This is a genomic window from Mesorhizobium sp. M1143, from assembly GCF_040318435.1.
Classification (GTDB): Bacteria; Pseudomonadota; Alphaproteobacteria; order Rhizobiales; family Rhizobiaceae; genus Mesorhizobium.
This window is the reverse complement of record NZ_JAMYMJ010000033.1, coordinates 1-56966: the sequence shown is the minus strand read 5'-3', so window position 1 is coordinate 56966 and position 56966 is coordinate 1. Positions and strand designations below refer to the sequence as shown.

Sequence of the window (56966 nt, the reverse complement as noted above, 5' to 3'; positions counted from 1 at the left end):
CTCATGACGCGACCTCCAGTGCCGCCTGGCGCACGGCGGCGACGATGTGCGGATAAGCGCCGCAGCGGCAGAGATTGCCTGCCATGTATTCGCGGATTTCGTCATCCGAGCCGGCATGGCCCTCGCGGATGCAGGCCACCGCCGACATGATCTGTCCGGGCGTGCAGTAACCGCACTGGAAAGCATCCTGGTCGAGGAAAGCAGCCTGAACCGCGTTAAGCGTGCCGTCGTCGCCGGCCAATCCTTCGATGGTGGTGATCTCGCGGCCTTCGGCTTGTGCTGCAAGCGTCAGGCAGGCCAGCACGCGCTGTCCCTCGACATGCACCGTGCAGGCGCCGCACTGGCCCTGGTCGCAACCCTTCTTGGTGCCGGTCAGGTCGAGGCGATCACGCAAGGCGTCAAGCAGCGTGACGCGCGGCTCGACCTGCAGTTCGTGACTGTGTCCGTTGATGGTGAGACGGATTGGGATAGTGGTGGATTTGGTTTGGTCGGTCATGAGGCGTCTGGCTCCAGTTGCTTGACGCTAGGGGATTGAAATGGGCTCGAGTGGGAGAGGACAAGGGAAGAGGCGACGGCGCGCCTAATCTCCCCCCTTGTGGGGGAGATGCCCGGCAGGGCAGAGGGGGCGCGAAGGAATGCGACGTTCCCGATTTACATGCGTCGAAATAGACCTTTTCCAAGCGGGTGTTGGTCAGGCCTTGATAGGCTGGCGGGAGAGCGCCCCCCTCTGTCCTGCCGGACATCTCCCCCACGAGGGGGAAGATTGGCAGCTCTGCCGCCCCGACTCTCCAGCCGGCAGGGGATGCTTCAGTCTTCACAATCTCAACACGTGACATACCGGCTCTCCTGATTATATGATAAGACTGCTCCACTGAAACGGAGGCGCCTCCGTTTATCTAGTTGGGGGCTTACCCCTTTGGGTTCAAGCCCCCATATATCGACAGTGGAGAAAAAATTGACCGAGCAGTCGCAAGCAATTGCCGACGAGAAGCGCGAAGCCGCAGCGCCAAGGCCGCTGCGCGCCGATGCGCAGCGCAACCGCGACCGGCTGGTCGAGGTCGCGGCAGCGGCCTTTGCCGAGCACGGCGTCGATGCCTCGCTGGAGGAGATCGCGCGCCAGGCGGGCGTCGGTATCGGCACGCTCTACCGGCATTTTCCAACCCGCGAGCATCTGGTCGAAGTGGTCTATCGGCGTGAAGTCGAGGCGCTCTGCGCGGCTGCCGATGACCTCGCCAGCCACCATTCGGCCGATGTGGCGCTGGAGCAATGGATGCAGCGCTTCGTCGACTACATCGCCACCAAGCGCGGCCTGGCGGCCAGCCTGCGCATCCTGTTCAACACGAATTCCGCCGTGTTCTCCGACATGTCGGGCCGGGTGTCGCTGGCCTTGCGGCAACTGGTCGAGGCGGCAGTGGCGGAAGGCTCGATCCGCAGCGACGTCGACGCCTCCGATGTGCTGCACGCACTCGGCGGCATCTACTCGGCCCCCGACACCAAGGACTGGCGCGACCGCTCGCGCCGGCTGGTCAAGCTGCTGATGGACGGGCTGCGGTTCGGGGCAGGGAAGAGGTGACCTAGCGGCTCAAGCCGAACCATCGACCGCATAGAACGGAAACGCGCCGGGCAGCCCGCTTGCCGCCATTTCGCCACGCTCCTCGAACCGCAGGCCGGAGCCGACCACGAGATCGCGCACCGTCCTTGATGCGATGATTTCGCCCGGCCGCGCATGGTCAAGCAGACGCGATGACAGTTCGATCGCCGCGCCTGAAAATTGATGGCCCCGCTGCTCGCACTCGCCGATATGCACCGCCGAGCGGACCTCGACACCGGATTGCCGCAAGCGATCGCGGATGGCGATCGCGCACTGGATCGACCGCGTTGGCCGCTGGAACACCGCGAGCACCTTGCCGTCCGATCGGCTGATCTCTCTGCCTTCGGCCGCGAGGAGTTCGCCACGGAGCGCTTCGGCGTGCCGCTCGGCCGGGTCGATGCCGAAAGGCGAGCCCGTCATATCGAGGGACAGCACCGACACAAGCAGCCGTTCGCCTGGGGCCGCCGGCAAGGCGCCGGTGACGAAAGCCTGGATCTCGTCGACGATCCGATCGGAATTCTCGCCCCAGATGACGTGGTCGCGGCCGGCGAACTCAATGTATCGGGCGCCCTCGATGTGCGTCGCCAGGTAACGTCCTTCTTCCCGCTTCACCCAGCCGTCGCCAGTCGTCTGCATGATCAGTGTCGGAACATGGACAGCAGGCAGAATGTCGCGAACATCGATTTCGGCTCCCCAGCGCCACAGGGCGATCGCGTCGGCGGGCGAGGCAGAATTCCTGAGATAGGCGGCGAACCATTCTGTCTCGAACGTGTCGCTCATCAGACTGGGCGCCGCGTTGCTCATATCCGCCGCCGCTCCCCATTCTTTCTCGACGATCGCCAGATCCTCTTCCACCTGCTCGCTTGTCTTCGCCCACGGATAGTCTTGTGACCACCTGCCGCGGGCGTAGGCCCCATTGAGCACGAGTGCCGCTGTGCGCTCGGGATAGGTCGCCGCGAACAGCATGCACATCGGGCCGCCCTCGGAGCTGCCGAAAAGCACCGTGCGCTTCGAGCCAACCGCATCCAGCACTGCCCGCACATCTTCCATCCGCTCTTCCAGGGTCGGCAGACCGACATTGCGGTCCGAGAGCCCGGTGCCGCGCTTGTCCATGCGGATTAGGCGCGAGAAAGTGCCGAGCCGCCGGTGCACATGCGAAAGCCGCGGCGAGCCCCAGGCGTGGTCGAGGTTGGAGACCCATCCCGGCACATGGATCAGGTCGACCGGACCGTCGCCGGTCACCTGATACGCGATGTTGATCCCGGCCGATTTGACATAGTGGGTCGGGGGGGCTGTGAGTTCGTGGCTGAAGCCGGTAGCGTCATCCGCATCAGTCGTGGGTGGCCGTGCCGGCGCCATTGTGCGGCGTGTGCGCAGCGTCTCGAACAATTGCCGCGTCTCCGGCTCCGGCTGCAGCTTGAGATCGCGTAGAAGCGCGGTGCGGCAGTGCTCATATGGCTTCAGCGCGAGATTGGTCCTGCCTTGCGCCGCATAGGCGCGCATCAGGGCACGGTGGACATCCTCCCTCAACGGGTCCATGGCCAGCAGGCGCGCCGCCGCGCGCACGCATGCGGCAGGATCGTTCGTCGCTGCATAATGCGCGACGAGCCTGTCGAGCGCCGCGACGGCCAGTGCCCGCAGCCGCTCGCGTTCGATCCTCAGCCAGTCCTCGAATGGCTCCTCCTTCAGGCCGAAGCCGTCGAGCAGGTCGCCGCGGTAGACATTGAGCGCCAGTTCGAGGTCTTCGGGTGCCGGGCTGGCGACTAGCGCCTCGAACCGCGCGACGTCGAAATCAAGGCCGTCGAGATGCAGAGCGACGCTGTTGCCATCGGTGAGGAAGCGGCCGCCGCCGCACGTCTGCATGGCCTTCCTGACAGACGATACCGCTTGCCGCAGGCTCATTCGCGCCTGCGCCTCGCTGTTGATGCCCCAGAGCAGGGTCGCCAGCTTCTCGCGCGACTGCGAATGCCCCGACTGCAGCGCGAGATAGGCGACCATCGCACGCGCCTTGCGGCTGATGGCTGGAACCGTGGCCCCGACGCCGGCAAAGTCGAAACCACCCAGCAGGTGAAGATAAGGTCCGGTCATCGGATCCGCCACGGTCACAGCGCGACGACGATCCGCTCAAGCTCACTCCATTTCAACACTTATTCCGCCGCCGAGGCGCTTTTCACGATTCCATCACGCAGGTTCCCACGCGTTGCTCACGGCGCTTGAGGAGATTGTTCGCACTGGATCTCTTTTCGCAGGAGGATACCGTGCATCACCCTGGCCCGACCGAGTGGCCCATCTGGCATGACGACCCCGGGCGCGACCGGCAGGAGCTTGGCGCACCATCGCGTCACGATATTGCGCTGGCCCGCTATCTCGAAACACAACAGGCCCATCGGGCATTGGCGGCTCGCAGACTCGATCCGGCGGCGGTCGTGGCCTCTGCACTGGCAGCGTTCGTCCGCTGCCTTTTCCGTGCAGCGCTGCGCCGAATTGTCCGCTGGCCAACCGATGCCGCGACAGGGATGGACGATTTCGGCTTGACGTTGTCCAAGGCTCATGCGGATCTTAGCAAGACCCTTTGGGGCCGCTGAGTGCAGCGCCCTTGGTCGACGATCTCATCCCCAACCGCCGCCGCCGCCGCCAGCCCCACCGCCGCCTCCGCTGCCGCCGAGAGAAGGAATCACGGGCGGTTTTTGCGGGATCTCCTCGGCCGGCTTGATCACTTTGCCGGTGGTCGCCTTCTTGTATCTGACCACCTTTGGCTGAGGTGCTACGCGAACCACCTTGCGATGTTTCACCGGCGGTGCCGGCTCAAACATCGGCGACACCGAGGTGCAGCCCATGAGCCCGGCCAGAACGCCGGATAGAATTATCCCGATGAATGCCTGCCCGATGAATGTCTGCTTGAATGCCTTGCCCACCATGGCCTCCTTATTGTTCAGAACAAATCCCGACGCGGATTGGCTTCTTCCCAGACCACCCGGGCCGCATTGACCAGTTGCATGTCCAGCGAACCGGACGTGGGGATCTTCGACTTGAGCTCCTGACGCAGCGCGTCCAAAGCTGCCGTTTTCGGCTTGGTGCCGAACTGCGCCAGGCCCTTTTTGGCGTCCGGCAACTCCTTGCGCAGATCAAGCGCGACGGCGAATGCCAGGAAGCGCACCGCGACAGCCTGATCGGCCTTGTCGCCTTTCGCCATTTCGAGCGCCGCGCGATCATAGGCGCTCGACGGATCGCCGCGCGTGGTCGCCAGTTCGAACAGCCTTTGCGCTTCCGCCGGGTCCTGGCGCACACCGGCGCCATCCCTGTACATGCGGGCGAGGCTGCCGGGCGCGTAGGGCTGGCCAAGATCGGTGGCCTGCTGGAACAGGGCCTGCGCCGTCTTCGGATCCTTTTCGATGCCCTGGCCGGCGAGGTAATTGCGGCCGAGCAGGTTCATCGAATACATGTCTTGGCGCTGCACCCCCGCTTGCAGGAAGGCGACGGCGCGGGCCGGATCGGCAGGCACGCCGTTGCGGCCCTCGGTGAAGATGGCGGCAAGATCGTTCATGGCATAGGTGTGCCCCATGGCCGCCGCCTTGAGCAGCAGGTCGAGGCCCTTGGCCGTATCGCGGTTGACGCCATAGCCATTGAACAGCGCGCGTCCCCACGAGGTCATGCCGTAAGGATCGCCCTTGTCTGCGGCAGCCTTGTAGAGAGCGTTGGCCTGGGTGCGGTCGATGGCCGTCCCGGTTCCGGTTGCGTTGAGATAGCCGAGTTCGAAGACGGCGCGCACATGGCCTTTCTTGGCGGCATGCTCGATGGCTGCCCTGGCCTCGCCGACCCTGCCGGCCGCAAGCAGCGCGCGGCCGAGCTCGTAGTGGAAGCGGGCTACGTCTGGATAGGTTTTCACCGCCGCCTCGCAGGCTGCCACCGCACCGGCGCCGATCTCGTTCGGCAGCAGGCCGGGCACCACCCCTTGCAGGTCGAGAGGCTCGCCGGCGGCGGTATCGCAGGCATCGACCGTCGGCGACAGCTTCATTGTCGCGGGCTTAGCCGAGCTGCTGTCGGCCCGGATTTCGAAGCCGACCTCGACCGGCGCGCCGGCGCCGATCTGCGGCTCGTAACGGAGATGGTCGACTTCACCGGCCAGAAGGCTGGATTGCGGCGACAAGGTTCGATCAGGCAATGACAGCGTTCCCGTTGCCGGATACCCCGAGACCTTCAGGCTGACCGCCGGATCGTCGGTGGGGAAATCCAGATTGAGCGCGACCGGGCCGACGCCGACGGGAATATCAAGCTTGCGGTTCTCGATTGCTTCGGCGGCGCCGGTGATGTGGATGCCGCGCTCCAGCACCTGCTGTTTCTGCTCGGCCTCGAGCGAAGCCATGATCTGCTGGCCGGCAGCGCCTTCGCCGCTCTTGACGCGGAATACGAGTATGCCCTGGCTCCCGCCGCCCCAAATGTCATGCGTGGCGTAGGCCAGCATATCCACCTCGTCCTGCGTGGCGGCTCCTTTGGGGACATCCATCTGCAGGCGCGGCAGGTCCTTGCCGGCAATCGGTTCGCCCACCGCGACGTCTTTGCCGTCCAGCACCAGACGGCCCATTGCCGGCGGCCGTTCGATGCTGATGCTGATGGCGCCGCCATCGACATCGACCGGCTCCGGCAGGCCGAGAGCGACAGGCCCGACCCCCGACAGCACCACCTTCTCCAGCACTGGCGGCAGCGAAGGCCGATTGTTGCGGCGCACCAGCACCACGTCGTCGATCAGCGAGGAATTTTCCCATGGCACCTGCATGCCGTTGGTGGCCTGCACGACATCGCGGCGCACCGCCGACATGACCGTTCGGATCTCCTGGTTCGGCGCCAGCGCGCGCCGCGAAAACGCCGATGAAAACGGGCTCAGGTCGCCGCTGCCGTCATAGGCGACCGCACCTGGTTCGGTGGCGAAGGCAATCAGCGTGTTGAGCGAGCTTCGCACCTGCGCCAGCCCATTATTGCCGGCGGTGACAAGCTGGTCGCGCAGCCAGTAATTGTTGCGCGGGAAGGGGTTGTTGCGGCAGGCATCGAGGATGATCACCTGGATCTTCGACTTCGAGCGCAGCTGCTCCAGCACGTCGTTGAGCTTGATGGCCTGGACCTCGATGTCGGCCGCCTTCTTCAACGAGGCGTCGACGGGTATCAGGAAATTCTCGCCGCCGATCTGAAAGCCGTGCCCGGAATAGTAGACGACGGCGAGATCGGCGCCGTCGGCGGCGGCAAGATAGTCCCGGAACTGGCCTTCGAACTGCTGCTTGGTGAGGTTCTCGGCGACGAAAACCTCGAAGCCGGCCAGCCGGAACGTGGCCGATACGTCCTGGGCATCCTTGGCCGGGTTCTTCAGCGCCGGGATGTCGCGATAATCGGAATTGCCGATGATGAGCGCGACCCTTCGATCGGCGCAGGCCTCAAAGCTTGTGAGGCCGGCAAGGATGAAGGCCGCGATGAATCCGCAAAGTCGGAGCATGACAAAACTCCTGGTCGCGGCCTGACGCCGACGAGAACACCGCTTGCGGCATCAAGGTCCGTTGAGAGTATGCAACCTGCCACAGCATAAAGTGAAAGGCCCGTCACCGCCAGACCATGGCAGGCGATTTCTTTCGGCGTCGACCGACCGCAGAGTGCAAGTAGCACGCGCTTCACGAGCAGGTATGTGACAAGTCTCACAGTTCGCTGTTTTGGGGGAATGCCTGGTGCCGGCGGCTGCGCGCCTATTCCTTGAAGAGCAATTCCTTGTCGTTCGAATATTTCACCAGCAGCGGAATGCTGGCGCCGCCGATAACGGGGCCGAGATGGCCAAACGTCCCCTCGATGACAGAGAACGGCTCGGGACGATCGACAAGGATACGTGCCAGTTTTCTGCGCATGGCCTTGGCGATCTCCTTGCGCACGCCATTGGGTATGGCGCCATCGATCACCACATTGTCGATGTCGAGCAAGGCAACGGCACTGCGGGCGGCATAGGCAAGCCCGTCCGAAACCTCATCGATCCACGCGGTGACCGGCTCTCCAAGGTCGCCCCAATCGTCGGGCGACGACCAGATGCGGCCGGCGTCCTTCTCCCCATTGTCCTGGTCGTTGAGCTTGCCGGCCAGCGAATGCAGCGAAGCGACGCGCAGCAGAGGCGTCATCCGGTCGCCCCTGCGCCCCGGCGCGGGCACCGGCATGTCGCCTAGCGCCCCGGCCAGCTTGTTGCGGCCGGGGAACAAGTGATGATCGAGCACCAGGCCGCCGCCGATGAAGTGCCCGACATAGGCATAGAGAAAGTCGGCGCGCGATCCGCCGGCGCCAAACATCAGTTCGGCCGCGGCCGACACCGTGGCGTCGTTGTAGAGGAACACCGGCCAGTCGAACGCCCGGTCCAGTTCGGCGCGAATGTCGATTTCCCTCCAGGCATCCAGCCTGCTCGCCGGCACCGCGCCCTCTTCGCTCAGGTTCCACTGATGGAATGGCGAGGCGATGCCAAGACCCGCGATGCGGTCTTGCTCTATCGATCTGTGCTTGCGGCACATGCGCGCGATGGCGCCCTTGGCGAATTTCATCACCTCGACGGGCGTCGGATAGTCGAACAGTGTGCGTTCGAACGACATCACGTCGCCGACGAAATTGACCAGGGCGACATCGGCGCTGCGATGGTCGACCTTGAGGCCGAAGGCGTACGCGGCTTTCGGGTTCAACGCATAGGGAACCGAGGGTTGCCCCAGCCGTCCGCGCAAAGGCTCCAGGCGCAGCAGCAGCTTGTTGTCGGCGGCGCGGTTGACGATGGTGGTGATGGTTTGCGCGGCCAGCCCGGTCAGCCGCGTCAAATCGGTCTTAGCCAGCTGCCCGTGCCGGCGGATGAGCGAGACGATCAGGCGTTCGTTGTAGATGCGGCTCTCGGCCTGCGTGGTTCCGCCGCTGCGGCCCTCGGCGATCTTTTCGAGACTGAAGAAGCTGGTTCCGGTCACGCTTTCCCCTGCGCAAGGAGTTTGGCCGCAAGGCGAGCCGATCAAAGCGCTGACGTAGCAATGCGGGCCTGGCAAGGCAACATTTAAATCCACCCGATGGAAAAATGTAGTTGACGCCGGCCGGCCCGCTGTCGTTCAAAGTATGCAGGCCTGGAGGAGCAATGCCGTGACGCAGACCCGGACCATCATGTGCTTTGGCGATTCCAATACCTATGGCGCCATTCCCACCCTGGCCCGGGTCGGACGGCACCGCTTCACGCCCGACCGGCGCTGGCCGGGCATCATGCGCCGCCAGCTCGGCAGCGGATGGGATGTGATCGAAGAAGGGCAGGGCGGGCGCACCACCGTGCACGACGATCCGATCGAAGGTCTCCACAAGAACGGGCTCAAATCGCTCCCGGTGTGCCTGGAAACGCATATGCCGCTCGACCTCGTCATCCTTATGCTCGGCACCAACGATCTCAAGCATAGGTTCTCGGTAACGCCGAATGATGTCGCTGATTCTATTGAGATCTTGGCCAGAATTGTGCTGCGCAGCGAAGCTGGCCCCGCAGGCGTGGCGCCCGCGGTCCTGATTGTTGCGCCGCCGCCGATGCTGGAGGTCGACTGGTTCGGCCAGATGTTCCTGGGCGGCGCTTCAAAGTCGATGCACTTTGCCGGCTTGTTCCGTGATGCCGCCCGGCGCGCCGGCGCCGCGTTCTTCAACGCCGGCGATGTCGTCGAGTCGAGCGCGGTAGACGGCATTCACCTCGACAGCGACGCGCATCGCGTGCTCGGCACGGAATTGGCCAAAGTCGTCCAGTCGCTGATCGGCAAGGCGTGATCGCGTGGGCGAGTCACCCGACTATCTCTGATTAATTAATTCCACTGGAAAAAGTTTTGACTTGCGAGCGGGAAGGTGGGTATCTGGGGAGACTGGGAAGAGTAGCGACCGCGAGGCTTGCGATGCGCGGCAACAATCAACGACAGGGAGGAAGTGAAATGCGATCTGACAGGAACATGATGCTGGCGACGCTGCTCGGCGTTGCCGGTGTGCTCGCGGGCGGTACCATTCTGGCAGGCGCGCAGGACGGCCCGGCCGGGCTCACCAAGCCGGCGGTATTTGCGCCGTTCGATCCGAAGGCGCCGGCCTGCAGCCCACCGCCCGGCCTGAACAAGGTGCTGGCCTTCGCGCAGGATAACGAGCGTGAATTCATGCAGGGCGTCGACCGCGGCCTGGCCGCCGCCGCCAAGGATCGCGGGCTGGGATATCGCCGCGCGCTTGCCAACAATGACGCCGCCAAGGGGGTCGAGCAGGTGCAATTGTTTCTCGCCTCCAAGATCGGCGGTCTGGTGGCGGCGCCTGTGGACCCGGCCTCCATGAGCCGCAGCCTGCAGGAGCTTATCTGGTCGGGCGCCTATGTCGGCACCATCGTGCCGCCGCCAGCCACGTCGCTGCTCAATGCGCCGCAATACGAGACCGGCAAGGTGCTGGCCGAAGCGGCCGCAGCCTACATAAAGGACAAGCTCGGCGGCAAGGCCAATGTCGTCATCCTGTCCCATGACAGCATGGAATTCCTGGCGCCGCGCTTTGCCGCCATGCGCGACATCTTCAAGGCCATGCCTGATGTCACCATCGTCGCCGACATCTCACCCAATCCCGTCAACAAGGAAGGCGGCTTTGCCACGATGAGCACCATTCTCCAGGCCCATCCCGACGTCGATGTCGTGCTCGGCGCCGACACGGTCGTGCTCGGCGCGCTGGCTGCCCTGGAAGCGGCGGGCAAGGCGCGGCCGGACCAGTTCCTTGGCGGCATCGACGGCGAACCGGAGGCAGTCGCCGCGATCAAGAAAGGCGGCGGTCCCTACAAGGCAAGCATCAGCCTGGCGTCGCCAGTCTTCGCTTATGCCATGGGCCAGCACGCGGCCGACTGGCTGGAGGGCAAGAGCATCCCGCAGGCGATGGATATCCTGCCCGTGGCGCTGACCAGCGACTACATGGCCCAGTACGAGGCCGATGTCGCCGACCCGGCCGCGGTCTACAAGGACCCGAAGCGCCGCGATATCTATCTCAGGATGTACGGCAACATCTGCTACGATACGCGCGACCAGTATGTGAATTTCCCCTGGTCATCCGAGGCAAAGTAGCGCCTGTTTTTCCCGCGCGATACGGGCGGTTCAGCCTGACCTGAAACCGCCCGCTTCAGTGAGAGGCAAGCATGAGCACAGACAGCCTTCGAACGGGGACGACACCGCTGCAAACGGGCCGGTTTTCATCCTTGCTGCCGGGCGTCAAGGCGCCGGGCGAAGCGTCTGGCCGCATCGGGCTGGCGCTGGTCGCGCTGGGCTTGATCATCGCCTTCTCGCTGTTGAACAAATCGTTCTTCAGCCTCGACAATTTCGTCGTCATCGGCGTCAACTCGACCTCGATCCTGATCGCCGTGCTCGGCACCTCCGCGCTGCTGATCGCCGGCTATGTCGACCTCTCCATCGGCAGCATGGTCGCCTTGATCGGCATCATCACTGCCAAGGTTGCGGTGGCGACGCAGAGCGCGCCGCTGGCAATCTGCGTCGGCCTGGGTCTCGGCCTTTTGCTCGGTCTGCTCAACGGTCTGCTGGTGCGCAGGCTGAGCATCTCGCCGTTGATCGTCACGCTGGCGATGCTGGCGCTCTATGGCGGCCTTGCCTTCGTCGTCTCCAGCACCGCGGTCTATGGTTTTCCCGAGGCTCTGCTCGAATTGGGGCGGGGCAAGATCTTCGGCATCCAGTACACCGTGATCATCGCCGCATCTGTCTTTGTCATCGGAGCCTTTATCTTGACCAGCACGGTCACCGGCTTGAGGCTCTACGCCATAGGCGGCGACCCGCGCGCAGCCGAACTCTGCGGCATTCCGGTGGGGCGCACGGTGGTTGGCCTCTACGCCGCCAATGGCTTGCTGATCGGCCTGGTCTCGGTTCTGATCGCCGGTCGTCTCGGCAGCATCACGCCGACCATCGGCGTTCGCTTCGAGCTCGACGTGCTCACCGCCGCGATCCTTGGCGGCGTCGCTTTTTCCGGCGGCTCCGGCCGGCCGCTCGGCATCGCCATCGGCGTTGCCACCATCGGCATCCTCAATGCAGGACTGATCTTCGTCGGCCTGCAATCATGGTGGCAATCCATTTCGGTGGGAAGCATGCTGTTGCTGGCGTTGGTGGCCGACCAGGCTGCGATCGGTTTTCGCGGCCGGCGCGCTCGGGCCGCCGCGACCAACTTCACGGTGGCGGACAATGGTGCCGTCGCCTCGGCCGGCCCTGCCGTGACGGAGGGCAATGGAGAGGCCCCGCAAGGTCCGGCATTCTCGATTGCCGGCGCCCGCAAATCCTACGGCGCGCTGACGGCATTGGAAGAGGCGAGTTTCACGGTCGGCAAAGGCGAGATCGTCTGTCTGCTCGGCGACAATGGCGCCGGCAAGTCGACGCTGGTGAAGATTATTTCGGGCGCCATCCAGCCCGATGCCGGCGCGATGACCCTCGAGGGCCAGCCGATTTCCTTCAGGAGCCCGCAGGATGCACGCGGCGCCGGCCTGGAGACCGTCTATCAGGATTTGGCGCTCTGCCCGAACCTCAGCGTCGCCCACAATATGATCCTCGGGCGTGAGGAAACGCGGCGTTGGCTCGGTGTCTTCCCGGTTCGCGACGACCGAAAGGCCGCCGAGCAGTGTCGTGCCCGGCTTGCCGCGCTGGGCGTCACGCTTCGCGACGAAAACGTTCTGGTGCGCTCGCTGTCGGGCGGCCAGCGGCAGTCCATCGCCATTGCCCGCGCGCTTGCCGATCACGTCAAGCTGATCTGCCTCGACGAGCCTACCGCCGCGCTCGGCGTCAAGCAGACCGCGCAGGTAGTCAAGCTGATCCGTTCGATCGCCGCCAGCGGCACCGGCGTCATCCTGGTCACGCACGACCTGTCGACGGTCAGGGCGCTGGCCGACAGGATCGTCGTGCTCAGCCTCGGCAGGGTGGCTTACGACGGCTCGGCCAAACAGCTGACCGCCGATCAGCTCTGGGGCCTGATGGCAAGCGGGACGCTGGCGCCGGCCGCTGGGTAGGAATGCCGATCGCAGGATCTAAAGCTCGAGGCAGACCTTGCCGAAATGCCTTTGCGCTTCGTAGTGCCTGAAGGCGGCGGCGATATCCTGCAGTGGAAAGCTGCTGTCGATGACAGGCTTCAGGCGGTTGACCTCTATCGCACGGATCATGTCCTGCTGGTCGGCTTTGCTGCCGATGGAAATTCCGCTGATGCGGATCTGGTTTGAAAACAGCGCCGGGATTGAAACTTCTGCTGCAAAGCCGGTCAGGACGCCGATGAGTGCGATATGCCCGCCTGTCCGGCAGGCCGCTATCGACTGCGCCAGCGTCGCCGGTCCGCCGACCTCGATCACATGATCGACGCCGCGTCCGTCCGTCAGTTCCCTGGCCCTGCCGCCCCACTGCGGCACCGCCTTGTAGTTGATGACGCTGTCGGCCCCGAGTCGTCTGAGCTTCTCCAGCTTCCCTTCATCGGACGAGGTGGCGATGACCCTTGCGCCGGCGGCCTTGGCAAATTGCAGCGCAAACAATGACACGCTGCCGGTGCCAAGGATCAGCACCGTGTCGCCGGGCTTTACCTTGCCGCATGTCACCAGCCCGCGCCAGGCGGTGACGCCCGTGCAGGTCAGCGTTGCCGCCTCGAGATGCGTATAGCCCGCCGGCGCCCTGGTGAATGCGTGCGCCGGCATGCACACATACTCGCTGGCGAAGCCGTCGAAACTGTCTCCGGGAATGTCGCGGCTTGTATCGGATCTCATGTCGCCGGCCAGCCACCAGGGGTAGAAAACACTGACGACGCTGTCGCCCGGCTTGAACGTGTCGACGCCGTCACCGATCGCGATCACCTCGCCGGCGCCATCCGACAGCGGCACGCGGCCTTCGGCGAGCGGCACCTTGCCTTGTACGGCGAAATCGTCGCGCATGTTCAGCGCGCAGGCGCGAATCCTGACCAGCATTTCTCCCGGCCCAGGCCGGGGCTGATCCACCTCGACCAGGTCGAGCTTGTCCAACCCGCCCGGCGCTCTCAGCCTGACCAGCTTCATAGTCTCTCTCCGACGTAAAGAGCGTTAGCATGGCGGCGGCGGTCCAGCCTATCGCCGGACCGGCCGGCCGGAAATCACGCGCAGCCAAGGCGCCAGATGGACGGCGCTCATCAAGAGATACATCAGCGGCATGCCGGTGAGCGGGGAGGCATCGGCCCCCAGGCACGACATGACGCCGTCGCCAGCGTGAATGCAGGTAAGCAGCGCCATCACGGCGAAAACAGGGGCCGCGGCGAGGCACAGCCAGTCGGCGGTGCGGAGAGAAACTGCATCGGAGCGTTTAGGGACCTCACTGTCGGTCCCTGTGCCGATATCGCTCATGGTCGTAATCCCTTGATGATCAATGCCCGGGTTTCCTGTCCCGTGAGGGACAGGAAACCAAGCTGGATGGGCGCCGCTCCAGGTCCTTACTTGCCGTCCTTGTTGCGGAACGCGGCTTCGCCGGCCGCCGACACTTCCTCCCACGTCTTGTCGGGTGCGGCGTCGTAATTGTCGTGCCAGTTCCACCAGCTGTAGAGCTCGGTCTGCGGATAGCCTTCGGGCGAATCCTCCCAGATTTCCTGGCGGCCGAGCGGCGTTGCGTCGAGGTAGCTCCAGACCGTGCCCATCTGCTCGTCGCCGCGGTTGTTGATGAAGTAGGTGCGATACACTTTCTTGCCGTCCTGGATGAACACGTTGTGGCCGTGCCATTCGTCGACGCCGAAATCCTTGTCGAAACTGTCGGTGATTGTGTACCAGGGCATCTCCCAACCCATCCGCTGCTTCAAGCTGGCAATGTCGGCCTGCGGCGCGCGGGAGGCATAGGCAAGCGTGGTGTTGCGGGCGTTGAGATGGGCGAGATGGCCGACCTGGTCGGCGCCGAGCGAACAGCCGCGGCAGGCATGTTCGGGCCAGCCGTGGACGCCGGGTTCGTAGAAGGCGCGGTAGACGATCAACTGGCGCCGACCCTCGAACAAATCGAGCAGGCTCGCTTTGCCGTTGGGACCTTCAAACACATAGGCCTTGTCTACTTCCATCCATGGCATGCGCCGGCGCTCGGCCGACAGCGCGTCCCTGGCGCGCATCGTTGCCTTTTCCTTCACCAGCATCTTTTCGCGCTCGGCTTCCCATTCTTGCCTTGAAACGACCGGTGGGGTCTTCATTGCCACGTGCTTGGTCATTGCTTGTTTCCTTTGCCAGTTGTTGAGCCGTTGTGGCTTGTCGTTGCCTGTTGATCGTGAGGCAGGCTAGGGCCGCGAGGCGGCGAGGGCGGAGTTACAAATGTGACGGCATTTGCAGGCGGGCCACCGCAGCAGGGGTGGCGAGGCCGCACGGTGGGCTCGAAGTCCTCGGAAGCAGGCATGGTCGGTTTTTCCTTATTGAGAAGCTTAACGCGACTGTCTGAGATGCTCAGGCTAGCGAATGCGAATATTGCCGTCAACGCAGGCCTGGGCGTCTTCAACCAGTCCAGATGGCTAGGTCGCCGTCCGCGGCTTGCTGCTTGGCGGTGGTGACTTAAGTTAGGGCCGATAAGGGGAGCGGTGGGAGTTACAAATGTGACGGGATTTGCATGGACTCGCTGATCACCGCGGCAGGGCTGGCGCTGGCGGCGGGCAATCCGCTGGCGGCACTCGACCGCGTCGCCTTGCGCGAGGATGCCCCGGCGCTGGCGTTGCGCGGCATTGCCATGGCGCAGCTCGGCGATTTCGATCGCGCCAAAGTACTGTTGCGTAGGGCCGGCCGTGCCTTCGGTCCAAAGGAGGCGGTGGCGCGCGCCAGGTGCGTTGTCGCCGAAGCCGAGATCGCACTTGTTTCGCGTGATCTCGGCTGGCCGTCCAAGGCGCTCGACGCGGCGCGGTCGACATTGGAAAAGCATGGCGACCGGCTGAACGCGGCGCATGCCGGGCATCTCAAAGTGCGCCGCCTGCTGCTGATCGGCCGCCTCGACGAGGCTGAAGACGTGCTGGCTGGGCTCGATCCGTCGCCGCTTCCGCCGGCCTCACGCGCCGCGCATGAACTCGCGGTTGCCGGCATCGCCATGCGGCGCCTGAAGACGAAGGCCGCGCGCGCAGCCCTTGAGTGGGCGCGCCATGCCGCCCGCCGGGCCGGCATTCCGGGTCTCATGGCGGAGGTCGACAGCGCCTTCCTGGCGCTGGAGACGCCGGCGGCGCGGCTGATCGCAGGCGGCGAGGAGCATCCGCTGTTGCTCGAAGAAGTCGAGGCGCTGCAGGCGTCGCGCGCGCTGGTCGTCGATACGTTCCGCTATATCGTGCACAAGCAGGAAACAACGATCTCGCTGGCAACGCGGCCGGTGCTGTTTGCGCTGGCGCGCGCGCTTGCCGAAGCCTGGCCGGCGGATGTGCCGAGGGCGACGCTGATTGCCCGCGCCTTTGGCGGCCGGCATGCCGATGAATCGCATCGCGCCAGGCTGCGGGTCGAGATCGGCCGGCTGCGCGCCGAATTGCGGCCGCTGGCGGGCATCGGCGCGACCAGCCAGGGCTTTGCGCTAAAGCCGCGCGAAGCAGGCTCCGTGGCGGTGCTGGCGCGGCCGATCGAGGAGCGGCACGCCGCGGTGCTGGCCTTCCTGGCCGATGGTGAATCCTGGGCCAGCTCGGCGTTGGCGCTGGCGCTGGGCGCCGGACAGCGCAGCGTACAGCGGGCGCTCGAGCAGTTGGCCGAGACCGGCAAAGTGCAGTCCTTCGGCCACGGCCGGGCGCGGCGCTGGATGACGCCACCGGTCGCTGGTTTCACGACCACCTTGTTACTCCCGTCGCCGCTGCCGAACGGCTAGGAAAGGTGACCATGATCGAGGACCAGGACATGAAACATTCAGCAGCGGAAATCCTGCGCGAATACGGGCCCTTTCCTGATGTCGACACCGTGCACGGCGTGAGCTTCGACGGACAGAATGTCTGGTTTGCGACGGGCGAGCGGCTGACCGCCTTCGATCCGGCAAGCGGCGAGACGCTGCGCTCGATCGATGTCGCGGCACATGCCGGCACCGCCTATGACGGCCGGCATCTGTTCCAGCTCGCCGGGGACCGCATCCAGAAGATCGACCCCGATACCGGCAAGGTGCTCTCCACCATCCCGGCGCCCGGCGGCGGCCGCGATTCCGGCATGACCTGGGCCGAGGGCACGCTCTGGGTGGGGCAGAACCGGGAGCGCAAGATCCACCAGATCGATCCCGAGACCGGGAAAATCCTGCGCACCATCGACTCAAACCGCTTCGTCACCGGAGTGACCTGGGTCGATGGCGAGCTCTGGCACGGCACCTGGGAAGGCGACCAGAGCGATGTCCGGCGCGTCGATCCGCAAACTGGCAAGGTGCTGGAACGGCTCGACATGCCGGCGGGGGTGGGCGTTTCCGGGCTCGAATCCGACGGCGGCGACCGCTTCTTTTGCGGCAGCGGCCCTGGCGGCATGGTGCGATCGGTGCGTCGGCCGAAGTAAGGCCGTCAAGTATTGGGCCGGCAGCGTATTTCCTACGGTCATCCCGCCGAGATCATATCCCGGAGCCGTCGAGCAGCGGGACGTCTTCGCCTTGCCACGGACTTGGCATTGAAGCCCGGCTCAGATTGGCCGTCGGCAGCGGCATCCAGCATTTCAACTCCGGTTCGGGGTATTCGATCACCCGTCCTGGCGACGAATCGGAAGAGCGCCAGCCCTCCGTGCCGAACTGGTCGGCGCGCGACCAGTAAGCGAGGTCGACCTCGGCCGGCCCCTGTTCCGATGGCCTGACCGTGACCAGGATGCGGCTGCCGTCCTTGGGGGCGCTCGCCATGTGCCGCCAGCGATCGGGTTCGTCCATTCTCATGTCCTCCTGCACGTTGCAGGGATAGTCGCCGCGCGCTTGGCAGCGGTCAACCCGAACTTTGCCCAAGCACGAGATCTGTTTAGCACTCCAGCGCCGTCGGCCGAAACAAGATCTGGTTCATGTCGACCTCGTCGGGCTGGCTCACGGCGAACGCCCCCATGGCGAAAGAATCCGGATGCCGGGCCGCAACAGGAAAATCGAAACCGGCATGTGAACGGGCTCACATGCCGCCACTGCAAGGAACGCTATGGGACGTCCGGCCATGACAGGGGTTTCGGATGACACTTGCTGATCTGTCTTTTTATCTTTTCACTATTTTCAATGGCTTGCGGGTGGTGTCCTACCTGCCGCAGATCGTGCGGGTGGCCCGGGACAGGCACGGGGCGTCGGCGATTTCCTACGCGACCTGGCTGTTGTGGACAGGCGCCAACGCCACGACGGGACTCTACGCCCACATCAATCTGAACGATCCCGCTCTGGCGGCGATCAACTGGCTGAACGCCGTATGCTGCGTGCTGGTCATCGCGCTCACCGCCTACAAGCGCCATCGCGCACGGCTTCCGGTTGAGGAAGCCGCAAGCCGGTCGGAAGCGACCGCTCTGATGGTCGACAATGTCTGCTGAAGATCACCGCGGCAGATTGCGCTTTTCGAGGCCGCTCTCAGACATGCACGGTGCCATGCGAAAGCTCGCCCTCGTCGCTTGAGATGAGGAAAGCGGCTGCGAGTAGGCCGACATAGAACAGCCCGACCATGCACACGACATAGATGCCTGGAACCGGGCCGAGCTGCGCCACGCGCGCGGCGTCGAGAAATGACGCGCCCAAGCCTATCGGCGACCCTTCGCGCTGCAGACTGGGCGTCGTGATCTTCAGCACCCACGCCAGCATCAGGATCGTGTACATGAAAATGTAGTTGCGGCGCAGCCGGCGCACCAACGCCGCGCGTTGCGAGATCAGGAAGCGCGGCGAACGCAGGCCTTCGCCGACGATGGCCAGCCAGTTGGAGGCGTAGTCGGGCTGCGGCGAGAAAATCTGCGCGAAATAATAGCGCTCGAACTGGCGCACCCTGGCCCGGTAGACGTCGAAGAAACGATAGCGCCGCGCCTCGATCCATAGCAGCAGCGTGGTCAGCAGCATGGCAAAGAGCAGCACCCCATGATGGGCGCTGGGCGTCGAGAGTGAGACTGAGAGCATGGCGGCGACGACAGTAATCGCCCAGTTGCTGGTACGGTCCAGCCGGTCGCGCCAGCCGGCCATGCGGGCGATTTCGGCGCGGTGGAAATGCGACATGGTGGCCACGAATTCCGATGAGGTGAGCTTCAGCGCGAACGCATCAGAGGCCCGCGGCGCTGCAGCCGCTTCGTCGGTTTTCACGGTCTTGACCTGGGACATCCCTTGCCACGCGCCTCCCAACGCCATGGCCGGCCGAAACGACGCCGGTCATCCCCATCCGCGCAACGCGCAATCGGTTGAAAATGTTCCGTCGCCGGCCCGGGTCTCGGCGGTTTATCCGCAGTCAGATAGGCCCGTTATAAGATTCAGGTAAGGAGGAACCTGCGGCGCGCCAAGGGAGCGTGGCGTGCAACCGATCTCGCCCGCAAACGTTATACCGGGCACGATGAGGGGGTGCATGTCCTTCGTGGTCAACCGGCGCCGGTCGGTCGCGCTTGCCGCGGCAGCCTTCGCATTCATGCCGGCCGCATCGTTGGCAGCCGAAAAGACCGGCATGTCCAGCGAGGGCATTTTCGTTCTCGAAATCCTCCTTCTGCTTCTCGTCGGCCGCGGCATCGGCGAATTGCTGGAGCGTCTCCGCCAGCCGGCGGTGATGGGTCAGCTCATCGGCGGCATCCTGCTCGGGCCATCGCTGCTCGGCTGGCTATTGCCGGAAGCAGAACGCGTGATCTTTTCAGGCGACGCCACCCAAAAGAGCATGATCAGCGCCATCGCACAGCTCGGCGTGTTGATGCTTCTGTTGCTCACCGGGATGGAGACGGATCTGCGGCTGGTGCGCAGGGTCGGCCGTGCGTGCTTTTCCATCTCCGCCGCGGGCGTCGCCGTGCCTTTCGCGCTCGGCTTCACCGCCGCACAGCTCATGCCGGCCTCGCTGCTGGCCGACGGAACCGAGCGCATTGTCGCCGGTCTCTTCCTCGGCACGGCGCTGTCGATCTCCTCGGTCAAGATCGTCGCCATGGTGGTGCGCGAGATGAACTTCATGCGCCGCGATCTCGGTCAGACCATCGTCTCGTCGGCCATCATCGAGGACACGATCGGCTGGGTGATCATCGCCATCACCATCGGCATCGCCACCAAGGGGCGCTTCGAGCTCGGCAGCCTTGCCTTCACCATTGTCGGCGTTGCCGCCTTCATGGGGTTTTCCTTCACGATTGGCCGCCGCATCGTCTTCGACGCCATCCGCTGGACCAACGATACGTTCCGCAGCGAATACGCCGTCGTCACCGTCATTCTCGCCATCATGGGCGCAATGGCGCTGATCACCGATCTGATCGGCGTCCACACCGTGCTTGGCGCCTTCGTCGCCGGCATACTGGTTGGGGAATCGCCGATCCTGTCGCGTCATATCGAAGGGCAATTGCGCGGCGTCATCATGGCGCTGTTCATGCCGGTTTTCTTCGGCGTCGCCGGCCTTTCGGCGGATCTCACCGTGCTTGTCGACCACGAGCTTGCGCTACTCACGGCCGCTTTGGTGCTGATCGCCAGCTTCGGCAAATTCGCCGGCGCCTTCATCGGCGCCGAGCTTGCCGGCATGAGCCGCAAGGAAGGCATCGCCGTCGGTTGCGGCATGAACGCGCGCGGCTCGACCGAAGTCATCGTCGCCTCGATTGGCCTGTCGATCGGCGTTCTGTCGCACGATCTTTTCACCATGATCGTGACCATGGCCGTCATCACCACGCTCGCCATGCCGCCGACCTTGCGTTGGGCACTCGGCCGCTTGCCGATGGGCGAGAACGAGAAGAAGCGTCTGGAGCGCGAGGAGATCGACCAACGCGGCTTCATCGCCAATCTGGAACGACTGCTGGTGGTGACCGATGAGGGCGTTGTCGGCCGCTTTGCTGCTTACCTCGCAGGAGTCGTGGGCGCCGGCAGGCCGACGACGGTGCTGCATGCCCGAGGCGAGGGGGAGGAGGCCGAGCCCGGCACGGATGCGAAGCTCGAGCCGATCGAAAAGGGTGCCGAGGACAGCCGCGAGGCCGCCAGGAGTTCGGACGAGGAGCTGGCCCGCGCGGCGCCTGTCACGCGGCGCCACGAGGCCGAGCTTTCGGCCGAAACGGTTGCCAAGGAGGCGCGCAAAGGCTATGGGCTGCTGCTGATCGGGCTCGGCCGCGCGGTCACGTCGAAAGGTGGGTTTGCCCGCCGCATCAACGAGATCGCCGGCGCCTTCGAGGGCCCGCTATGCCTGGTGCTGAAGGCGCCCGGCGCCGGCCGCCAGATGCCAAGGCTAGGACCTGAAGGCGGGAAGATTCTGGTTCCGGTCAACGGCACCGCGATCGCCCGCCGGGGTGCCGAAATGGCGCTGGCGATTGCAGCGGTCACGGGTGCGCGGGTCAAGATACTTTATGTCGCGCGCGTCGGCCGCGACGAACCGCGCGACACTGTCTCGCATCGCCGCAGGGAGGCGGTGCTGAAGGATACCGTCGCACTAGCCGACCGCTATGGCGTCGAGATCGAGACGGCCATCCGCAGCCGGGCCGCCGCCGCCGATGCCATTGCCCGCCAGGCCGGCAGGGGGGCGGCGCTGATCGTCATGGGCGTGGCGCGGCGCCCTGGCGAGGAACTCTTCTTCGGCGAGACGACCACCGGCGTGCTGCAGCGCTGCCAATGCCCGGTGGTGCTGATCTCGGACGCCAGGCTCAGCCGCGACGACGAGGGCAGAGAAGAGCTGCGCTCGGGAACGGGGACAGGGTGATGAGTATTTCCCCTCGAGGGGAAATTTCGCTCATGCCGCCTGCAGCCTCTCTCGGCCGGGCTGCGGCGGGAAGGCGATGGCGATGCCGGCAGCACCGAGGCCGATCAGCGCCGAGCCGATGAACAGCCAGGAATAGCTGGCATAGGCGTCGAAGATCATGCCGCCGGCGAGCGGGCCGAACGACATGCCGAGGCTGGACAACAGGGTCGCGGCGCCAAGTATCGTGCCGATGATGCGTGGCCCGAAATAGTCGCGCGCCAGAACCGCATAGAGCGGCATGACGCCGCCATATGTGGCGCCGAAGATGATCGCCAGGAGATAGAACTGCTCGAGATTGCCGACGGCGAGATAGGCGGCGATCACCACCGCCTGGATGGCGAGGCCCACGATCAGCACCGGCTTGGCGCCCAGCCTGTCGCCGAGCACGCCGTAGAGCACGCGCCCGCCAAGGCCGGCAAGGCCCTCGACGCTGTAGATCGACACGGCTGCCATCGGCGCCACGCCGCACGACATGGCATAGCTCACCATGTGGAAGATCGGCCCCGAATGCGCCGCGCAACAGGCGAAGAACGTCATGCCCAGCACCAGGAATTGCGGCGAGCGCAACGCCTGGCCGACTGACATGCCGGGGGCCGCGGCAGGTGCGGGCGCGCTGCCATCCGCTGCCGCGACCGCCGCCGACGGCTGGCGCACCAGGAAGACGGCCGGCAGCAACAGCACCCAAGCCATGATCCCGATGTCGAACATGGCGGTACGCCAGTCATAGGCCGTGATCAGCCAGCGCGCGAAGGGCGAAATGGTCATCGGCGCCACGCCCATGCCGGCCGAGACCAGCGACACGGCCAGGCTGCGATGGGTCTCGAACCAGGCGGTGGTCAGCGCGATCATCGGCGCGAAGAAGGCGCTGGCCGCCATCCCGACGATGACGCCATAGCTCAGCTGGAAGACCAGCAGCGATTGGGCTCGGCTCGCCACCACCAGCGACAGGCCGAGCAGCACCGCGCCGGCAAAAACCACCGGGCGGGCGCCGACACGGTCATAGATGGCGCCCCAGGCAAAACCGCCGGCCCCCATCACCAAGAAATTCAGCGTCATGGCGCTGGAAATGCCGGTTCGCGACCAGTTGGTTTCGAGCGCCAGCGGCTCGAGAAAGATCGCCAGCGAAAACATCGCGCCGAGCGCCACACAGGTCATCAGCGCGCCGCACGCGACGATCACCCAACGGTAGGAACTGTTCATGCTCTTCTCCCGAGATCGGTTTCGATGCAGCGCCACTCGCTCCAGCTCCGTTGCGCCGCTTGCGTCCGAAGGACTTGGCGGGATTTCGAATCCGACAATCCGGTTGCATTTTTTATCCGGTCTGCGTGGAAGTCCATCCGGATATGACAAAAGCAGGGGTGTAAGGCTGCCAAGCGCGCCGACAAGATAGACTGCCGAATTGACGAGCCGCTCCGCGGCACTAGCTTTGTGGTCTCGCGACGGGAGATATCGCTCATGGAACTGCATCGCGGCCGCCTCATCGACCACGTCCAGCTGGTGGTCAGGGACCTCGCGGCGAGCCGGCGCTTCTATGAAGCCGTCTTCAAGATGCTCGGCATTCCGATCGGCGGCGAGGCCGAGGACTATTTCTGGGCCGACGAGCTGTTCATCTCAAGCCTCGACAGCCGGGCGGCGAGGGGACAACTGACCGGGCGCCATCATCTGGCCCTCCAGGCCAGGGACAAGGCCATGGTCGATGCGTTCTACAAGGCCGGCCTCGATGCCGGCGGCGCCGACAATGGCGCGCCGGGTGAGCGGCCCTACCACCCCGGCTACTACGCCGCCTTCCTGCTCGACCCCGACGGCAACAACATCGAGGCGGTGTTTCACGGGCCGGCAAAGCGAAGTGCCGCTTCGGTCGAGATCAATTTCTAGCGCAGGTTCACGAGGAGCGGGTTGCGGTGATCCGTCCGGAGTTCTCGTAAAAACAAAGAGTTGAAGCGGTCCACGGATTCAATCGCTGAACTACTTCACATTGCCGGCGCGTAGCGGTTCACCACCATTCCGCAGGCATAGGCTTTAGAGCCGAGCAGGCGCAATTTCAGGAAGCCGCCACAGTCGAAAATCCGCTCGCCGTCGCCCAGCGCGGCCGGATTGATGAACAGCTGGAACTCATCGACCAGTCCCGCTGCAATCAGCGCCGAGGCAAAGCCGGCGCCGCCGAATACCGCCATGTCGCCTTCACCTTCAGCTTTCAGCGCCTTGACCTCGCGCGGCAGGTCGCCGCTGGCAAGCGTCGTGCGCTCCCACCGCGATGCCGCGAGCTTGTCGCTCAGCACCACCTTGCGCGCCTCGACGATGCGCTGCGCAAAGGCGTAGAAGGGATCGCGCGGATAGTTTTTAGCCGCATTGCCCCAATGGGTTAGATAGCCTTCTTCGGCCATCTTGCGGCTGAGCAGAATGGTATCGATGCCGGCGAACACCGCGTTGAAATCCTGCTTCAAGTCGTCGTCCCACGGGCAGTTGGCGCCCCATTCCCAGAGCTGCCAGTGCTCATCGCCGGCCGCGCCGACAAAACCGTCGACCGACATCTGCATCTGCAGGATCAGTTTTCTCATCGTCGTTCTCCTGATTGAGCTCTGGTGTCACCAGCGCCAGGTCAGGCGGCGTTGGTGATTGCTTTACTTTCGGAACCATTGACACGAGAGAAAAATGATGTCAATAGTAAAGTGATTTAGAAATGGAAGCATTGAGAATGTCGACCAGGGAAAGATCCGGCTGCCCCATCAGCCTGTCGCTCGAATTGCTCGGTGACCGCTGGACGCTGCTGATCATCCGCGACATGATTTTCGCGGGAAAAAGGCACTTCCGGGAGTTTCTGCTATCAGGCGAAGGCATCTCGTCGCGCACGCTGGCCGAGCGGCTGCAGACCTTGCAGGATGAGGGCATTGTCACCAGAAGCGACGACCCCACGCACAAGCTCAAGGCGATCTATAAGCTGACCGAGGCGGGCATCGACCTGTTGCCGGTGCTGGCGACGCTCGGCGCCTGGGGCAGCAAATACCGCAACGCCGATGACAAGCTGGCAAGGATCGCCGATGAACTGGCGACGGGCGGCGAGGCAGGCCTGGAGCAGATAAAGAAGAAGCTGCGCGCCGAGCATATCGGCTAGGGAGCAACGCCAGCCCTCCCTTCGGGCCGATGGCGGGCTACATCGACACGACGTCGCGCAGCCTCACCCTTCCCATCCCGCAAATCGCTGTGGCCGGAGCCATGTCTGCTTCGGATTGCCATCGCCCGAACCACGGCCTCTTCCAGCCAGCGCGCGATGGCGGGGGCGGCATGCATGCCGATTGGCCCATGCCGCCATGCACGTAGAGCTCTTCGACCGCGGTGCGGCCGGCGACAGGCAGCCCGTCCGACAGCATGGGCGATTGCCGGGATAGACATTCGTCACCGGGGGTGAGCCGAGACCGGACAGGATGCGCAGCGTGCGCGCCGCGATGCGAAGGCGTCTCGGCGCTAGCGCGCCGATCCACCTTCTCCAACAAGGGGAGAAGGTGAGGCGCGCCTTGTCCCGCCTGCGCTTCTACGCGTAGCCTAAGGAGCTAGCGGGAGGAGAATCGCTTGGACACCACTGTCGTTATTGTCGGCGCCGGGCCCGCCGGCCTTGCGGTCGGTGCCTGCCTGAAGCGGGCAGGAGTGGATTTCATCCTGCTCGAAAAATCGCAGGAGATCGCGCCCGCCTGGCGGCGGCACTATCGGCGGCTGCATCTGCATACGGTCAAGTCGTTCTCGTCGCTGCCGTTCCTGCCCTTTCCCAAAAATTATCCGCGCTACGTGCCGCGCGAAATGGTGGTCCGCTATCTCGACGACTACGCGGAAAAATTCGATCTGCGCCCGCGCTTCGGCGTGACGGTGAAAGCCATTCGCCTCGGGGACGGCGGTTTTCTGGTCGAGACAGGATCGGACAACCTCAAGGCGCGCCATGTCGTCATCGCCAGCGGTAACAATGCCGAGCCGATCGTCCCCCGGCTCCCTGCTATCGAGGCTTTCAAGGGCGAGGTGCTGCACAGCGCCGACTATACGCAAGCGGCGCCCTTTGCCGGCCGCTCGGTGCTGATCGTCGGCATGGGCAACACCGGCGCCGAGATCGCGCTCGACTTGGCGGAAAGTGGCGCGCGTCCGACCATTTCGGTGCGCAAGGGCGTCCACATCGTGCCGCGCCAGCTGTTCGGCGTGCCGATCCAGATGGTCGGCATCGCCAGCCGGCCGATGCCGCAGGCGCTGAACGACTGGATGTTCCCGATCATCCTCGATTTCGCGCTGGGCAAGCTCGAGAAATACGGCATCGTCAGGCCGAAGCAGGGCATCCTGCAGCAGATCGACGAAGTCGGCCGCATCCCGGTCATCGACGTCGGCACGGTCGACGCCATCACCAAAGGCGCCATCAAGATCGCACCCGACATAGCGGGCTTCACCGAGCGCGGCGCTGCGTTCACCGACGGCAGGCAGGAAAATTTCGACGCCGTCATCCTCGCCACCGGCTATCGCCCGGGCTACGAAAAGTTTCTGCCCGTGGAATTGCAGCCGGAGCGCAGTGGCGTCAACGCCCGCGCCTCGCAACTCGGCCTCTACCTCGTCGGCTTCTACAATCCGGTCACCGGTCTGCTCAGGGAAATTGGACGCGAGGCGAAGGCAGTGGCGGCCGACATTGCTCGGCGAGGCTGAAAGGGGCGGCGTCGGCCAAGCTGCGGATCTCCCGCCTTGCGGGGAGATCGGCTATCCATCACAGCCGCGCCGCATCGCCCTCATCCAGCAGCCATTGCCGCACGGCTTGCGTCGGTTCTGGGTGCCGTTGCTTGCGCGGCATCACGACATAGAAATCGTGCGTCCCCCGCATCTCCGCGTTGATCGGCTGCACCAGCCGGCCGGCGGCAATGTCGGCGGATACGAGAAACCGGCTGGCCAGCGCGATGCCCTGGCCGGCAATGGCGGCGTCGATCGCGAGGCCTGTCTGGTTGAAGCGCATGCGTTTGGCCTCGGTGGCCATCCTCAGGCCGAGTACTCTCTCCATGAATTCCGGCCACAGATTGTGCGCGTCGTGCAGCAGGACGTGATGCTGGATATCGGCCGCCGCGATCTCGTTCGCGCCGGTCGGCAGCAGGGCAGGGCTGCAGATGGCGATGATCTGCTGTGGAAACAAAAGATCCACCATCAGGCCGGCGCCGGAGGGCAGGCGGCCTTGCCTGACCGCAATGTCGACGCCATCGGCCTGAAAACTCGACAGGCTTTCGCTGGCCAAGATTCGCAAATCGACCAGCGGGTTGTGCGCGACGAACTCCGGCAGTTTGGGGATCAGCCATTTGGTGGCAAAGCTCGGCGTGACGCTGATCGTCAGCCGCGCCGGTTCGGGCCGCAGCAGCAAGGTGGCCTCCGAGATCAGCTCGAAGGCGCGGCGGATGTTGGGCATATAGGCGCGGCCCTCGTCGGTCAGCGCCAGGCCGCGCGGCAGCCGGTCGAAGAGTTTTGTGCCGAGATCGGCCTCCAGCCCGCGTATATGCTGCGCCACCGCCCCTTGCGTCACGTTCAGCTCTTCGGCGGCGATGCGGAAGTTGAGATGACGCGCGGCGGCTTCGAAGGCACGCAGCGCATTCAATGGTGGCAGGCTCAGGAAGGCTTCAGGCATGCAGGAGTTTTTCTACAGCTTGATTTCAGGCTTTCTGGTTCGAACCAGATGGCAACACCGTTTATAGCATTGCTCGAAGGTCGGAAACATGGGCTTCAGAGTCCCGCCAACCCGTGCGAAGGAAAATCGAGATGAGTGTAGAAAAAGTAGCAGTCGTCGTCGCCGGTGGCAGCGGTATGGGCGCGGCGGCGGCCAAGCGGCTGGCAGCGGACGGGTTCAAGGTCGCGATCCTGTCGTCCTCCGGTAAGGGCGAGGCTCTGGCCAAGGAGCTTGGCGGCCTCGGCGTCACCGGCTCCAACCAGTCGAATGACGATCTGCAGCGGCTCGCCGATCTGACGCTCGAGCGCTTCGGCCGCATCGACGTGCTGGTCAACAGCGGCGGCCACGGGCCACGCGCGCCGATCCTCGAAATCACCGACGAGCAGTGGCACACCGGTCTCGACGTCTATCTGATGAACGTCATCCGGCCGGTGCGCATCGTGGCGCCGCAGATGGTCAAGCAGAGGGCTGGCGCCATCATCAACATCTCGACCGCCTGGGTGGTCGAGCCGAGCCCGATGTTCCCGACATCCGCCGTGTTCCGCGCCGGGCTTGCCGCCTACACCAAGATCTTCGCCAACACCTACGCCGCCGACAATGTGCGCATGAACAATGTGCTGCCCGGCTGGATCGACAGCCTGCCGGCCACCGAGGAGCGCCGCGACAGCGTGCCGATGCAGCGCTACGGCACGTCGGAGGAGATCGCCGCGACCATCGCCTTCCTCGCTTCCGAAGGTGCGGGCTACATCACCGGCCAGAACATCCGCGTCGACGGCGGCATCATCGGCGCGATCTGACCGCGCCGGTCGCCTCGCGTGAGCCGGCGCGTCACTCCTTCACCGCGCCGGTCATCGACGAGACATAGTGCTCGACGAAGAACGAATAGAGCACTACCACCGGCAGCGAGCCGATCAGCGCTCCCGCCATCAGCGCCCCCCATTCGTAGACGTCGGAGCGCACCAACTCGGTCAGCACACCCACCGGCACGGTCTTGTTTTCCGAGGACTGGATGAATGTCAGCGCATAGATGAACTCGTTCCATGACAGGGTGAAGGCGAATATGCCGGCGGAGATCAGGCCGGGCACCGACAGCGGCAGCACGATCTTGGTGAGGATCTGCCACCGGCTCGCTCCGTCTATCAGCGCGCATTCTTCCAGTTCGAACGGGATGGAGCGGAAGTAACCCATCAACAGCCACGTGCAGAACGGCACCAGGAAGGTCGGATAGGTAAGGATGAGCGCGAAGGGCGTGTCGTAGAGCCCGAGGTTGAACACCATCACCGACAGCGGAATGAACAGGATCGAGGGCGGCACCAGATAGGCGAGGAAGATGCCGAGGCCGACCTGCCGCGCCCCGGAGAAGCGCAACCGCTCGATCGCATAGGCGGCGAACACCGACGCCAGCAGCGACAGGAACGTGGCGGCGGTCGAGATGATGATCGTGTTGAGCAGCCAGCCCGGATAGGAGGTCTCGAACAGGAGATAGCGGATGTGCTCCAATGTCGGATGCACCACCCAGAACGGATTGAACTGCGCATAGTCGGTCATCTCGAGATTGGGCTTAACCGCCGTGATCGTCATCCAGTAAAACGGAAACAACAGCACGAAGACGAACACCAGCAGCGGCAGATAGACCGTCACCACGCGGCGCGGCAGGCTCTGCAGGTAGCCCATGCCGCCTTCGTCGATATCCCCACGTTTCGCCTTCCTTGCCGCGGCCGTCTTGACCATGTCAGTCTCCGCCGCCTTGTTGCCATTTGCGGCGTTGCAGGCCGAAATAGCTGAACAGGATCGCCGCCAGCAGGAACGGGATCATGGCCACCGCGATGGCCGCGCCCTCGCCAAGCTGGCCGCCGGAAATGCCGCGCTGGAAAGACAATGTCGCCATCAGATGCGTGGCATTCACCGGTCCGCCCCGGGTCAGCACGTAGATCAGCTGGAAATCGGTGAAAGTGAACAGCACCGAGAAGGTCATGGTGATGGCGATGATCGGCGTCAGCAGCGGCAGAGTCACATAACGAAACAACTGCCAGCGACTGGCGCCGTCGAGCGTGGCCGCCTCGTAGAGCGACTGCGGAATGGTCTGCAGGCCGGCGAGCAGCGTGATGGCGACGAAAGGAATGCCGCGCCAGACGTTGGCGGCGATAACCGAAGCGCGCGCATTCTCCGGATCGCCGAGGAAATTGATGCGGTGGTCGATCAGGCCCATTTGCTGCAGCGCCCAGGACAGGATGGAGAACTGCGAATCGTAGATCCACCAGAAGGCGATGGCTGACAGTACGGTGGGCACCACCCAAGGCAGCAGGACTATCGCGCGGAAGAACGATTTGAACGGCAGGTTTTCATTGAGAATGAGCGCCAGCCACAGGCCGAGCACGAACTTCAGGATCGAGGCGCTGACCGTGTAGAGCAAGGTGTTGAAGACGGACAGCCAGAAGACGGCGTCACTCCACAGATACTGATAGTTCTCGGTGCCAATGAAGATGCCGGGGCGGCCGATACGGGCATCGGTGAAGCCGAGCCAGACGCCCAGCCCGAGCGGATAGGTCAGGAAGACCAGCAGCAGCGCCGCCGCCGGCAGCATGAAGCCGAAGCCCAGCGCGTTGCGGCTTTCGGAGATCCGCGAAAGCATCGACGGACGCGGCTGGGCGGCAACGGACGGCACGGCCATGGAGGGCTCCTCATCGGGGAATCAGGTCACGGCGTCAACGGCCGCCATGGGATTGTGCGACGGGCCGGGCAGCGCACTAGACGCTGCCCGGCGGTGCCGTGATCAAACGCGGTAGTAGCGGTTGGCGCGCTTCTCCGCCTCCTCCATCGCCTCCTGCGGCGTCGCCTGGCCGGTCACCGCCTTGGCGAACATGTCGACCAGGACATAGTCGGCCATGGTCGCCGCCGAGGCATAGCCGAGCGGCCCGGCATAGCCGTTGGGGCGCAGCGTCGCCGAGGCCTTGGCATAGGCGGCATTGTTCGGGTCGGCCGTCCACACTGGATTGTTGTCGAAGGCCTTCAGCGTCTGGCAGCAATAGCCCGCCGAGGAGGTGATCCAGTCGGTCATCTGCGGATCCTCGAACATGAACTGCAGATAGGCCTTGGCCGCATTGGGGTAGGGCGTGTAGTTGAAGATGACGGCGGTGGTCACCTGGAACAGTTCGACCGATTTCCCGACGGGACCGATCGGCAGGTTGGTGGTGCGGATGTCCTTGGCGATCTCAGCCAGCTTCGGATCGTTGTCCTTGTTGATCTTGGCCGTATTGTAGGCGGAAATGCCGTTGGCGATGACGCCGAGTTCGCCGGCCAGGAAGGCGCGGTTGTTATTGACGTCGAGCCAGCTTTCGGTCCCGGGAATGAAGGTCTTGTAGAGTTCCTGCGCGTATCCGATCGCCTTTAACGTCTCGGGGCTGTTGATCGCCACCTTGCCGCTCTCGTCGACCATCTGGCCGCCATGGCTCCACAGCAGCCAGTGCGCGTAATTGTTGCCGTCGCCGACGCCGTGGCCGTGCGTGAAGCCGGCCGGATGTCCCTTCGCCTGCAACGCCTTGCAAAGCTCGAGGAAGCCTGCCGTGTCCTTCGGAAATTCGGAGAAGCCGGCCTCCTTCACCCAGCTTTCGCGATAGACGATGGCATTGCCGATCGTGGCCAGCGGCAGGCCGACGAACTTGCCGTCCCGCGTCGCATATTGCTTTGGTCCGTCGTGCCAGCCGCCATATTTCGAGCCCAGATACTCGCCGAGCTCGGTCACGTCGTGCAGCTTGTCTGGATATTGATGCGGGTCGTCGAACCAGACGAACATGAGGTCCGGGCCGGAACCGACATTGGCGGCGACCGCTGCCTTGGGGCGAATGTCCTCCCAGCTTTCCTTGTCGACACGAACCTCGACACCTGTCGCCTCGGTGAAGCGCTTGGTGTTGGCCAGCCATTGATCCTCATCGCCCTTGACGAAGGGCGACCAGCGCAGCAGCCGCAGCTTTGCGCCTTCCTCGGGCTTGTATTTCAAGCCCTCCTGGGCAAAAGCCGGCGAGCCGACGAACCGGCTTCCCAGAGCTCCCGCCGCGGCACCTGCGGTCGTGCGGATTACATCGCGTCTCGTGAATTTCATGGTCGTCTCCTCCGGTTTATCTTCCTTGCTATGCGGTCCTTACCATCCGTTACGCGTTTCAAATCGTGTTCCGGTCTTGCCGTCAAAGAGATGAATCAGGCCAGGCGCGGCAGAGAGCCGTATGGATTCGCCCGGTGTGAAGGCATGGCGTTCGCGGAAATTGGCGACGATCTCGTCGCCGCCGGCGGTGCGGCCGATGATCTGCACTTCCGACCCGGTCGACTCGACCACCGCGACGGTGACTGGAATGCCTTTGTCTGACGATAGCCGCAAATGCTCGGGCCGTATTCCCAGCACCACCGGATGACCGTTGCCAACGGCCGGCGCGCCGGCCAGCGGCACGGAAATTCCCCCGGCGCCGCGAAAGGACGGAGACCCGTCGGTGACGATCTCGCCCTTGATCAGGTTCATGGCGGGCGAGCCGATGAAACTGGCGACGAAGAGATTGTTTGGCCTGTCGTAGAGCTCCAGCGGCGGTCCGATCTGTTCGACGATGCCGTCATGCATGACGACGATCTTGTCGGCCATGGTCATGGCCTCGATCTGGTCGTGGGTGACATAGACTGTGGTCGTCTTGAGCCGCTGGTGCAGTTCCTTGATCTCGGCGCGCATCTGCACCCTGAGCTTGGCGTCGAGATTGGAGAGCGGTTCGTCGAACAGGAAAACCTGTGGATCGCGCACGATCGCCCGGCCCATGGCGACGCGCTGGCGCTGGCCGCCGGAAAGCTGGCGCGGATATCGCGTCAGCAATGGCACCAGCCCGAGGATTTCGGCGGCGCGCTGGATGCTGGTAGCGCAATCGGCCTTCGAAACACCTTTGAGCATGAGCGAGAACGCCATGTTCTCGGCGACCGTCATGTGCGGGTAGAGCGCGTAGTTCTGGAACACCATGGCAACGTCGCGCTCTTTCGGCGCAACGTTGTTGACGACCCGATCCCCGATCGCGATCTCGCCCCGAGAAATCTTTTCCAGGCCGGCGATCATCCTGAGAAGGGTCGATTTTCCGCAACCCGACGGGCCGACCAGCGTGACGAATTCGCCGTCGTCGATATCCACACTGACGCCATGCAGGACCTCGACGGTCCCGAACGATTTGTAAACATCGCCGATCGCGACAGACGCCATCGATCTCCTCCCGAATGCTTCTTGCGACGCCCCGAAGGAAACCGCTCCTCTCCGCCTCGCGACCGTCTCCCATTCCCCCAACAGGTCGCGTGACGATCAGACGGTAGCGCTACCAAGCCTGCCTGTAAAGCGGCCATGCGGCCGGTGCTCTTGTCGTTCGGAACACCGGCGCAATGACCGGTTCGCCGGCAAACTACCCCCCATTCACAAAAGCCAGCACCAGCTTCTGCAGGTTTCCGCCGGGGCCGAATTCGACCCGGTCGAAGTCGCGGCTCGCCTGCCGCTGAGCCAGCGAGATCTGGGCGAGTTGCCTCGTCAGCTCGGTTCTGATCTTGCTGCAGGCGGGGTCATCAGTAACGGTCAGGCCGACGCTCACCGCCTCGATCTTGCGCACCATCTCGGCGATGGCTGCGCCATGCACTCTCTCGTGGGCGGCGAGCCCGGCGATGAACACCGTCCAGTTCTTCTGGACGGAAGCCGGCAACGGTTCGGCCGGCTTCGGCAAGGTGTAGGTGATGATCAGTTTCGGGCGCGCCGATTTGAGCACGCAGGCGTCGCCTTTCGGCCTGTAGTCTCTGGTCCAGGTCAGCTTGAAATTGGTGTGCGCAATGACCCGACCCTTGCCGAGCAAGGGGCCGGCTTCGCCGATCGCGGCATAGAGTTCCGGGCCGGTCTGTCCTGCGATGGCGTAGTTCTCGACCTTTTCGACCGGCTTCCAGTCGGCGCGTGCCGGCGACGCCAGCAGAGTGGCCGCGAACAGGAGAAAGAACATGACTGGTTTCATGGAAACGTCAGAGACACTGGGCTGAGGCAAAGATCAACCCGGCGCAAATGCACTCAGGTCCCACGGCAGGCCGCGTCATAATCGGCCAGCACCTGATCGACAGCTTCGAGAAGAATAGCCTCGGGATTGCCCGCCGGCCCGAGTTCGGCCGGCAGCGCCGGCAGGAATTGCCGAATCAGCGTTTCGGGAATGGCAACGCCGTCCAGCGCCTTGCGCAGGCGCTCGACGGCCGCGACAGCGGTGGGGTTGCTCCAATAATAGCGGATGCGGTCGCTGTAGCTGTAATGCCGCTGCACATAGAGCTCTGCTTCGTTGCCGTGATAGTGGCTGTGCCAATGGCCGGGTGCTGCCAGCATCGCGCTTTCCATGGTCCGGGCGAGCGACCGGTCGCCATAGTCCCTGGCCATTTCGGAGGCGATCAGGTCGAGCCCGTAAAGCGCCTCGCGCAAGGCGAAGGTCAGGCCGGGGCCGACCTTGAGGATAGGAAAGCCGTTTGCGACCAGCGCGGTCAAAGCCGCACGGGTCTGGTAGTCGGTCGAATGCGCCTCGTAGACGAGCGACGGCTGCTCATCGAGCAAGCCGGTCAGGCCCTTGGATTTTTCGGGCGCGTAGGCGACGACATTCTGGCTGCCGAATTCCACGCCCGGCTGCACCACCACGGCCATGACGCGGCCGAACGCCTCGGTCAGGCCTTCGCGGGCAAAGATCTCCCGGTGAACCTCGATCGTGCGCCGCGCCGCCGCCGCCTCGGTCGGCTTCAACTCGCTGATCGCATGGTCGACTCCGCCGGGGGCGGGGACTTCGGTGCCGATGATGTAGACCGGCAAGGTGCTGCCTGCGGCGTGCGCGGCCGTTTCGGCCGCCTTTGCCAGCCGCGCCGCCCGGGTGGCGATGGTCTCGTCGTCCAGGGCCGCCGGCTCGCCGGCGCAGCCCATCGATGCGTCGAGATGGATCTTGGTGAAGCCGGCCGCGATATAGGCGCCGACCATGGCCTCGGCCTTGTCCATCGCGTGCGCCGCCGGCTCGGCGCGCCACGGGTTCGGTCCCAGATGATCGCCGCCGAAGATGATGCGCGAGGCTTCCAGCCCCTCGCGGCAGGCGATCTCCAGCACGAAGGCGACGAACAGCGCCGGGGTCATTCCGGTATAGCCGCCGAACTGGTTGACCTGATTGCAGGTTGCCTCGATCAGCAGGTTTTTCTCCCTGTCGGCAACGGCGCGCCGTATCGCTGTCTGGATCACCAGCGGATGAGCCGAACAGATGGACGTGATGCCGTAGGGTGCTCCGTTCCGGCGGGCCGCCGCGAGACCGGCAAGGGGATTGGCCATCATCTCGCTGTTCCCTTGATGAATTGATCGAGTCCGTCGAAGCTGGTGACGCCCTCCATCGGGCCGCGCCGGGTGACGTTGCGGGCGCCGGCGGCATTGGCATAAAGCAGCGCCTTGCCGGGCTCCATCCCCTGGCGGCGGCAGGTCAGGTAGGTGGCGCCGAAACAATCGCCGGCGCCCGTGGGGTCGACTTCCTCGACCTGAAAACCGGCGCAGTCGATCCTGGCGCCGTCGGCGCCGAACCAGGAAGAGCCGTCAGCACCGCGCTTCAGCACGATCTCGCCGACGCCCCTGGCAAACAGCGCCGCCACCGCCCGGTGCTCGTCATCGACGCCCGCCGTAGCGAGCAATTCGTCGCCGGACGGCAGCAGCAGGTCGGCATCGTCGATGAGTGCGGAAAACAGTGCGCCGTCGGAGCCGTCGATCAGCTCCTTGCGCACATTCGGGTCGAATGAGGTCGAGCCGCCGCGGGCACGAACCGCCTGCACTGCGTAGCTGACGATCTCCTTCAGCCCTGCCACCGACAGCGTCGATCCCATGATATGCAGATGGCCGGCCCTGTCCGCCAGCAGGCGCGCAGCAGTGGTCAGGTGGATCTGCCCGGCGGCGGATTCGGCGATGTTGTAGACGAAGTCCCTGATACCATCGGGCCGGTAGCGCACGAAGGCGCATCCCGTCGGGAAGCGGTCGCTGATATCGACGGCTGAGACGTCGACGCCGTCGCGCTCCAGCCTGTCCAAGTTGAGCGTGCCGAAATCGTCGCGGCCGACGCAGCCGATAATGCCGGCGCCGCCTCCCAGCCGGGCGACCTGATCGATGAAGATCGCCGGCGCGCCGCTGGGGAATGGCCCGACAAGCGATTGCGGCTCGAGGAAGCCGAAACCCCGTTCCGTCGCCATGATCTCGACCAGGATTTCGCCGGCGACAATCGTTGGCCCCACGGCCTCGGCGGCGATCTCGCTTCGGCGCGAAAGGCTCATGCTTGCGATTCCTCTCACACGCAAACTGATTGCTTGCCCGCGCAGTTATCCGACGCAAGTGTTTATCGGGTAAATCGCACATACAGCGAAGTCAATAAAACTCTACATGCGTATAGTTTATCTGTTTCCGCGCGTACACATTGCAGGATTCGGGTGGCTGGTATCGTGGCACCGTGCAAATCAGGCGTCGACCGCAGCGAAAGGACAGCCATGCTCACGCTTCATGATTATTTGCCGTCGCAAAACGGTTGGAAGGCGAGGGTCGTGCTCGGCCTGCTCAACATTCCCTATGAAAGCCGCCTGGTGTCGATTTTCGAGGGCGAGAGCCACACCGACGCCTTCCTGAAGCTCAACCCGGCCGGCGCCGTTCCTGTGCTCGAACTCGAGGATGGCCGTGCGATCGCCGAATCGAATGCGATCCTCATTTATCTCGCCGAAGGCACGCCCTTGCTGCCGGCGGATCGCTATGTCAGCGCGAAAGTTCTGCAATGGCTGTTCTTCGAACAGTACCATGTCGAGCCGGTCATCGGCTCCCTGCGCTTCTGGACGCTGGCCGGAAGGCTGGAGCGCAACCAGGCGACGCTTCCGGCCAAGCGCGAAGCCGGCGCCCGCACGCTGGCAGCGCTGGAGCGCAGCCTGAACGACACGCCGTTCCTTGTCGGCGACATGCTCACCATCGCCGACATTGCTGTCTATGCCTACGGCCACCGTGCCGAAGATTGCGGCTTTGCGCTGGCGGCTTATCCGGCGGTTCGTGCCTGGACGGGCCGGGTACGCGACGCCATCGGTCCCGGCTATCCCGTGCATCTCTACAGCATCGATCGGCATTCGGCTGCTTGACGGCAAAAGGCGCGCGTTCACCTTGCTTAGTCGAAAAGAAGACCCAGATTCTGCTTTGTCGGCGGCTTTCGCTCGCAATCCGTTGACTGGATGGCCGGATCCCGGCATCAACTCGACGACCTGCCGGCACTTAGCATGGAGGTGACCATGACACGCGACGACATCATTTCGGTGTTGGGGCCGGTAGACGAGGCGGTCATAGCCGACATCGCGCTGACCGGCGCCACCCTTCAAGAACTGCGCGAGGCGTTCGCCTGGCTCGGTGCCGACGAGGCGCTGGTCAACGAGGGCCGCCCCTTGCCGGGAACGAAGGTGGCGCGGCTGATCGAACTCCTCGATATGCCGGACGACGAGGACGGTCCACAGGCGGTGGCGGCGCAGGGGTTAGGGCAGTAGGGCCCTGACTACTGCGGTTTCCCATTCACTTCACGCCCTCGACAGCAGCCGGCGCATGATCAGCGAGGCATGGCCGGCGACGCCGTGCGCGGCCGGGCGGTGTTCGACCACCTCGAAACCGTGCTTGCGATAGAAGGCGATCGCCTGGTCGTTGCCCTCGATCACTTCCAGCGCAATGCTGGGGATGCCGGCATGCGCGACAAGCACCGCGTGCAGCAGGTCGGTGGCGAGCCCGCTGCCGAACTCTGACTTGTCGATGTGCAGCCGGTCGAGCAGGACATCGCCACGATCGTCCATCGCCGCCATCGCGTAGCCGGCGATCGAACCGTCCGGCCGTTCGGCCACGAACGACATCTTGTTGTCGTCCAGAAGTTCGGCTGCCAGCCGCTCGGGCGCATGCTTGTCGTCCGAGAGGCGTGCCGTGGTCTCGGGTCCCAGGATCGGCGAATAGGTGCGCCGCCAGGAGTCTCCCAGCAGCCGCGATACCGACGCTACATCGTTCTCTGTCATCGCCCTGATCTGAACCATGGCCGATCCCTCACCGCCTCACCCGCGACTTCAGCCAACGATCGAAGGCCACGGCCAGGATCAGGATCAGGCCGATGACGATGCTTTGTGTGTAGGAAGAGACATTGTTGAACTGTAGCCCGTTCTGCAGCACGCCGATCAGTGCTGCGCCCACCACCGTGCCGCCGACCGAGCCGATGCCGCCGAATAGCGAGGTGCCGCCGATGACCACGGCCGAAATCACCGTAAGCTCGTAGCCGATGCCGGCCACGGCTTCGGAGGAGTTGAGCCGTGCTGACAAAACGAAGGCGGCCAGCCCGGCGAAGAAGCCGACGATGACATAGACCGAGATCAGAATGCGGTCGACGCGCAGGCCCGAAAGGCGCGCGGCCTCGGCATTGCCGCCGACGGCATAGACGGCGCGGCCATAGCGCGTATAGCGCAGCACGATGTGGCACAGGATGGCCGCCACCGCGAAGATGATCGCCGGCACCGGCACCGGTCCGATGAGCCCGGTGCCGAACCAGCGCATCGAGGCGTCGAAGCCGGAGATCGGTCCGCCATTGGAGATGGTCAGCGTCAGGCCGCGAAACACGGTGAGCCCACCCAGCGTGACGACGAAGGGCGGCACTTTCAGCCGGGTGATGGCAAAGCCCTGGACGCCGCCGGCCAGCGCCCCGACGATGACGGCGGCAAGCAAGGCGGCGAACCAGCCATATCCTTGCGTGCCCGTGGTCGACAGCGACAGCGTGTTGGCGGTGCCGCCCTTGGCCACCACCGCCGCCACCATGCCGCAGAAGGCGAGCAGCGAGCCGACCGACAGGTCGATGCCGGCAGTGAGGATGACGAAAGTCATGCCAAGCGCGATCAGCCCGGTGATCGAGATCTGCCTCAAAATGTTGAACAGGTTGATTGGATCGATGAAGCTCGGCTTCAGCACGGTGAAGATGACGATCAACACCGCCAGGAACATCAGCGGCCCAAAACTCATCAGAAGCCGCGCGATGTTGATGCCGCTGCGCTGGGTCTGTTCGGTGGTGCTGGTCATTGCATCGCGTCCTGCTTGCGGTCGAGCGCCATCAGTTCCATCAGTTTTTCCTCGGTCGCTTCGATGCCCGGCATTTCGCCGGTGATACGGCCGCGCCGCATGGTGACGATGCGATCCGACACCGCCAGCACTTCCGGCAGCTCCGACGAGATCATCATGATGGCGATGCCGCGTGCGGCAAGCTGCACCAGGATCTGGTGCACTTCGGCCTTGGCGCCGACATCGACGCCGCGCGTTGGCTCGTCGACGATCAGTACTTTCGGGTCGCGCGCCAGCCAGCGGGCCAGGATCACCTTTTGCTGATTGCCGCCGGACAGGCCCTCGATGGCCTGCTCGGGCGAGGCCATGCGGATCGACAGTGCCTTGCGATACCCGGCCAGCGCCTCGCGCTCGCGCCGTTCGGCCATGAAGCCGGCCCCATTGCTGTAGCGGCCGAGCGAGGCGATGGAGAAATTGTTGAGAATGCCAAGTGCTGCAAAAATCGCCTGGTGCTTGCGGTCTTCCGGCACCAGCCCGATGCCGAGTTTGATGGCGTCGGCGGGCGAAGCCGGGGCGATCGGCTTGCCGTCGAGCGCAATCGTGCCGGCCGCGATGCGGTCGGCGCCGAAAATGGCGCGGGCAAGCTCGGTGCGGCCGGAACCGACGAGGCCGGCAACGCCGAGGATTTCACCGGCCTTCAGATCGAGGTTGACGCCTTCGAGCACGATGGCATGCGGCGCCAGCGGGTCGCGCACCGTCCGCAGCCCGCGCACCGAGAGCCTGACCTCGCCGGCGACATCGCGCTGCGTCGGCCGCGCGTAGAGTTCGGAGGCGGCGCGGCCGACCATCTTCTCGATGATCTTCGGAATCTGGATCGGCCGGCCGTCGCGGTCGAGATGACCGGCCAGCCTGCCGTCCCGCAGCACGGTCATGCGGTCGCAAATGGCGGACGCTTCCTCCAGCCGGTGGGTGACGAACATGATGGCGACACCGTCCTTGCGCAGCCTGTCCATGATCGACATCAGTTTCTGCACCTCGGTCTCGGTCAGCGCCGAGGTCGGCTCGTCCATGATGATCAGGCGGCTTTCCAGCGACAGAGCGCGGGCGATTTCGACCAGCTGCTGTTCGGCTACCGACAGCGAGGACACCGGCGTCGCCGGATCGATGTCTAGACCGACGCGGGCGATGATCGCGCGCGAGGCGTCCTCCATCCTGCGCCAGCTGACCAGCCCGAGCGGACCGAGCAGCGCGCGGCCGATGAAGATGTTTTCCGCCACCGTCAGCGTCGGGATCAGGCTGAGTTCCTGGTAGATGGTGACGATGCCGTGCCGCTTGGCGTCCTGTGGGCTGGACGGTGCGTAGTCGGCCCCGTCGAAGACGATGCGACCGCTCGACGGCGGCATCACGCCGGACAGGATTTTCAACAGCGTCGACTTGCCGGCGCCGTTCTCGCCGAGCAGGCCAAGGATCTCACTGGGCCGCACCTCGAGCGAAACGTCGATGAGCGCGGTGACGCCGGAAAAATGCTTGGTCACGCCTTCGACGGAAAGGAGCGGGGGCGATGATGCGGTGGGTTCAACGGCGGACAAGCATTGCTCCCGGATTGCGATAGGCAGCGGGACAGCGCCCCCCTCTGTCCTGCCGGACATCTCCCCCACACGGGGGGAGATCAGCAGTTTTGCCGGCAGCACTATTTCTATAACGTTGGCGATTGGCGAAAGCAGACGTGACGGCCAATCTCCCCCCAAGTGGGGGCGGTGTCCGGCAGGACAGAGGGGGGCGCGACAGAGCGCGACCTCCACCCGTCATGGGCCCTACTCTCACTTCGTCTCGTTCAACCTCTCCGCCTTGTCGAGATTGTCCTTGCCGATGACGATCGGCGTCAACAGCACCAGCTTCTCCTTCGGCTGGGTCTTGTCCCTGGCGAAGGCGACCGCTATCTGCACCGCCTTGCGCGACTGTTCGCCGGGGAACTGCTCGACCGTGCCGGCGAGCTTGCCGTCGCGCACGGCGACCAGCGCTTCCGGCAGCGCGTCGAAGCCGTAGATCTTGACGTCGGTGAAGTTGCGCGCGGCACAGGCTTCGAGCGCGCCGAGCGCCATGTCGTCATTGGCGCAGATGATGGCGTCCGGCTTGCCGTTGGCGGCAAGCCCGGCCTCGGTCACCGACAGCGCTTCGGCGCGGGCGAAGTTGGCGGTCTGCTCGAAGATGATCTGGTACTTGTCCTTGAGCGGATCGAGCACATTGTGGACGCCTTTGTTGCGGTCGATCGCGGGCCCGGCACCCGGCTGGCCCTGCAAATGGAACAGCTTGGCGCCGTTCGGGAACGCCGCCACCATGGCCTGCGCCTCGGCTTCGCCACCCTTGACATTGTCAGCGCCGACATGGGCGAGAATGCCCTCGACGCCGTCGACGCGGCGGTCGATCGTCACCACCGGAACGCCGGCCTTGACCGCTTCCTCGATCGCCGGCGCCAGCGCGTTGACGTCAAGCGGCGAAATCACGATGGCGTTGACCTTCTGCACAAGTGCGGCCTCGATGTCGGCGGTCTGCTTCGGCGCCGAGTTCTGGCCGTCGCTCTCGGTCAGATTGACGCCTTGCGCCTGCGCCTCCGCCTTGATCTCGTTCAGCATGTGCACAAAGAACGGAAAGCCGAGATTGGGCACCGAGCCCAATATGGTCAATTTGTCGGCGGCAAAGGCCATGGGCGCGGCCAGCGCCATGGCGCCGGTCGCCACGGTCGACAACAGGAATTCGCGTCTGTTCATCAGATATCCTCCACATGAACGCAGGAGCCCGAAACCGGGAGCGGCTCGGGACGGTCCTTGCGTCAATTCAAAAATGGAGTGTCCTGTGAACGCCCCGAGGGGACGCGAGGCGCTCCAGCCGGTCCGCCGCAACGTTCTCCTCCGCACGGCGCCGACCGGAGGATGCTAGCCAAGGAAAATCGATTACGCAAGGTGAGGCGAGGGGCTGAAACTGCTAATCTCCCCCCTTGTGGGGGAGATGTCCGGCAGGACAGAGGGGGGCGCTGTCCTGCCGACATTGGCCAATTTCACTTACATCTTTGAGCTAACCTCTACGCAGAATACTTGATGCGGGCGATCCTTCGCGCCCCCCTCTGCCTTGCCAGGCATCTCCCCCACGAGGGGGGAGATTGGCAGCTTAGACGCCTCTACCGATCGATCGTCGTCATCACCCGCTCATTGTAGCGCGGCCCTGAGACCTTGCCGGGCGCAAGGGCTGCGTCGAGCGCAGCAGTCTCGGCCGGGTCGAGCTGGATCGCGGCCGCAGCAACATTTTCTTCGAGATACTTGCGCCGCTTTGTCCCCGGGATCGGCACGATGTCAATGCCGAAACCGTCGCCCTTGCCGAGCACCCAGGCCAGCGCGATCTGTGCGGGCTTTGCCCCTTTGGCCGCGGCCACCTCCTGCACCGCAGCCGCAGCCGCGACATTAGCGTCGTAGTTGGCGCCCTGGTAGCGGGGGTCGCCGCGGCGGAAATCGCCTTCCGGATAATCCTCGGCGCGCTTGACGTCGCCGGCGAGGAAACCGCGGCCGAGCGGCGCGAACGGCACCAGGCCGATGCCGAGCTTTTTGAGCAGCGGGATGATCTCCGGCTCCAGATTGCGCTCCCAAAGCGAATACTCGCTCTGCAGCGCCGAGACAGGGTGCACGGCATGCGCACGGCCGATATTCGCCGCGCCCGCTTCCGACAGGCCGAAGAAGCGCACTTTGCCATCGGCAACCAGCCGGCCGACCGTGCCGGCGACGTCTTCCATCGGCACCGCCGGATCGACGCGATGCTGGTAGTAAAGGTCGATATGGTCGGTGCCGAGCCGCTTCAGCGAGCCCTCCAGCGCCTCGCGGATATGGTCGGGCCGGCTGTCACGCTCCGTGCCGACCTGTCTGCCGTTTTCGATGCGGAAGCCGAATTTGGTGGCAAGGGTCACCTCATCGCGCCGGCCCTTCAGCGCCCGCCCGAGCAGTTCTTCATTGGCATAGGCGCCGTAGACTTCCGCCGTGTCGAGGAAGGTACAGCCGAGTTCGATGGCTCGGTGCAGGGTGGCGATCGATTCCGCCTCGTCGGCAGGGCCGTAGGACTGGCTCATGCCCATGCAGCCGAGGCCGATCACCGAGACCTGCAGCCCCTGGCTGCCGAGTTTGCGGGTGCTGAGGGTCATTGCCGTTCTCCTTGGGGCTGAGGAAAACTATAGCGGCCGCTCCTCCAGTTTCCATAGCTGTTCGGCGGAAGAACAGCGCTTCCCTTGACAAAACCCAGCCGCAAGCGCCTTTGCTGGCGGCCATTGGGGGCCATGGGGATACCAATGAAGAAGATCTACGAGAAGCCGACGCGGAACCGGCGTCAGCAGCTCTCGCGCGTCACCGCGCTCATAATTCCTTCGGACCACTAACCGAATATTGTCGTCGTCATTGCAAAGCCCACTGCCGAGGCGCAGCGGTTTTTTGCTGCCGCCGGATCGTAGCGCTGCCAGAAGCAGGCGGTCAAAATTGACAGAGCAGCCGATCTCCAGCATCCTTATGCCGCCGCCATGTCTTGCGGTCGTGTGTATGAGTGAGCCATGGCCAGTTCCGTCACCAGCCAGAATTCCAAGCGCGCCGCGGTGCGCAAGGCGCTCGACCGCCACAAGGTCTACGTCACCGCGCAAAGCTTTTCCGGCGGCGTCTACTCGGCCCGCGTGCTGGTCGACGGCGAGGCCTACTGGGTCGACGAGTTCCGGCTGAGCCAGCTCCAGCAAGGGCTGTCCCCGGCCGAGCTAGACCTGACGCCGGCCACCGACGATTGAGTGTGAACGCCGTTCCTTCGCACCGCGCTGGGAAATTTGAAATGTTGGCGGGACAGCACTGTGCAGGAACGCTGCGCAGGGAAGGTTCGTCCGCCGCCGCCGCTCCCGCCTGACCCATGCCAACCCCGCCAACACTCAAGGCCTATCGCGCCAAGCGCGAATTTACGAAGACGCCGGAACCGGCGGGCGGGGTCATTTCAGGCGACGGCAACCGCTTCGTCGTCCACAAGCATCACGCCACCGCCGACCATTACGATTTGCGCCTGCAGGTCGGCGGCGTGCTGAAAAGCTGGGCGGTGCCGCGCGGGCCCTCGCTCAACCCGGCCGACAAGCGGCTCGCAGTCGAGACCGAGGACCATCCGCTCGAATATATCGACTTCGAGGGCGTCATTCCCGAAGGCGAATATGGCGGCGGGCCGATGATCGTCTGGGACACCGGCACCTGGGCACCGATGGACGATGTCGACAAGAGCCTGCGCACCGGCGCCTTCAAGTTCCGGCTGGCCGGCGCCAAGTTGAATGGCGGCTGGATGCTGACCCGTCTGAAGCCCAAGCCCGGCGAAGACAGCGAGAAGAAAAACTGGCTGCTGTTCAAGGAGCGCGATCTCGCCGCCGATGCCGGCCTCGACATCCTGGAAGCGCGGCCGGAAAGCGTGAAGTCCGGCAAGCGGATCGAGGAGCTGGTGGCGCCGCCGAAGAAGCCGGCCCGCCTGCCGCCCAAACCCGGCGCGCTGAAACCCGGCGCGCTGCCCGGCGCTGTCAGGGGCGATCCGCCGTCGCGCATCGAGCCGCAGCTCGCCACGCAGGTGCCGAAGCCACCGGGTGGGCCAGTGGAAGACACAGGTGAACTCTGGTTGCACGAAATAAAATTCGACGGCTACCGTACCATGGCGCATATCGCCGATGGCGAGGTCAGGCTGATCACCCGCGGCGGCATCGACTGGACGAGGCGTTACGGCGACCTGCCGCAGGCATTCGCCCGGCTGCCCCTCAGCCAGGCGATCATCGACGGCGAGATCATGGTGCTGGACGAGAAGGGCATCTCGCGTTTCGCGCTGCTGCAGGATGCGCTGTCGGCGGGTGCGGGCAGCAAGCTCCATTTCTATGCCTTCGACCTGCTGCATCTCGACGGCTGGGACCTCCGCAAGGCACCGCTCGCAAACCGCAAGGCCCTGCTCGCCGAACTGCTAGCCGGGCAGGGCGCTACCTCCGCCATCCAGCTGAGCGACCATGTCGAAGGCGACGGACAGGGGCTGTACGATCAGGCCTCGATCCTTGGGCTGGAGGGCGTCGTCTCCAAGCGCGCCAACGCCATCTACCAGAGCGGCCGCACGAAGAGCTGGACCAAGGTCAAAGCGCTTGAGACCGGCGATTTCATCATCGCCGGCTACACCGTTTCCGACGCGGCCGAAGGACTGGCGGCAATCGGCATGGCTGAATTCGCGGATGGTGAACTGCACTATCGCGGCAAGGTTGGCACCGGCTTCGATGCCGCGACGGCGGGCGACTTGCTGGCCCGGCTGCAGCCGCTGCGAGACGGCGCGACAGCACCCGAGGGTGTGCCGCGCGAGATCATGCGCGAGATGAAATGGGTGCGGCCGATGCTGTCGGCCCGCATCCACTACGCCAACCGAACGGCGGACAATTCGCTGCGCCACGGTGTGTTTCGGGGCTTGCGCGATGTCGGCCTGTCGACGCCGGTGTCGCCGAAGCGCAAGCGGCTGATCGCCGAAGCCGATCTCGCAACCATCTGGGTGACCAATCCGGAGCGGCGGCTGTTCGGCAAGACCGGACCGACCAAACTCGACATCGCCGTCTATTACGCGCTGGTCGGCGATTTCATGCTGCCGCACATTATGGGCCGCCCGGTGTCGCTGGTGCGCTGCCCGACGGGCCTGCCGAAGGACTGTTTCTTCCAGCGCCACGCCTTCACCGGCATGCCGCCGTCGGTGGTCACTTTTGACGCCACCAACTTCGAAGGTGAAACCAAATCCTATCTGTCGGTCGAGGGAGCAAAAGGCTATCTGGCACTCGCGCAGTTCGGCGTCGTTGAGTTCCACACCTGGGGCACGCATCGCTTGAGCCTCGACAAGCCCGACCAGATCGTTTTCGATCTCGATCCGGGTGAGGGCATCGCCTGGCGCGAGGTGGTCGAGGCCGCCGTCCACATCAAGGGCGAATTGGAGCGGTTCGGCCTGGTGCCGTTCGCCAAGACATCCGGCGGCAGCGGCATCCACATAACCGTGCCGGTGACGCAAAAGCAGAACTGGAAGAAGCTGCACCAGGCGACCAGCGCCATCTCCACGCACCTGGCGGCCACCGCGCCCGACACTTTCACCACCACAATGGGCAAGGAAAACCGCAAGCGCCGCATCTTCATCGACTATCACCGCAACGCGCGCGGCCACACCTCCGCGGCGCCTTATTCGCTGCGCGCCCGCACCAACCTGCCGGCGTCGACGCCGGTGAGTTGGGCAGACCTTGAGACGATCGATGCGCCGCAGGATCTGAACTATTCGTCCTTGCCGGGGCTGTTGGCGACGTCGGGCGATCCGTGGGCGGACATGGAGGATTTCGCAAGAGATTTGCCGTTGTTTTCGGGGAAGTAGATCGGGAGGTGTTGGCGATCCGGCACACCCCCCCTCTGTCCTGCCGGACATCTCCCCCGCAAGGGGGGAGATCGGATGTCGCCTCTGCTTTCGCCAATCGCAAACCTTGCAAGAGGAGCGATAAGGTTGAAGCTGCCAATCTCCCCACTTGCGGGGGAGATGTCCGGCAGGACAGAGGGGGGTGCTGTCCCTCCGGCATGACTTACTTCCCCAAGTCCATCGACCATGCGGACAATTTGAATTATCCTCCGTCGGTGCCCTCCAGCTCACCTGGAAGGTTTCGTCAGGAATTTGCCGGTATGTTTGGGGCCGGTGTAGGATTTGCGCAGTGCCAATCGTCCTCGGAACGAAGCGCTGCAGTAAGCATGACCCCGAAACGTGGGAACCGGTTTTCGGTTAAGATCATGCTCAGTCTGAAATGTCAGTGCATGGCCGCGTAGGAGAGTATCATGGCGCCCAGGGCAAGTTGGAAGGGTTACCTCAAGCTCAGCCTCGTCAGTTGTCCGGTCCGGCTCTATCCGGCAACGACGACCAGCGAGCGCATATCGTTCAACCAATTGCACAAGAAGACCCACAACCGCATCAACATGAAGCCGGTCGACCCTGAACTCGGCCTCGTCGAGCGCGCGGACTTGGTCAAGGGTTACGAATACGAGGACAAGCAGTACATCATCATCGATGAGGCCGACCTCGAAGCAGTGCGCATCGAATCCAATCACACGATGAACATCGAGGCCTTCGTCGACGAAGACGAGGTTGACGTCATCTATCAAGATGCGCCGTACTATATGGCGCCGGATGGCGCCATGGCGGAAGAAACCTTCGCCGTGCTGCGCGAGGCAATGCGCAAATCCGGCAAGCTGGCCATTGCCCGCCTTGTCCTGTCCAGCCGCGAGCGCGTGGTGACGATCGGCGCGCGCGAGAACGGCATGTTCGTGTGTACGTTGAGGAACCCGAACGAAGTGCGCGGCACGGCTGAATATTTCGGCAACATCCCGGCTGGCAAGCCGGATCCCGAAATGCTGCAATTGGCCGAAGCGCTAATCAAGCAGAAGGAAACCACCTTCGATCCGAAGAATTATGAGGACCGCTACGAGATCGCGCTGATGACGATGATCCGCGAGAAACTGAAGGGCCATAAGCCGATCATTGCGGCGGCGCCCGAGCGTGGCAATGTCATCAACCTCATGGACGCGTTGAAGGCGAGCCTGTCGCAATCAGCCAAGCCGCCGGCCAAGTCGAAGAGCAAGGCCGACGACGCTGAAAAACCTGCCGCCAAGGGTAAGGCGGGTGCGGCCAAGGAAAACCCGTTGAAGGCCAATCTGCTCAAGGCCGTCGGCAAGAGCAAGGGGTGACGGCGCCGACCGGTATAATCCCGGGCGCCGTCTTCGGCGCCATCGGCGCGCTGGCGGCATTTCCGCTGCGGCTCGCGGCCCGTGAGGTGGAGCGTCAGCACGGCCAGTTGCGGCGCGGCGTCACCAGGCGCACCAGCCATGTTGTGTTCGGCCGAACGCTGATCGCCAAGGCCGGCACGGCGAAGGGCGGCGATGCCGAGATCGAGCGCCGGGTTGCAGCCGAGGGCTCCGCTGGCCGAACACTCCTTAGCGAAAATGGCTTCCTGCGCCTGCTTGGTCTGATGAAGGCGCCGGAGGCGTCTTCGCTGTCCAGGCAGTCTCTCGTCGACCAGTCCAGACTGTCCGGTGCCGACCTCGACCTGCTCAGCCTGTTCGACGCCTTCGAGCACGATTGTGAACCCTACTCGTTCCGCGATCTGATCCTTGCCCGCAAATATGCCGGGCTGGTCGCCGGCGGTGCATCCTGGGGCGCGATCGCGCGCTCCGTGCATCGCTCCGGTCCGGTCGCTTCGCTCACCGCCAAATCGCTCAATGTCGGCTCGCAGCATGGCCGGCCCGGTGCGATCTATCTCGAAGGCGGCCAGAGCGAACTCGACGGCCAGCTGCTGTTTGATCTCGGCAGTGCAGCCGGCGACGACACGCTGGAGGACCTGTTCGCCGAGGCTGAAAGCGCGGAGGAACAGGGCGATCACGAGCAGGCGGCGGCCCTTTACCAGCGCTGCCTTGCCATCGATCCGAGCGACGCCATCGCCGCCTTCAACCGCGCCAACTGCCTGCGCGGCGCAGGGCGTGTCAGTGAGGCCGCGCACGACTACGCCCGCGCGATCAAGCTAGATCCCGCATTCGTCGAGGCCTGGTTCAACCTCGCCGGCCTGATGAGTGAGCAGGGCAAGGTGCCTTCTGCGCGCCGCCATCTGCAAAAGGCGATCACGCTCGACAGGACTTATGCCGATCCAGTGTTCAACCTCGCCCGACTGGAATTCGACGCCGGGGATCTACTGGAGGCGCGGCGGAACTGGGTGCGCTATCTCAAACTCGATGCTGAGTCCGAGTGGGCGCGGATGGCGCAAAAGGGGATACAGTTCGTGGATCTGCAGACGGCGCGGACGGCGGGGTGAGATGTTGGCGCGCGAGCACCCCCCTCTGGCCTGCCGGCCATCTCCCCCTCAAGGGGGGAGATTGGGTGTCGCCATCGCTTTCGCCAATCACTATCGTCGCGAGGTCCGTGAGGCGCTGAAACTGCCAATCTCCCCCCTTGAGGGGGAGATGTCCGGCAGGACAGAGGGGGGCGCGAAGGAACTCGGCCTTTACCGGCAGCGCACCCCATGACCGCCTTCCTCTTCGACGGCAACGACACCGCCCCCCTCACCATCCTGCTTGCCCATGGCGCGGGCGCGTCGATGGATTCCCCCTCGATGACCGACACCGCCAAGGCGCTCGCCACAGCCGGCTTCCAGGTTGCGCGCTTCGAATTCCACTATATGGCGGCGCGACGCTATGGCCAGCGCAAGCCGCCGCCGCGTGCCGAGACGGTCAACCCGGAATACATCAAGGCAATCGCGGACCTCAGGGCGAGGGGCGTCACCGGGAAGCTGATCATCGGCGGCAAGTCGATGGGCGGGCGCGTCGCCTCGATGGTTGCCGACGAGATGTTCGCCAAGGGCGAGATTTCGGGCCTCGTCTGCCTCGGCTATCCCTTTCATCCGCCGGCCAAGCCCGAGCAACTCAGGACAAAACATCTCGCCGACTTCAAGACGCCGACGCTGATCTTCCAGGGCACCCGCGACGAGTTCGGCACGAAAGAAGAGGTCGGGACCTACGGCCTTTCCAAAGCCATCGAGGTGATCTGGCTGGAGGATGGCGACCACGACCTGAAGCCGCGCAAGAGCGTGTCGGGGTTTTCGACGGCGGATCATCTGAAGGCGCTGGCAGAGACGGCGAAGGCATGGGCGGCAGGCCTATCGGGCTCGTCATCCTAGGGCGGAGCAAGGAGCGAAGCGACGCGCGCAGACCCTAGCGAGGGGCGCCCTCGGCATCAGAAAATGAAAATCGCCACCTTCAATATCAACAACGTCAACAGCCGGCTGCAAAACCTGCTGGCGTGGCTGGCGGCAGCCAAGCCCGATGTCGTCTGCCTGCAGGAGCTGAAGGCGCGCGACATGCAGTTTCCGCGCACGGCACTGGCCGACGCCAGCTATGGCGCGGTGTGGAAGGGCGAGCCGACCTGGAACGGCGTTGCCATACTGGCGCGAGGAGCCGAGCCGGTGCTGACCCGTGACGAACTGCCCGGCGATACCGCCGACAAGCAGAGCCGCTACATCGAGGCGGCGGTGTCGGGCGTCGTCATCGCCTGTCTCTACGCGCCCAACGGTAACCCGCAGCCGGGGCCGAAATTCCAGTACAAGCTGGCCTGGCATGAAAGGCTGGAGGCGCATGCCGCAGAACTCTTCGACACCGGCCTGCCGGTGGCGCTGGTCGGCGACTACAACATCGTGCCCGAGCCGCGCGACATCTACGCCACCCGCTCCTATGACGACAACGCGCTGGTGCAGCCGGAAAGCCGGGCGTCGTTCCAGCGTCTGCTCGAGCAGGGCTGGACCGATGCGCTCCGCAAGAAGCATCCGAAGGAAACGCTCTACACATTCTGGGATTATCGCCGCAACCGCTGGCCGCGCGATGCCGGGCTGCGGCTCGACCACATCTTGCTGTCGAAGAAACTGGCGCGCCGCCTCACCGCTGCCGGCATCGACCGCGATGTCAGAGGTGAGGACGGCGCCAGCGACCACGCGCCGGTATGGGTCGAATTGAAGTGAATTTGGCTGCGTGATCGCGCCCACTTTCGTGGGCGCAGTTTTGCACTATTTGTTTCGCTGCGGCGGCCGCATGATGAGCAAGGTGCGGCACCGGAGGGGGAGTCCGATGGACAGGTTGGCCGAAAGGCTGTTTGCGCTTCCGCTGCTGGCGGCCGCTTTGGCTTGTCTGGTGCGGGCGTATCTGCTGCTCGGCGACAGAGATTTCAGCTGGAGCGGGATCGATCACATGCTGCACGGCCCAGCCACGCTGCGACCGGTGGTGTTCCTGACCGTCGGCGGGCTTTGCCTGCTTGGCGCCCTGTTGTTCTGGGCCGGACTGCTGCCGGGCCGGCGAAGCCAGCCTGCTGGAACGCCGCTTTTTGGCCGCGACGCCGAGATGGAATCCAAGGGTCGCCCGGGCTGGCGGCGCGCCTTCCTCATGTTGCCGGTGCTCGCCGTGTTGGCGCTGCTGGCCGACCACTTCCCTTGGGCGCGTGACGCCGGCCCGGGCGCTGAGGTCGTCGCCCCGAGAGAGCCCAAAGCCGAGCCGAAGGGCCAGGATATCGCCGGCGTCCCACCGGACCTGGCGACGCCGGCGGTTCCACCGAGTTCGCCGCCGCTCGCCACGCCTCCCGAGCCAACCCCGCCTGAGCAGGCTGCCAAACCGCCGGAACCGGCGCAGCCTACGCCTCCAGCTGCTCCCCCTCGGCCGCCACAAGTCGCACTCGCTCCGGCGACACCGCCACCGCAAACCGTCGCGCCGTTGCCGCCGCCTCCGCCGGCGCTGCCGACCGAGCCCGACGGCCATCGCGACGCCGTCGTCTGGCTCGCCGTCTCGGCCGATGGCCGCGACATCATGAGCGCCAGCACCGACCATATGATCAAGCTCTGGGACATCGCCGGCAAGCGGCTGATCCGCAACCTTGGTGAACACAAGGACATGGCGCGCACGGCGCTGTTCATGCCCGACGGCGCAACCGCGCTGACCGCCGGCGACGATGGCGAGATCGTGCTGCGAAAGCTTGCCGACGGCGCGGTGCTGCATGTCTTCTCGTCGGGCGCGAATGGCGGCGTGCGCAAGCTGGCGATCAGCCCGGACGGCAAGCGCGCCGTCAGTGGCCACGACACCGGCAACGTCATCGTCTGGGATCTCGTCAACAAATCGGTGCTGCATGTGCTGACCGGACATGACTGGCCGATCAGCACGGTCGCAATCTCGCCCGACGGCACGCGCGCGCTCAGCGGCTCCATCGACGGCACGCTGAAATTCTGGGACGTCGAAAGCGGCAAGCAATTGCGAAGCTGGCACGGCCACGAGCAGGGCACTTACGGCGCTGTCTTCACCGCCGACGGCCATCATGTCGTCACCGGCAGCGGCGACTACACGATCAAGCTCTGGGACCTCGACACGTTTAGGGAATTGCGCCGCTTCGAGGGTCACGAAGGCACCGTCTATACGCTGGCGCTGTCGGCCGATGGCAAGCGCTTGGCCTCCGGCTCGCTCGACGGCACGGCGCGGCTGTGGGATGTCGGCACCGGCGGCCAGACCGCCATGTTCGACAGCCGCACCGGCCCGATCTACGCCGTTGCCTTCGCCACCGACGGCACGCTGCTCACCGGCGGCGACGATCGCACCATCAGGGATTGGCCGGCGGCTGGCGGCGATGGCGAAATCCTGTTCGCCGGCGCACCGCAGTAGCGACATCAAATGCTTTGGATATTCCAGAACAGCCTGGCTTGCGCTATGGATTACTGGTGGCTGCAAATGGATTGGGGACGGTGAGCAACAACGACTGGGCGCCCAAAGTGGATACACCTGTCTACAGCCCGCCCACGTCGCGTCGCCGAGGGGTCCTTACCGTCGTTCTGGTGTTGCTGGCGGCTTTTGTGCTGCTCGGTCCTGGCCGAAATTACTATGTGCAGTGGTCAGCGGCACAAAAGGGTGCAGCGGCTCTCCAGGCAAAGGATTATGCCGAGGTATTCCGTCAAATGAAGATCATGGCGGACGCTGGCAATGTTGACGCAAAAGGCCAGCTTGGTGCGCTGTACTGGCGCGGGGAGGGCGTGGCTCAGAACGACAGCCAGGCGGTGTATTGGTGGAAGAAATCCGCCGATGGCGGCAATGCGGAAGCCATAGCAGCACTGGGTCAGGCCTACCTTATGGGCAGGGGCGTTGAAAAGGACAGTCGGCTTGCCGAGAGTTTCTCACGAAAGGCCGCCGATAAAGACAACATGAATGGGCAGTACCAGCTCGGCGTGTTGTACTGGCAGGGCCAAGGGGTCGCGCAAAGTTATGAGCAGGCGCTCTATTGGTGGCGCAAGGCGGCCGATCAGGGGAGCGGGGAGGCTGAATATTCTCTCGGCCAAGTCTATTTAAATGGCCAAGGGGTCGAAAGAAACGATCAACTGGCGTTGAAGTTTTCCAGGCAATCAGCCGACAAGGGCAATGCGAACGCTCAGTACGCCCTCGGCGTCCTGTATGCGCAGGGTCGGGGTGTTGCGCAAAGCTTCGAGCAGGCTGCCTCATGGTGGCGCAAGGCGGCTGACCAAGGAAGCCTGGAGGCCGCTTTCTGTCTCGGACGCGCCTACTATCTTAACCAAGGCGTCAAGAAGGATGATCAGGCCGCCATAGTGTGGGTGAAAAAGGCAGCCGATCTGGGTGAGCCGAATGCCCAGGCTTTGCTGGGCACGTTGTACTCGCGGGGCCACGGCGTTGAGCAGGATGACCGCCTTGCGTTCGGGTGGTGGATGAAGGCCGCAACCACCGGTCTGACAGAAGCGCAATACGCGGTGGCGGCCGCTTATGGCCAGGGAAAAGGTACCCCTAGGGACGACGGCCAGGCGTTTGCGTGGATGAGCAAAGCCGCCAATCAGGGCTTTGTGTTCGCCCAGTCGAATCTGGGCGGATATTATTCGATGGGCCAAGGCGTCGAGAAGAGCGCCGGGCAGGCGGTCTATTGGTGGCGCAAGGCCGCGGAAGCGGGGAATGCCGAAGCCGGTGCCAATCTGGCCCGGGCGTATTCGCTGGGCGAAGGCGTGGGACGGGACGATGCGTTGGCCGCGACTTGGGCGCAAAAGGCGTCCGACGGGCGAAACGCCGACGCTCAATATATGCTTGGTATCCTCTACAGCCAGGGCCGCGGCGTTGCGCAAGACAATGATCTGGCCTTCCGATGGTGGATGAAGGCTGCTGTCCAAGGCCATGTGGTAGCGCAGTATAATGTCGGGGTCGTCTATCGGGACGGGCAGGGCGTCGGGAAGGATGAAAGGCAGGCATTCGAGTGGCTGAGCAAGGCTGCCGACAAGGACAATGACCTTGCGCAGTTCGCTCTCGGTGGACTGTATTGGGATGGTCTAGGAGTAACGAAGGACCCCGTTCAGGCGGCAAGGCTCTGGCGCAAAGCCGCCGACCAGAGCAATGCATTCGCGCAGAAAGCGCTCGGCACAGCCTATTCCGAGGGTGTTGGCGTTGCGCAAAGCAGTGCGGATGCGGCGGGCTGGTGGCTCAAGGCGGCGCGGCAGGGAAATGTCGATGCCCAGCTAGCCTTAGCGTATGCCTCGGCCAACGGCGTGGGCATTGCCAGAGACGACAAGGCTGCCGAGTCCTGGTGGCTGGAAGCCGCAAAGGCCGGCAGCGTCGATGCCGAGTTCAGTCTGGGCTCGCTCTACTACCGCGGCGTCGATGGGAAACCAAACTACAAGGAAGCCGCCAAATGGTTCTTCAAGGCGGCAGGCCACGGCAGTTCCGGCGCCAAGACCTATCTCGACCTGATGAAGGAAAACGGCCAGCTCGACAGCAAGATGCTGTGAGCCGAGTGCATAAGCGTCGCCGTCACGCCTTCCGTTTGAGGCATGACACTCGCATCGCACGATGCGAAGACTCATTTGCCGCTGCATCTCGAGAATCCCATGCCCAACCTCCACATCGTCGAAGCCTCGATTGCCGATCTGCGGCATGCCCTCGAAGACGGCACCGTCACCAGCGTCGAGCTGGTGGGCGCTTATCTCAGGCGCATCGCGCACTACGACCGCCATGGCATCGCGCTCAATGCCGTGCCGGTGCTTAACCCGGCAATGTTCGAGGAGGCGGCGGCGTCCGACCTGCGGCGGCGCAATGGCGCCACCCTCGGGCCGCTCGACGGCATCCCCTACACCGCCAAGGACAGCTATAAGGTGAAGGGCCTGACGGTGGCCGCCGGCTCGCCCGCCTTCGAGCATCTCGTCGCCAATGAGGACGCTTTCACCATTGCCAGGCTGAGGGCCGGTGGTGCTGTGCTGATCGGGCTGACCAACATGCCGCCAATGGCGAATGGCGGCATGCAGCGCGGCGTCTATGGCCGGGCCGAAAGCCCCTACAATGCAGATTACCTGACCGCCGCCTTCGCTTCCGGCTCGTCCAACGGCTCGGGCACGGCCACCGCCGCCAGCTTTGCCGCTTTCGGGCTGGGCGAGGAGACATGGTCTTCCGGCCGCGCGCCGGCGTCCAACAATGCACTTGTCGCCTACACGCCGTCGCGCGGCGTCATTTCGGTCAGGGGCAACTGGCCGCTGGTGCCGACCATGGATGTGGTGGTGCCGCACACGCGCGGCATTGCCGACATGCTGGAGCTGCTCGACGTGATCGTCGCCGACGATACCGAGACGCGCGGCGATTTCTGGCGCGCGCAGCCCTGGGTGTCGATCGCGAAAAGCGCTGCTCTCAGGCCGCCAAGCTACACTACACTCGCCTTGGAGGGCTCGTTGAAAGGCAAACGCCTCGGCGTGCCGAAAATGTATATCGGCCGCGACGGCGGCGCGCCCAAACCCATCGAGACCCGCGCCTCGGTGCTCGACCTCTGGCGGCAGGCAGCGCGTGACCTGGAAAAGCTCGGCGCGGAGGTGGTCGAGGTCGATTTCCCCGTCGTCTCGAACTATGAGCGCGACCGTCCGGGCACAAAAACCATGGTCGAACGCGGGCTGGTGCCGGAAGCCTTCGCCGAGCGCGAAATCTGGGATCTCTGCATGTGGGGCTGGGACGATTTCCTGCGCGCCAATGCCGATCCGGCGATCCCCGATCTGGCTGCGGTCGACGGCCCAAAGATTTTCCCGCAGCCGCCGGGCGCGCTGCCGGACCGCTATGGCGACGACGGTTTCGATCTGGCCGACTACGTCACGAGCGCCAAGCAGGGCGTGATGCCATTGCTGGACATTCCAGCGCTGGCGGAAGGTCTGAGGGGATTGGAGGCGACGCGGCGCATCGACTTCGAGGACTGGCTGGACGAGCACAGGCTCGACGCCGTCGTGCTGCCGGCGGTCGCCGATGTCGGCCCGGCCGATGCCGACGTCAACGAGACCTCTGCAGCAATCGCCTGGCGCAACGGCACCTGGGTTGCCAATGGCAATCTGGTGTGGCGTCATCTTGGCATCCCGACCGTCACCGTGCCGATGGGAACGATGGCCGATATCGGCATGCCGGTCGGGCTGACCTTTGCGGGCAAGGCCTATGATGATGCGGAGTTGCTGCGCCTCGCCGGCGACTACGAGCGCGCCACCCAGCGCCGCACCAGCCCGCCGCGCACGCCGGAATTGCCGGACGATGTCTTTGCGGAACGCGGTGATTTGCGGGTCGGCGATGCGCTGCCGCCGGCACTCAGGCTTGCCGCTGAAACGATGCGGCGAGGAGACCAGGCCGAGATCGCCGTGACGGTTGAACTCGATGCGGAGACCGCTGACCTCAAGGTTCACGTCAATGGCGAACCGGTCGCTCTGCGGCGCAGCGGCACAAGCTTTCACGGTCGCATCCTGGTGCCGGCCGGCGAGCATGAAAGAATGCACAGTGTGCGGCGAGGCGCTTACGGCTCGATCGTTACGGCCGTCATGCGGCTGGAGGATGGACGCACGGCTGGTGCTTACGTGGTCGCGGGTGGAATCGGGTGAGGGTACAGGTAATCTCCCCAAGGGGGAGATCAGCAGCTTCGCCGTCTTGACCCTCCCATCGCCCGCGTTATCTTCGCGCCATGTCAAAACTCGCTCCCCTCATCGTCATCGATCTCCAGACCAACATGTTCGACGGGCGCGTCGAGCCGCCGATCCATGATGCGCCGGGCATAGCCGAGCGTACCCGCTCGCTGATCGGCTGGGCGCGGCGCGAGGGGCGCCGGATAGCGTTCGTGCGGCATGACGGGCCGGCCAGCGATCCGCTGGCGCCGGGCGAGCCGGGTTGGCCGGTATGGCCGGAACTCGGCCAGGCCAAGGACGAGCCGACATTCTCCAAGACCGTCCGTAACGCCTTTTCGAATGCCGAGCTTGGCGCCTGGGTGGCCGGGCAGGGGGCCGGCGAAGTCGTGCTCGCCGGAGCGCAAACCGATTTCTGCATCGCCGGCACCGTCAAGGGCGCCCTGGCCGAGGGCCTCGGCGTTACCGTCGTTTCCGATGCCCATTCCACGCTGGACACTGAAGGCGAAACCGCGACCGAGATCATCGCCCGGTACAATGCGGACTTCACCGATGCCGGCGCCACGCTGGTGACGACGAAGGCGCTGACCGGCGACTGAAGCGCCGGCGCTTCGAATACTGGGAGACTACCGTGCCAACCCTGAAATTGCCGGCCGAAGGCGGGTGCCGCTGCGGACGTGTGCGGCTCAAGATTTCCGCAAAACCGCTTTTGACCATGGCTTGCCATTGCACCGGCTGCCAGCGCATGTCGGCCAGCGCCTATTCACTGAGCGCCACCATTCCCTCGGACGGCTTCGAAATCATGCAAGGCGAGCCGGTGATCGGCGGGCTGCACGGCGCCTCGCGTCATTACTTCTGCCCGCATTGCATGAGCTGGATGTTCACCCAGCCCGAAGAGCTCGACTGGTTCGTCAATCTGCGCCCCACCATGCTCGACGAGCCCGGCTGGTTCACGCCGTTCATCGAGACATGGACCAGCGAGAAACTCCCCTGGGCAACGACGCCTGCGGTGCACAGTTACGAGGCGCTGCCGGCCTTTGAGGAATATGAGGGGCTGGTGGCGGAGTTCGGTGAAACCGCGAATCTCCCCCCTTGAGGGGGAGATGGCCGGCAGGCCAGAGGGGGTCGGTGCGACTGGGCTCGACGTCCTTGCTGCAGATGGAAGGTTGGCGCTTCACGCGCGGCGACCCCCTCTGTCGCCTTCGGCGACATCTCCCCCCTTGAGGGCATAGGCGCTAAGATAGGTATTGCCCTGCGGAATCGGGTGTGATTCTACACTGCGATGACACACGAATCGCTTGTTGATGACGGCTGGGCC

52 protein-coding genes (1 of these 52 running past the window's edge) are annotated in these 56966 nt (G+C 64.4%); 26 read left to right on the top strand and 26 right to left on the bottom strand.

The window, feature by feature from the left end; all coding sequences use genetic code 11:
• Both NKH35_RS20985 and NKH35_RS20980 read right to left on the bottom strand, forming a co-directional pair.
• Nucleotides 1–5 carry the beginning of an FAD binding domain-containing protein gene (locus NKH35_RS20985; protein WP_023805585.1) on the bottom strand. The gene continues 979 nt to the left of window position 1, outside the view, so the window shows 5 of its 984 coding nt (coding positions 1–5); its start codon is at nt 3–5; its stop codon lies beyond the left edge, outside the window.
• Entirely contained in the window at nt 2–496 is a 495-nt protein-coding gene (locus NKH35_RS20980; protein ID WP_023805584.1) for a (2Fe-2S)-binding protein, read from the bottom strand. The genes NKH35_RS20985 and NKH35_RS20980 overlap by 4 nt, the downstream gene beginning before the upstream one ends.
• A 459-nt stretch (nt 497–955) precedes the next feature.
• On the opposite strand from NKH35_RS20980, the gene NKH35_RS20975 reads away from it, so the two are divergent.
• Complete coding sequence (locus NKH35_RS20975) at nt 956–1573, top strand: TetR/AcrR family transcriptional regulator (RefSeq protein ID WP_023712508.1); 618 nt, start codon at nt 956–958, stop codon at nt 1571–1573.
• A 9-nt stretch (nt 1574–1582) separates the two neighbouring features.
• Here NKH35_RS20975 and NKH35_RS20970 read toward each other — a convergent pair whose 3' ends face one another.
• A complete protein-coding gene (locus NKH35_RS20970) occupies nt 1583–3679 on the bottom strand; it encodes an alpha/beta fold hydrolase (protein WP_352916203.1) in 2097 nt (698 codons plus the stop codon).
• A gap of 134 nt (nt 3680–3813) precedes the next feature.
• Between NKH35_RS20970 and NKH35_RS20965 the strand changes: the two genes are divergently transcribed.
• Nucleotides 3814–4176 (top strand): hypothetical protein, encoded by a 363-nt coding sequence (locus tag NKH35_RS20965; RefSeq protein WP_023685480.1) that lies wholly within the window; start codon nt 3814–3816, stop codon nt 4174–4176.
• A 24-nt stretch (nt 4177–4200) separates the two neighbouring features.
• Here the strand turns inward: NKH35_RS20965 and NKH35_RS20960 are convergent, their stop codons facing one another.
• The 3 genes from NKH35_RS20960 to NKH35_RS20950 form a co-directional block, all read right to left on the bottom strand.
• Nucleotides 4201–4509, bottom strand: coding sequence for a hypothetical protein (locus NKH35_RS20960; protein WP_352537524.1), 309 nt, complete (start codon nt 4507–4509; stop codon nt 4201–4203).
• A 14-nt stretch (nt 4510–4523) separates the two neighbouring features.
• Nucleotides 4524–7073 (bottom strand): caspase family protein, encoded by a 2550-nt coding sequence (locus tag NKH35_RS20955; protein ID WP_352916200.1) that lies wholly within the window; start codon nt 7071–7073, stop codon nt 4524–4526.
• 244 nt (nt 7074–7317) lie between these two features.
• Complete coding sequence (locus NKH35_RS20950; protein WP_023685483.1) at nt 7318–8553, bottom strand: ROK family protein; 1236 nt, start codon at nt 8551–8553, stop codon at nt 7318–7320.
• Nucleotides 8554–8719: 166 nt separating this feature from the next.
• Here NKH35_RS20950 and NKH35_RS20945 point away from each other — a divergent pair, with 166 nt between their 5' ends.
• The 3 genes from NKH35_RS20945 to NKH35_RS20935 all read left to right on the top strand — a co-directional run bounded on the left by NKH35_RS20945 (nt 8720) and on the right by NKH35_RS20935 (nt 12614).
• The gene (locus NKH35_RS20945) at nt 8720–9376 is read left to right on the top strand and encodes an SGNH/GDSL hydrolase family protein (RefSeq protein ID WP_023715137.1); all 657 of its coding nucleotides are present in this window, start codon (nt 8720–8722) and stop codon (nt 9374–9376) included.
• 158 nt (nt 9377–9534) lie between these two features.
• Nucleotides 9535–10680 carry a sugar ABC transporter substrate-binding protein gene (locus tag NKH35_RS20940; RefSeq protein WP_032886623.1) on the top strand — a complete coding sequence of 382 codons (1146 nt, stop codon included), beginning with the start codon at nt 9535–9537 and terminating at the stop codon, nt 10678–10680.
• Between the two features lie 71 nt (nt 10681–10751).
• The gene (locus tag NKH35_RS20935; protein ID WP_081726142.1) at nt 10752–12614 is read left to right on the top strand and encodes an ATP-binding cassette domain-containing protein; all 1863 of its coding nucleotides are present in this window, start codon (nt 10752–10754) and stop codon (nt 12612–12614) included.
• 18 nt (nt 12615–12632) lie between these two features.
• On the opposite strand, the gene NKH35_RS20930 is transcribed toward NKH35_RS20935, so the two are convergent.
• The 3 genes from NKH35_RS20930 to NKH35_RS20920 form a co-directional block, all read right to left on the bottom strand.
• Nucleotides 12633–13637 (bottom strand): zinc-dependent alcohol dehydrogenase family protein, encoded by a 1005-nt coding sequence (locus tag NKH35_RS20930; RefSeq protein WP_023672529.1) that lies wholly within the window; start codon nt 13635–13637, stop codon nt 12633–12635.
• A gap of 48 nt (nt 13638–13685) precedes the next feature.
• Complete coding sequence (locus tag NKH35_RS20925; RefSeq protein ID WP_023672530.1) at nt 13686–13958, bottom strand: hypothetical protein; 273 nt, start codon at nt 13956–13958, stop codon at nt 13686–13688.
• Nucleotides 13959–14044: 86 nt separating this feature from the next.
• A complete protein-coding gene (locus NKH35_RS20920) occupies nt 14045–14797 on the bottom strand; it encodes a DUF899 domain-containing protein (RefSeq protein WP_023695474.1) in 753 nt (250 codons plus the stop codon).
• Nucleotides 14798–15186: 389 nt separating this feature from the next.
• Between NKH35_RS20920 and NKH35_RS20915 the strand changes: the two genes are divergently transcribed.
• Both NKH35_RS20915 and NKH35_RS20910 read left to right on the top strand, forming a co-directional pair.
• Nucleotides 15187–16407 carry a hypothetical protein gene (locus NKH35_RS20915; protein ID WP_023685490.1) on the top strand — a complete coding sequence of 407 codons (1221 nt, stop codon included), beginning with the start codon at nt 15187–15189 and terminating at the stop codon, nt 16405–16407.
• 29 nt (nt 16408–16436) lie between these two features.
• A complete protein-coding gene (locus NKH35_RS20910) occupies nt 16437–17069 on the top strand; it encodes a Vgb family protein (protein ID WP_023730380.1) in 633 nt (210 codons plus the stop codon).
• 52 nt (nt 17070–17121) lie between these two features.
• Here the strand turns inward: NKH35_RS20910 and NKH35_RS20905 are convergent, their stop codons facing one another.
• Nucleotides 17122–17427 carry a hypothetical protein gene (locus tag NKH35_RS20905; RefSeq protein WP_023689804.1) on the bottom strand — a complete coding sequence of 102 codons (306 nt, stop codon included), beginning with the start codon at nt 17425–17427 and terminating at the stop codon, nt 17122–17124.
• A gap of 284 nt (nt 17428–17711) precedes the next feature.
• Between NKH35_RS20905 and NKH35_RS20900 the strand changes: the two genes are divergently transcribed.
• Nucleotides 17712–18056: a PQ-loop domain-containing transporter gene (locus NKH35_RS20900; RefSeq protein WP_023673886.1), complete on the top strand. Its 345-nt coding sequence runs from the start codon at nt 17712–17714 to the stop codon at nt 18054–18056.
• 37 nt (nt 18057–18093) lie between these two features.
• On the opposite strand, the gene NKH35_RS20895 is transcribed toward NKH35_RS20900, so the two are convergent.
• Entirely contained in the window at nt 18094–18825 is a 732-nt protein-coding gene (locus NKH35_RS20895) for a DUF2270 domain-containing protein (protein ID WP_023673885.1), read from the bottom strand.
• 238 nt (nt 18826–19063) lie between these two features.
• On the opposite strand from NKH35_RS20895, the gene NKH35_RS20890 reads away from it, so the two are divergent.
• Nucleotides 19064–21358: a cation:proton antiporter domain-containing protein gene (locus NKH35_RS20890; protein WP_352916196.1), complete on the top strand. Its 2295-nt coding sequence runs from the start codon at nt 19064–19066 to the stop codon at nt 21356–21358.
• Between the two features lie 30 nt (nt 21359–21388).
• Here NKH35_RS20890 and NKH35_RS20885 read toward each other — a convergent pair whose 3' ends face one another.
• A complete protein-coding gene (locus tag NKH35_RS20885) occupies nt 21389–22597 on the bottom strand; it encodes an MFS transporter (protein ID WP_352916193.1) in 1209 nt (402 codons plus the stop codon).
• 246 nt (nt 22598–22843) lie between these two features.
• Here NKH35_RS20885 and NKH35_RS20880 point away from each other — a divergent pair, with 246 nt between their 5' ends.
• Nucleotides 22844–23272 carry a VOC family protein gene (locus NKH35_RS20880; protein ID WP_352916222.1) on the top strand — a complete coding sequence of 143 codons (429 nt, stop codon included), beginning with the start codon at nt 22844–22846 and terminating at the stop codon, nt 23270–23272.
• A 95-nt stretch (nt 23273–23367) separates the two neighbouring features.
• Here the strand turns inward: NKH35_RS20880 and NKH35_RS20875 are convergent, their stop codons facing one another.
• Nucleotides 23368–23955: a dihydrofolate reductase family protein gene (locus NKH35_RS20875; protein WP_023673464.1), complete on the bottom strand. Its 588-nt coding sequence runs from the start codon at nt 23953–23955 to the stop codon at nt 23368–23370.
• A gap of 137 nt (nt 23956–24092) precedes the next feature.
• On the opposite strand from NKH35_RS20875, the gene NKH35_RS20870 reads away from it, so the two are divergent.
• Both NKH35_RS20870 and NKH35_RS20865 read left to right on the top strand, forming a co-directional pair.
• Nucleotides 24093–24509, top strand: coding sequence for a winged helix-turn-helix transcriptional regulator (locus NKH35_RS20870; protein WP_023673465.1), 417 nt, complete (start codon nt 24093–24095; stop codon nt 24507–24509).
• Nucleotides 24510–24964: 455 nt separating this feature from the next.
• Nucleotides 24965–26068, top strand: coding sequence for a flavin-containing monooxygenase (locus NKH35_RS20865; RefSeq protein ID WP_352916190.1), 1104 nt, complete (start codon nt 24965–24967; stop codon nt 26066–26068).
• A gap of 58 nt (nt 26069–26126) precedes the next feature.
• Here the strand turns inward: NKH35_RS20865 and gcvA are convergent, their stop codons facing one another.
• Entirely contained in the window at nt 26127–27026 is a 900-nt protein-coding gene (gene gcvA, locus NKH35_RS20860) for a transcriptional regulator GcvA (RefSeq protein ID WP_023693798.1), read from the bottom strand.
• A gap of 131 nt (nt 27027–27157) precedes the next feature.
• Here gcvA and NKH35_RS20855 point away from each other — a divergent pair, with 131 nt between their 5' ends.
• Nucleotides 27158–27862, top strand: coding sequence for an SDR family oxidoreductase (locus NKH35_RS20855; RefSeq protein ID WP_023673468.1), 705 nt, complete (start codon nt 27158–27160; stop codon nt 27860–27862).
• A 31-nt stretch (nt 27863–27893) separates the two neighbouring features.
• Here NKH35_RS20855 and NKH35_RS20850 read toward each other — a convergent pair whose 3' ends face one another.
• The 7 genes from NKH35_RS20850 to NKH35_RS20820 all read right to left on the bottom strand — a co-directional run bounded on the left by NKH35_RS20850 (nt 27894) and on the right by NKH35_RS20820 (nt 35381).
• The gene (locus NKH35_RS20850; protein ID WP_352916187.1) at nt 27894–28796 is read right to left on the bottom strand and encodes a carbohydrate ABC transporter permease; all 903 of its coding nucleotides are present in this window, start codon (nt 28794–28796) and stop codon (nt 27894–27896) included.
• Between the two features lies 1 nt (nt 28797).
• Entirely contained in the window at nt 28798–29697 is a 900-nt protein-coding gene (locus NKH35_RS20845; protein ID WP_444849008.1) for a carbohydrate ABC transporter permease, read from the bottom strand.
• Between the two features lie 141 nt (nt 29698–29838).
• A complete protein-coding gene (locus NKH35_RS20840) occupies nt 29839–31164 on the bottom strand; it encodes an ABC transporter substrate-binding protein (protein ID WP_023693796.1) in 1326 nt (441 codons plus the stop codon).
• Between the two features lie 39 nt (nt 31165–31203).
• Nucleotides 31204–32289 (bottom strand): ABC transporter ATP-binding protein, encoded by a 1086-nt coding sequence (locus tag NKH35_RS20835; protein WP_352916183.1) that lies wholly within the window; start codon nt 32287–32289, stop codon nt 31204–31206.
• Between the two features lie 193 nt (nt 32290–32482).
• Complete coding sequence (locus NKH35_RS20830; RefSeq protein ID WP_352916180.1) at nt 32483–33073, bottom strand: DUF922 domain-containing Zn-dependent protease; 591 nt, start codon at nt 33071–33073, stop codon at nt 32483–32485.
• A 53-nt stretch (nt 33074–33126) separates the two neighbouring features.
• On the bottom strand, nt 33127–34401 hold the full coding sequence (locus tag NKH35_RS20825) for a D-tagatose-bisphosphate aldolase, class II, non-catalytic subunit (protein ID WP_023733986.1): 1275 nt from the start codon (nt 34399–34401) through the stop codon (nt 33127–33129).
• Complete coding sequence (locus NKH35_RS20820) at nt 34401–35381, bottom strand: tagatose kinase (RefSeq protein WP_023689812.1); 981 nt, start codon at nt 35379–35381, stop codon at nt 34401–34403. Before NKH35_RS20820 ends, NKH35_RS20825 begins: the two co-directional genes overlap by 1 nt.
• 210 nt (nt 35382–35591) lie before the next feature.
• Between NKH35_RS20820 and NKH35_RS20815 the strand changes: the two genes are divergently transcribed.
• Both NKH35_RS20815 and NKH35_RS20810 read left to right on the top strand, forming a co-directional pair.
• Nucleotides 35592–36221 carry a glutathione S-transferase family protein gene (locus NKH35_RS20815; protein ID WP_023733987.1) on the top strand — a complete coding sequence of 210 codons (630 nt, stop codon included), beginning with the start codon at nt 35592–35594 and terminating at the stop codon, nt 36219–36221.
• A 147-nt stretch (nt 36222–36368) separates the two neighbouring features.
• The gene (locus tag NKH35_RS20810) at nt 36369–36617 is read left to right on the top strand and encodes a hypothetical protein (RefSeq protein ID WP_031201948.1); all 249 of its coding nucleotides are present in this window, start codon (nt 36369–36371) and stop codon (nt 36615–36617) included.
• Between the two features lie 30 nt (nt 36618–36647).
• Here NKH35_RS20810 and NKH35_RS20805 read toward each other — a convergent pair whose 3' ends face one another.
• From NKH35_RS20805 to NKH35_RS20785, 5 genes are all read right to left on the bottom strand, one after another.
• On the bottom strand, nt 36648–37145 hold the full coding sequence (locus NKH35_RS20805; RefSeq protein ID WP_023733988.1) for a GNAT family N-acetyltransferase: 498 nt from the start codon (nt 37143–37145) through the stop codon (nt 36648–36650).
• A 10-nt stretch (nt 37146–37155) separates the two neighbouring features.
• A complete protein-coding gene (locus NKH35_RS20800) occupies nt 37156–38172 on the bottom strand; it encodes an ABC transporter permease (protein ID WP_023673479.1) in 1017 nt (338 codons plus the stop codon).
• The gene (locus tag NKH35_RS20795; protein ID WP_502906990.1) at nt 38169–39800 is read right to left on the bottom strand and encodes a sugar ABC transporter ATP-binding protein; all 1632 of its coding nucleotides are present in this window, start codon (nt 39798–39800) and stop codon (nt 38169–38171) included. The genes NKH35_RS20800 and NKH35_RS20795 overlap by 4 nt, the downstream gene beginning before the upstream one ends.
• A 171-nt stretch (nt 39801–39971) precedes the next feature.
• On the bottom strand, nt 39972–40919 hold the full coding sequence (locus NKH35_RS20790) for a substrate-binding domain-containing protein (RefSeq protein WP_023693785.1): 948 nt from the start codon (nt 40917–40919) through the stop codon (nt 39972–39974).
• A 407-nt stretch (nt 40920–41326) separates the two neighbouring features.
• Complete coding sequence (locus tag NKH35_RS20785) at nt 41327–42334, bottom strand: aldo/keto reductase (protein WP_023693784.1); 1008 nt, start codon at nt 42332–42334, stop codon at nt 41327–41329.
• A 399-nt stretch (nt 42335–42733) separates the two neighbouring features.
• Here NKH35_RS20785 and NKH35_RS20780 point away from each other — a divergent pair, with 399 nt between their 5' ends.
• The 11 genes from NKH35_RS20780 (at nt 42734) to NKH35_RS20730 (ending at nt 56744) form a co-directional block, all read left to right on the top strand.
• Complete coding sequence (locus NKH35_RS20780) at nt 42734–42958, top strand: hypothetical protein (protein WP_023699154.1); 225 nt, start codon at nt 42734–42736, stop codon at nt 42956–42958.
• 116 nt (nt 42959–43074) lie between these two features.
• Nucleotides 43075–45567 carry a DNA ligase D gene (ligD, locus tag NKH35_RS20775; protein ID WP_352916172.1) on the top strand — a complete coding sequence of 831 codons (2493 nt, stop codon included), beginning with the start codon at nt 43075–43077 and terminating at the stop codon, nt 45565–45567.
• Between the two features lie 449 nt (nt 45568–46016).
• Nucleotides 46017–46922: a non-homologous end joining protein Ku gene (gene ku, locus NKH35_RS20770; RefSeq protein ID WP_023685883.1), complete on the top strand. Its 906-nt coding sequence runs from the start codon at nt 46017–46019 to the stop codon at nt 46920–46922.
• Nucleotides 46919–48040: a tetratricopeptide repeat protein gene (locus NKH35_RS20765; RefSeq protein ID WP_352916169.1), complete on the top strand. Its 1122-nt coding sequence runs from the start codon at nt 46919–46921 to the stop codon at nt 48038–48040. Before ku ends, NKH35_RS20765 begins: the two co-directional genes overlap by 4 nt.
• Before the next feature lie 207 nt (nt 48041–48247).
• Complete coding sequence (locus NKH35_RS20760) at nt 48248–48901, top strand: alpha/beta hydrolase family protein (RefSeq protein ID WP_352916167.1); 654 nt, start codon at nt 48248–48250, stop codon at nt 48899–48901.
• Nucleotides 48902–48964: 63 nt separating this feature from the next.
• The gene (locus tag NKH35_RS20755; RefSeq protein ID WP_352916164.1) at nt 48965–49735 is read left to right on the top strand and encodes an exodeoxyribonuclease III; all 771 of its coding nucleotides are present in this window, start codon (nt 48965–48967) and stop codon (nt 49733–49735) included.
• A gap of 106 nt (nt 49736–49841) precedes the next feature.
• Nucleotides 49842–51413 carry a WD40 repeat domain-containing protein gene (locus NKH35_RS20750; protein WP_352916161.1) on the top strand — a complete coding sequence of 524 codons (1572 nt, stop codon included), beginning with the start codon at nt 49842–49844 and terminating at the stop codon, nt 51411–51413.
• 80 nt (nt 51414–51493) lie between these two features.
• Entirely contained in the window at nt 51494–53524 is a 2031-nt protein-coding gene (locus tag NKH35_RS20745) for an SEL1-like repeat protein (protein WP_352916158.1), read from the top strand.
• 99 nt (nt 53525–53623) lie between these two features.
• Nucleotides 53624–55630, top strand: coding sequence for an amidase (locus NKH35_RS20740; RefSeq protein ID WP_352916155.1), 2007 nt, complete (start codon nt 53624–53626; stop codon nt 55628–55630).
• A gap of 80 nt (nt 55631–55710) precedes the next feature.
• A complete protein-coding gene (locus NKH35_RS20735) occupies nt 55711–56247 on the top strand; it encodes an isochorismatase family protein (protein ID WP_023743915.1) in 537 nt (178 codons plus the stop codon).
• Nucleotides 56248–56279: 32 nt separating this feature from the next.
• Nucleotides 56280–56744, top strand: coding sequence for a GFA family protein (locus tag NKH35_RS20730; RefSeq protein ID WP_352916152.1), 465 nt, complete (start codon nt 56280–56282; stop codon nt 56742–56744).
• Nucleotides 56745–56966: the final 222 nt, after the last annotated feature.

What these genes read in the sequence shown, in the direction of transcription:
- NKH35_RS20980 (WP_023805584.1), bottom strand. Translation starts at nt 496, where the DNA reads ATGACCGACCAAACCAAATCCACCACTATCCCAATCCGTCTCACCATC.
- NKH35_RS20970 (WP_352916203.1), bottom strand. Translation starts at nt 3,679, where the DNA reads ATGACCGGACCTTATCTTCACCTGCTGGGTGGTTTCGACTTTGCCGGC.
- NKH35_RS20960 (WP_352537524.1), bottom strand. Translation starts at nt 4,509, where the DNA reads ATGGTGGGCAAGGCATTCAAGCAGACATTCATCGGGCAGGCATTCATC.
- NKH35_RS20955 (WP_352916200.1), bottom strand. Translation starts at nt 7,073, where the DNA reads ATGCTCCGACTTTGCGGATTCATCGCGGCCTTCATCCTTGCCGGCCTC.
- NKH35_RS20940 (WP_032886623.1), top strand. Translation starts at nt 9,535, where the DNA reads ATGCGATCTGACAGGAACATGATGCTGGCGACGCTGCTCGGCGTTGCC.
- NKH35_RS20935 (WP_081726142.1), top strand. Translation starts at nt 10,752, where the DNA reads ATGAGCACAGACAGCCTTCGAACGGGGACGACACCGCTGCAAACGGGC.
- NKH35_RS20930 (WP_023672529.1), bottom strand. Translation starts at nt 13,637, where the DNA reads ATGAAGCTGGTCAGGCTGAGAGCGCCGGGCGGGTTGGACAAGCTCGAC.
- NKH35_RS20925 (WP_023672530.1), bottom strand. Translation starts at nt 13,958, where the DNA reads ATGAGCGATATCGGCACAGGGACCGACAGTGAGGTCCCTAAACGCTCC.
- NKH35_RS20920 (WP_023695474.1), bottom strand. Translation starts at nt 14,797, where the DNA reads ATGACCAAGCACGTGGCAATGAAGACCCCACCGGTCGTTTCAAGGCAA.
- NKH35_RS20915 (WP_023685490.1), top strand. Translation starts at nt 15,187, where the DNA reads ATGGACTCGCTGATCACCGCGGCAGGGCTGGCGCTGGCGGCGGGCAAT.
- NKH35_RS20910 (WP_023730380.1), top strand. Translation starts at nt 16,437, where the DNA reads ATGAAACATTCAGCAGCGGAAATCCTGCGCGAATACGGGCCCTTTCCT.
- NKH35_RS20905 (WP_023689804.1), bottom strand. Translation starts at nt 17,427, where the DNA reads ATGGACGAACCCGATCGCTGGCGGCACATGGCGAGCGCCCCCAAGGAC.
- NKH35_RS20900 (WP_023673886.1), top strand. Translation starts at nt 17,712, where the DNA reads ATGACACTTGCTGATCTGTCTTTTTATCTTTTCACTATTTTCAATGGC.
- NKH35_RS20895 (WP_023673885.1), bottom strand. Translation starts at nt 18,825, where the DNA reads ATGTCCCAGGTCAAGACCGTGAAAACCGACGAAGCGGCTGCAGCGCCG.
- NKH35_RS20890 (WP_352916196.1), top strand. Translation starts at nt 19,064, where the DNA reads ATGTCCTTCGTGGTCAACCGGCGCCGGTCGGTCGCGCTTGCCGCGGCA.
- NKH35_RS20885 (WP_352916193.1), bottom strand. Translation starts at nt 22,597, where the DNA reads ATGAACAGTTCCTACCGTTGGGTGATCGTCGCGTGCGGCGCGCTGATG.
- NKH35_RS20875 (WP_023673464.1), bottom strand. Translation starts at nt 23,955, where the DNA reads ATGAGAAAACTGATCCTGCAGATGCAGATGTCGGTCGACGGTTTTGTC.
- NKH35_RS20870 (WP_023673465.1), top strand. Translation starts at nt 24,093, where the DNA reads ATGTCGACCAGGGAAAGATCCGGCTGCCCCATCAGCCTGTCGCTCGAA.
- gcvA (WP_023693798.1), bottom strand. Translation starts at nt 27,026, where the DNA reads ATGCCTGAAGCCTTCCTGAGCCTGCCACCATTGAATGCGCTGCGTGCC.
- NKH35_RS20855 (WP_023673468.1), top strand. Translation starts at nt 27,158, where the DNA reads ATGAGTGTAGAAAAAGTAGCAGTCGTCGTCGCCGGTGGCAGCGGTATG.
- NKH35_RS20850 (WP_352916187.1), bottom strand. Translation starts at nt 28,796, where the DNA reads ATGGTCAAGACGGCCGCGGCAAGGAAGGCGAAACGTGGGGATATCGAC.
- NKH35_RS20845 (WP_444849008.1), bottom strand. Translation starts at nt 29,697, where the DNA reads ATGCTTTCGCGGATCTCCGAAAGCCGCAACGCGCTGGGCTTCGGCTTC.
- NKH35_RS20840 (WP_023693796.1), bottom strand. Translation starts at nt 31,164, where the DNA reads ATGAAATTCACGAGACGCGATGTAATCCGCACGACCGCAGGTGCCGCG.
- NKH35_RS20835 (WP_352916183.1), bottom strand. Translation starts at nt 32,289, where the DNA reads ATGGCGTCTGTCGCGATCGGCGATGTTTACAAATCGTTCGGGACCGTC.
- NKH35_RS20830 (WP_352916180.1), bottom strand. Translation starts at nt 33,073, where the DNA reads ATGAAACCAGTCATGTTCTTTCTCCTGTTCGCGGCCACTCTGCTGGCG.
- NKH35_RS20825 (WP_023733986.1), bottom strand. Translation starts at nt 34,401, where the DNA reads ATGGCCAATCCCCTTGCCGGTCTCGCGGCGGCCCGCCGGAACGGAGCA.
- NKH35_RS20820 (WP_023689812.1), bottom strand. Translation starts at nt 35,381, where the DNA reads ATGAGCCTTTCGCGCCGAAGCGAGATCGCCGCCGAGGCCGTGGGGCCA.
- NKH35_RS20815 (WP_023733987.1), top strand. Translation starts at nt 35,592, where the DNA reads ATGCTCACGCTTCATGATTATTTGCCGTCGCAAAACGGTTGGAAGGCG.
- NKH35_RS20810 (WP_031201948.1), top strand. Translation starts at nt 36,369, where the DNA reads ATGACACGCGACGACATCATTTCGGTGTTGGGGCCGGTAGACGAGGCG.
- NKH35_RS20805 (WP_023733988.1), bottom strand. Translation starts at nt 37,145, where the DNA reads ATGGTTCAGATCAGGGCGATGACAGAGAACGATGTAGCGTCGGTATCG.
- NKH35_RS20800 (WP_023673479.1), bottom strand. Translation starts at nt 38,172, where the DNA reads ATGACCAGCACCACCGAACAGACCCAGCGCAGCGGCATCAACATCGCG.
- NKH35_RS20795 (WP_502906990.1), bottom strand. Translation starts at nt 39,800, where the DNA reads ATGTCCGGCAGGACAGAGGGGGGCGCTGTCCCGCTGCCTATCGCAATC.
- NKH35_RS20790 (WP_023693785.1), bottom strand. Translation starts at nt 40,919, where the DNA reads ATGAACAGACGCGAATTCCTGTTGTCGACCGTGGCGACCGGCGCCATG.
- NKH35_RS20785 (WP_023693784.1), bottom strand. Translation starts at nt 42,334, where the DNA reads ATGACCCTCAGCACCCGCAAACTCGGCAGCCAGGGGCTGCAGGTCTCG.
- NKH35_RS20780 (WP_023699154.1), top strand. Translation starts at nt 42,734, where the DNA reads ATGGCCAGTTCCGTCACCAGCCAGAATTCCAAGCGCGCCGCGGTGCGC.
- ligD (WP_352916172.1), top strand. Translation starts at nt 43,075, where the DNA reads ATGCCAACCCCGCCAACACTCAAGGCCTATCGCGCCAAGCGCGAATTT.
- ku (WP_023685883.1), top strand. Translation starts at nt 46,017, where the DNA reads ATGGCGCCCAGGGCAAGTTGGAAGGGTTACCTCAAGCTCAGCCTCGTC.
- NKH35_RS20760 (WP_352916167.1), top strand. Translation starts at nt 48,248, where the DNA reads ATGACCGCCTTCCTCTTCGACGGCAACGACACCGCCCCCCTCACCATC.
- NKH35_RS20755 (WP_352916164.1), top strand. Translation starts at nt 48,965, where the DNA reads ATGAAAATCGCCACCTTCAATATCAACAACGTCAACAGCCGGCTGCAA.
- NKH35_RS20750 (WP_352916161.1), top strand. Translation starts at nt 49,842, where the DNA reads ATGGACAGGTTGGCCGAAAGGCTGTTTGCGCTTCCGCTGCTGGCGGCC.
- NKH35_RS20740 (WP_352916155.1), top strand. Translation starts at nt 53,624, where the DNA reads ATGCCCAACCTCCACATCGTCGAAGCCTCGATTGCCGATCTGCGGCAT.
- NKH35_RS20735 (WP_023743915.1), top strand. Translation starts at nt 55,711, where the DNA reads ATGTCAAAACTCGCTCCCCTCATCGTCATCGATCTCCAGACCAACATG.